General features: G+C 72.2%; 54 protein-coding genes and 1 tRNA gene (2 of these 55 only partly in view). 39 read left to right on the top strand and 16 right to left on the bottom strand.

Going from position 1 to position 55,887, the window contains the following annotated elements; all coding sequences use genetic code 11:
• The 3 genes from AC067U_RS13520 to AC067U_RS13510 form a co-directional block, all read left to right on the top strand.
• Position 1: part of a collagen-like domain-containing protein coding region (locus tag AC067U_RS13520; RefSeq protein WP_478829817.1), annotated on the top strand (this coding region is incomplete at its 5' end). 970 nt of the annotated region lie to the left of the window's left edge; the window shows 1 of its 971 annotated nt.
• A 148-nt stretch (positions 2-149) separates the two neighbouring features.
• The gene (locus tag AC067U_RS13515; RefSeq protein ID WP_478829816.1) at positions 150-791 is read left to right on the top strand and encodes a tetratricopeptide repeat protein; all 642 of its coding nucleotides are present in this window, start codon (positions 150-152) and stop codon (positions 789-791) included.
• Positions 788-2,080, top strand: coding sequence for a glycosyltransferase (locus AC067U_RS13510; protein ID WP_478829815.1), 1,293 nt, complete (start codon positions 788-790; stop codon positions 2,078-2,080). Before AC067U_RS13515 ends, AC067U_RS13510 begins: the two co-directional genes overlap by 4 nt.
• Before the next feature lie 93 nt (positions 2,081-2,173).
• Here the strand turns inward: AC067U_RS13510 and AC067U_RS13505 are convergent, their stop codons facing one another.
• The 3 genes from AC067U_RS13505 to AC067U_RS13495 all read right to left on the bottom strand — a co-directional run bounded on the left by AC067U_RS13505 (position 2,174) and on the right by AC067U_RS13495 (position 5,397).
• Positions 2,174-2,965, bottom strand: a complete 792-nt coding sequence (locus tag AC067U_RS13505; RefSeq protein WP_478829814.1) for a DUF6445 family protein — start codon at positions 2,963-2,965, stop codon at positions 2,174-2,176.
• A gap of 778 nt (positions 2,966-3,743) precedes the next feature.
• Positions 3,744-4,553 (bottom strand): protein phosphatase 2C domain-containing protein, encoded by an 810-nt coding sequence (locus AC067U_RS13500; RefSeq protein ID WP_478829813.1) that lies wholly within the window; start codon positions 4,551-4,553, stop codon positions 3,744-3,746.
• Position 4,554: 1 nt separating this feature from the next.
• Positions 4,555-5,397: a sigma factor-like helix-turn-helix DNA-binding protein gene (locus AC067U_RS13495; RefSeq protein ID WP_478829812.1), complete on the bottom strand. Its 843-nt coding sequence runs from the start codon at positions 5,395-5,397 to the stop codon at positions 4,555-4,557.
• 498 nt (positions 5,398-5,895) lie between these two features.
• Here AC067U_RS13495 and AC067U_RS13490 point away from each other — a divergent pair, with 498 nt between their 5' ends.
• From AC067U_RS13490 to AC067U_RS13435, 12 genes are all read left to right on the top strand, one after another.
• Positions 5,896-6,159 carry a DUF6284 family protein gene (locus AC067U_RS13490; RefSeq protein WP_478829811.1) on the top strand — a complete coding sequence of 88 codons (264 nt, stop codon included), beginning with the start codon at positions 5,896-5,898 and terminating at the stop codon, positions 6,157-6,159.
• Positions 6,159-6,434, top strand: a complete 276-nt coding sequence (locus tag AC067U_RS13485; protein WP_478829810.1) for a DUF6303 family protein — start codon at positions 6,159-6,161, stop codon at positions 6,432-6,434. Before AC067U_RS13490 ends, AC067U_RS13485 begins: the two co-directional genes overlap by 1 nt.
• On the top strand, positions 6,431-7,279 hold the full coding sequence (locus tag AC067U_RS13480) for a hypothetical protein (protein WP_478829809.1): 849 nt from the start codon (positions 6,431-6,433) through the stop codon (positions 7,277-7,279). The genes AC067U_RS13485 and AC067U_RS13480 overlap by 4 nt, the downstream gene beginning before the upstream one ends.
• Positions 7,276-7,593: an RRQRL motif-containing zinc-binding protein gene (locus AC067U_RS13475; protein ID WP_478829808.1), complete on the top strand. Its 318-nt coding sequence runs from the start codon at positions 7,276-7,278 to the stop codon at positions 7,591-7,593. Before AC067U_RS13480 ends, AC067U_RS13475 begins: the two co-directional genes overlap by 4 nt.
• A gap of 82 nt (positions 7,594-7,675) precedes the next feature.
• Entirely contained in the window at positions 7,676-9,328 is a 1,653-nt protein-coding gene (locus AC067U_RS13470; protein ID WP_478829807.1) for a hypothetical protein, read from the top strand.
• Positions 9,316-11,427: a hypothetical protein gene (locus tag AC067U_RS13465; RefSeq protein ID WP_478829806.1), complete on the top strand. Its 2,112-nt coding sequence runs from the start codon at positions 9,316-9,318 to the stop codon at positions 11,425-11,427. The genes AC067U_RS13470 and AC067U_RS13465 overlap by 13 nt, the downstream gene beginning before the upstream one ends.
• 224 nt (positions 11,428-11,651) lie before the next feature.
• Entirely contained in the window at positions 11,652-12,140 is a 489-nt protein-coding gene (locus tag AC067U_RS13460; protein ID WP_478829805.1) for a hypothetical protein, read from the top strand.
• Between the two features lie 10 nt (positions 12,141-12,150).
• Positions 12,151-12,822 carry a hypothetical protein gene (locus AC067U_RS13455; RefSeq protein ID WP_478829804.1) on the top strand — a complete coding sequence of 224 codons (672 nt, stop codon included), beginning with the start codon at positions 12,151-12,153 and terminating at the stop codon, positions 12,820-12,822.
• A gap of 86 nt (positions 12,823-12,908) precedes the next feature.
• Positions 12,909-13,793 carry a bifunctional DNA primase/polymerase gene (locus AC067U_RS13450; RefSeq protein ID WP_478829803.1) on the top strand — a complete coding sequence of 295 codons (885 nt, stop codon included), beginning with the start codon at positions 12,909-12,911 and terminating at the stop codon, positions 13,791-13,793.
• Positions 13,794-13,795: 2 nt separating this feature from the next.
• Entirely contained in the window at positions 13,796-15,271 is a 1,476-nt protein-coding gene (locus AC067U_RS13445; RefSeq protein WP_478829802.1) for an ATP-binding protein, read from the top strand.
• A gap of 540 nt (positions 15,272-15,811) precedes the next feature.
• Positions 15,812-16,009 carry a helix-turn-helix domain-containing protein gene (locus AC067U_RS13440; protein ID WP_478829801.1) on the top strand — a complete coding sequence of 66 codons (198 nt, stop codon included), beginning with the start codon at positions 15,812-15,814 and terminating at the stop codon, positions 16,007-16,009.
• Complete coding sequence (locus tag AC067U_RS13435) at positions 16,009-17,154, top strand: tyrosine-type recombinase/integrase (RefSeq protein ID WP_478829800.1); 1,146 nt, start codon at positions 16,009-16,011, stop codon at positions 17,152-17,154. Before AC067U_RS13440 ends, AC067U_RS13435 begins: the two co-directional genes overlap by 1 nt.
• A 68-nt stretch (positions 17,155-17,222) precedes the next feature.
• Here AC067U_RS13435 and AC067U_RS13430 read toward each other — a convergent pair.
• A tRNA-Arg gene (locus AC067U_RS13430) sits at positions 17,223-17,295 on the bottom strand.
• Positions 17,296-17,624: 329 nt separating this feature from the next.
• The gene (locus AC067U_RS13425) at positions 17,625-18,128 is read right to left on the bottom strand and encodes a nucleoside deaminase (RefSeq protein WP_478829799.1); all 504 of its coding nucleotides are present in this window, start codon (positions 18,126-18,128) and stop codon (positions 17,625-17,627) included.
• A 1,109-nt stretch (positions 18,129-19,237) separates the two neighbouring features.
• Between AC067U_RS13425 and AC067U_RS13420 the strand changes: the two genes are divergently transcribed.
• Complete coding sequence (locus AC067U_RS13420) at positions 19,238-20,131, top strand: FAD binding domain-containing protein (RefSeq protein WP_478829798.1); 894 nt, start codon at positions 19,238-19,240, stop codon at positions 20,129-20,131.
• Positions 20,132-20,150: 19 nt separating this feature from the next.
• Here AC067U_RS13420 and AC067U_RS13415 read toward each other — a convergent pair whose 3' ends face one another.
• Positions 20,151-21,446, bottom strand: a complete 1,296-nt coding sequence (locus AC067U_RS13415; protein WP_478829797.1) for a M6 family metalloprotease domain-containing protein — start codon at positions 21,444-21,446, stop codon at positions 20,151-20,153.
• Between the two features lie 306 nt (positions 21,447-21,752).
• Between AC067U_RS13415 and AC067U_RS13410 the strand changes: the two genes are divergently transcribed.
• The 3 genes from AC067U_RS13410 (at position 21,753) to AC067U_RS13400 (ending at position 25,508) form a co-directional block, all read left to right on the top strand.
• Positions 21,753-22,439 (top strand): TetR/AcrR family transcriptional regulator, encoded by a 687-nt coding sequence (locus tag AC067U_RS13410; RefSeq protein WP_478830108.1) that lies wholly within the window; start codon positions 21,753-21,755, stop codon positions 22,437-22,439.
• Between the two features lie 79 nt (positions 22,440-22,518).
• Positions 22,519-24,045 (top strand): MFS transporter, encoded by a 1,527-nt coding sequence (locus AC067U_RS13405; RefSeq protein ID WP_478829796.1) that lies wholly within the window; start codon positions 22,519-22,521, stop codon positions 24,043-24,045.
• 479 nt (positions 24,046-24,524) lie between these two features.
• A complete protein-coding gene (locus tag AC067U_RS13400; protein ID WP_478829795.1) occupies positions 24,525-25,508 on the top strand; it encodes a sigma-70 family RNA polymerase sigma factor in 984 nt (327 codons plus the stop codon).
• Between the two features lie 235 nt (positions 25,509-25,743).
• Here the strand turns inward: AC067U_RS13400 and AC067U_RS13395 are convergent, their stop codons facing one another.
• Positions 25,744-26,691, bottom strand: a complete 948-nt coding sequence (locus AC067U_RS13395; RefSeq protein ID WP_478829794.1) for a helix-turn-helix transcriptional regulator — start codon at positions 26,689-26,691, stop codon at positions 25,744-25,746.
• 62 nt (positions 26,692-26,753) lie between these two features.
• On the opposite strand from AC067U_RS13395, the gene AC067U_RS13390 reads away from it, so the two are divergent.
• Positions 26,754-28,298 (top strand): MFS transporter, encoded by a 1,545-nt coding sequence (locus AC067U_RS13390; RefSeq protein WP_478829793.1) that lies wholly within the window; start codon positions 26,754-26,756, stop codon positions 28,296-28,298.
• 80 nt (positions 28,299-28,378) lie between these two features.
• Here AC067U_RS13390 and AC067U_RS13385 read toward each other — a convergent pair whose 3' ends face one another.
• Positions 28,379-29,158, bottom strand: coding sequence for a DUF6227 family protein (locus AC067U_RS13385; protein WP_478829792.1), 780 nt, complete (start codon positions 29,156-29,158; stop codon positions 28,379-28,381).
• A 202-nt stretch (positions 29,159-29,360) separates the two neighbouring features.
• Here AC067U_RS13385 and AC067U_RS13380 point away from each other — a divergent pair, with 202 nt between their 5' ends.
• Positions 29,361-30,011 (top strand): vitamin K epoxide reductase family protein, encoded by a 651-nt coding sequence (locus AC067U_RS13380; RefSeq protein ID WP_478829791.1) that lies wholly within the window; start codon positions 29,361-29,363, stop codon positions 30,009-30,011.
• 126 nt (positions 30,012-30,137) lie between these two features.
• Here the strand turns inward: AC067U_RS13380 and AC067U_RS13375 are convergent, their stop codons facing one another.
• Positions 30,138-30,545 carry a rodlin gene (locus AC067U_RS13375; protein WP_478829790.1) on the bottom strand — a complete coding sequence of 136 codons (408 nt, stop codon included), beginning with the start codon at positions 30,543-30,545 and terminating at the stop codon, positions 30,138-30,140.
• A gap of 317 nt (positions 30,546-30,862) precedes the next feature.
• Between AC067U_RS13375 and AC067U_RS13370 the strand changes: the two genes are divergently transcribed.
• A complete protein-coding gene (locus AC067U_RS13370; RefSeq protein WP_478829789.1) occupies positions 30,863-31,336 on the top strand; it encodes a hypothetical protein in 474 nt (157 codons plus the stop codon).
• 142 nt (positions 31,337-31,478) lie between these two features.
• A complete protein-coding gene (locus tag AC067U_RS13365; RefSeq protein ID WP_478829788.1) occupies positions 31,479-31,718 on the top strand; it encodes a chaplin in 240 nt (79 codons plus the stop codon).
• Between the two features lie 78 nt (positions 31,719-31,796).
• Here AC067U_RS13365 and AC067U_RS13360 read toward each other — a convergent pair whose 3' ends face one another.
• From AC067U_RS13360 to AC067U_RS13345, 4 genes are all read right to left on the bottom strand, one after another.
• A complete protein-coding gene (locus AC067U_RS13360; protein WP_478829787.1) occupies positions 31,797-32,150 on the bottom strand; it encodes a hypothetical protein in 354 nt (117 codons plus the stop codon).
• A 221-nt stretch (positions 32,151-32,371) separates the two neighbouring features.
• Complete coding sequence (locus AC067U_RS13355; protein ID WP_478829786.1) at positions 32,372-33,580, bottom strand: chaplin; 1,209 nt, start codon at positions 33,578-33,580, stop codon at positions 32,372-32,374.
• 131 nt (positions 33,581-33,711) lie between these two features.
• Positions 33,712-33,945, bottom strand: a complete 234-nt coding sequence (locus AC067U_RS13350; RefSeq protein WP_478829785.1) for a chaplin — start codon at positions 33,943-33,945, stop codon at positions 33,712-33,714.
• Positions 33,946-34,157: 212 nt separating this feature from the next.
• A complete protein-coding gene (locus tag AC067U_RS13345; RefSeq protein ID WP_478829784.1) occupies positions 34,158-34,565 on the bottom strand; it encodes a rodlin in 408 nt (135 codons plus the stop codon).
• 299 nt (positions 34,566-34,864) lie between these two features.
• On the opposite strand from AC067U_RS13345, the gene AC067U_RS13340 reads away from it, so the two are divergent.
• The 9 genes from AC067U_RS13340 (at position 34,865) to AC067U_RS13300 (ending at position 46,498) form a co-directional block, all read left to right on the top strand.
• Complete coding sequence (locus AC067U_RS13340; protein WP_478829783.1) at positions 34,865-35,968, top strand: DUF3344 domain-containing protein; 1,104 nt, start codon at positions 34,865-34,867, stop codon at positions 35,966-35,968.
• A gap of 177 nt (positions 35,969-36,145) precedes the next feature.
• Positions 36,146-37,360, top strand: a complete 1,215-nt coding sequence (locus tag AC067U_RS13335; RefSeq protein ID WP_478829782.1) for a glycosyltransferase — start codon at positions 36,146-36,148, stop codon at positions 37,358-37,360.
• Positions 37,357-38,889 (top strand): exopolysaccharide biosynthesis polyprenyl glycosylphosphotransferase, encoded by a 1,533-nt coding sequence (locus tag AC067U_RS13330; RefSeq protein WP_478829781.1) that lies wholly within the window; start codon positions 37,357-37,359, stop codon positions 38,887-38,889. Before AC067U_RS13335 ends, AC067U_RS13330 begins: the two co-directional genes overlap by 4 nt.
• Positions 38,886-40,355, top strand: a complete 1,470-nt coding sequence (locus tag AC067U_RS13325; protein ID WP_478829780.1) for an O-antigen ligase family protein — start codon at positions 38,886-38,888, stop codon at positions 40,353-40,355. The genes AC067U_RS13330 and AC067U_RS13325 overlap by 4 nt, the downstream gene beginning before the upstream one ends.
• 386 nt (positions 40,356-40,741) lie before the next feature.
• Positions 40,742-42,475, top strand: coding sequence for a murein biosynthesis integral membrane protein MurJ (gene murJ / locus AC067U_RS13320; protein ID WP_478830107.1), 1,734 nt, complete (start codon positions 40,742-40,744; stop codon positions 42,473-42,475).
• Complete coding sequence (locus tag AC067U_RS13315) at positions 42,465-43,244, top strand: polysaccharide deacetylase family protein (RefSeq protein WP_478829779.1); 780 nt, start codon at positions 42,465-42,467, stop codon at positions 43,242-43,244. Before murJ ends, AC067U_RS13315 begins: the two co-directional genes overlap by 11 nt.
• Positions 43,245-43,264: 20 nt before the next feature.
• A complete protein-coding gene (locus tag AC067U_RS13310; RefSeq protein WP_478830106.1) occupies positions 43,265-44,434 on the top strand; it encodes a glycosyltransferase in 1,170 nt (389 codons plus the stop codon).
• A 172-nt stretch (positions 44,435-44,606) separates the two neighbouring features.
• Positions 44,607-45,359, top strand: a complete 753-nt coding sequence (locus AC067U_RS13305; RefSeq protein ID WP_478830105.1) for a YveK family protein — start codon at positions 44,607-44,609, stop codon at positions 45,357-45,359.
• Positions 45,356-46,498: a GNAT family N-acetyltransferase gene (locus tag AC067U_RS13300; protein WP_478829778.1), complete on the top strand. Its 1,143-nt coding sequence runs from the start codon at positions 45,356-45,358 to the stop codon at positions 46,496-46,498. Before AC067U_RS13305 ends, AC067U_RS13300 begins: the two co-directional genes overlap by 4 nt.
• Before the next feature lie 83 nt (positions 46,499-46,581).
• Here AC067U_RS13300 and AC067U_RS13295 read toward each other — a convergent pair whose 3' ends face one another.
• Positions 46,582-47,865: a glycoside hydrolase family 26 protein gene (locus AC067U_RS13295; RefSeq protein ID WP_478829777.1), complete on the bottom strand. Its 1,284-nt coding sequence runs from the start codon at positions 47,863-47,865 to the stop codon at positions 46,582-46,584.
• Positions 47,866-48,014: 149 nt separating this feature from the next.
• Between AC067U_RS13295 and AC067U_RS13290 the strand changes: the two genes are divergently transcribed.
• The 5 genes from AC067U_RS13290 (at position 48,015) to AC067U_RS13270 (ending at position 53,643) form a co-directional block, all read left to right on the top strand.
• A complete protein-coding gene (locus tag AC067U_RS13290; protein WP_478829776.1) occupies positions 48,015-49,505 on the top strand; it encodes a carboxylate--amine ligase in 1,491 nt (496 codons plus the stop codon).
• 158 nt (positions 49,506-49,663) lie between these two features.
• Complete coding sequence (locus tag AC067U_RS13285) at positions 49,664-50,953, top strand: NAD(P)-binding domain-containing protein (protein ID WP_478829775.1); 1,290 nt, start codon at positions 49,664-49,666, stop codon at positions 50,951-50,953.
• Positions 50,954-50,965: 12 nt separating this feature from the next.
• Entirely contained in the window at positions 50,966-51,256 is a 291-nt protein-coding gene (locus tag AC067U_RS13280) for a hypothetical protein (RefSeq protein WP_478829774.1), read from the top strand.
• Positions 51,257-51,277: 21 nt separating this feature from the next.
• Entirely contained in the window at positions 51,278-53,344 is a 2,067-nt protein-coding gene (locus AC067U_RS13275) for a SpoIIE family protein phosphatase (RefSeq protein WP_478829773.1), read from the top strand.
• 131 nt (positions 53,345-53,475) lie between these two features.
• Positions 53,476-53,643 (top strand): hypothetical protein, encoded by a 168-nt coding sequence (locus AC067U_RS13270; protein WP_478829772.1) that lies wholly within the window; start codon positions 53,476-53,478, stop codon positions 53,641-53,643.
• 22 nt (positions 53,644-53,665) lie between these two features.
• On the opposite strand, the gene AC067U_RS13265 is transcribed toward AC067U_RS13270, so the two are convergent.
• On the bottom strand, positions 53,666-54,127 hold the full coding sequence (locus tag AC067U_RS13265) for a DUF6299 family protein (protein WP_478829771.1): 462 nt from the start codon (positions 54,125-54,127) through the stop codon (positions 53,666-53,668).
• A 250-nt stretch (positions 54,128-54,377) separates the two neighbouring features.
• On the opposite strand from AC067U_RS13265, the gene AC067U_RS13260 reads away from it, so the two are divergent.
• Both AC067U_RS13260 and AC067U_RS13255 read left to right on the top strand, forming a co-directional pair.
• The gene (locus AC067U_RS13260; protein ID WP_478829770.1) at positions 54,378-54,971 is read left to right on the top strand and encodes a DUF4352 domain-containing protein; all 594 of its coding nucleotides are present in this window, start codon (positions 54,378-54,380) and stop codon (positions 54,969-54,971) included.
• A gap of 57 nt (positions 54,972-55,028) precedes the next feature.
• Positions 55,029-55,520 (top strand): DUF5949 family protein, encoded by a 492-nt coding sequence (locus AC067U_RS13255; RefSeq protein WP_478829769.1) that lies wholly within the window; start codon positions 55,029-55,031, stop codon positions 55,518-55,520.
• A 109-nt stretch (positions 55,521-55,629) separates the two neighbouring features.
• On the opposite strand, the gene AC067U_RS13250 is transcribed toward AC067U_RS13255, so the two are convergent.
• Positions 55,630-55,887 carry the final stretch of a cytochrome P450 gene (locus AC067U_RS13250; protein ID WP_478829768.1) on the bottom strand. Its footprint extends 990 nt past the window's final position, so 258 of the gene's 1,248 nt are visible here — the last part of the coding sequence; its start codon lies beyond the right edge, outside the window; its stop codon occupies positions 55,630-55,632.

The following is a 55,887-nucleotide window of genomic DNA, read 5'->3' as shown; positions in this document are numbered from 1 at the left end:
AACCGGCCGGCTGAGCGTCACCCGCTCGGCCACAGGCCCGTACGGCCACCTGAGTGACGGTCCGGGAAAGGGGACCGTCCGCACTACCTGCTCCTGCTTGCCCCTGTCGGCCGACTTGGTCGCGTTACCATCGGTGAGGTAGAGCCCCCGTGAAGAAGCGGATGGGACTGTGGACCGGACTCGTCGCAACAGTCGTGGTCGCCAACATGGTGAGTGGTTGGGCTCAACTGTCCAACAGGAACTCCCCAACCTCGCCCACCACTCAAGCCAGGCCGGCCGCCGCACCTGCGGCCAAGTCCGTCCCGAGGGCCGAGGTACTGCTCCAAGCAGGCATCAAGCAGGGCGAGAACAAGGACTTCTCCGGGGCGGCGCGCAGCTTCAGACAGGTCCTGGCCGTGGATCCGGCCAACAAACACGCCTGGTACAACCTCGGCGTCATCGCCCAGTACGAGAACAGGACAGCCGACGCGCGCGCGGCGTACGACAAGGCGCTCACGATCGATCCGGGTTTCGGATCGGCCCTCTACAACAAGGCGATCCTGCTCGAATCGAGCGACACCGATCAGGCGATCGCGATCCTGAAGCGCATCGTGAGCGCCGACCCGAAGGCGTCCACGGCCTATCTGCACCTTGGACAGGCCCTGGTGAAAAAGGGCCGTGACGGCGAGGCCGAGAACGCCTTCGGCCTCGCCGTCCGTAACGACCCGTCCCTCCGGCGGTTCGTCCCGGAGCAGTTCCGGGACTCCGCGAGTACAGCACCGAAAGCCACCCAGACAGGTACCAGCAGATGACCTCTTCCCCGACGCCGACGCCGACGCCGACCCCGAAGTTCTCCGTCTTCACGCCCAGCCACCAACCGCGCTACCTGGACGACTGCCTGGCGACCTTGCAAGCGCAGACCTGCTCCGACTGGGAGTGGATCGTGGTTCTCAACAACGGTGCCCGATGGCGGCCGGAACACCCCGACGACCGTGTCCGGGTGGAAATCTCCGATGACCTCCGGGGAGTCGGAGCGGCCAAGCGCCGCGCCTGCGAACTGGCGCGCGGAGAGATCCTCGTCGAGCTCGACCACGACGACATGCTGGCCAAGGACTGCCTGGCGGAGGTGGCCAAGGCATTCGACGAGAACCCCCATGTCGTCTTCGTCTACAGCAACACCGCTCACGTCACCCAGGACGGAGGCCGGGACGACTCGCGGTTCAACGCGGCGCACGGCTGGGAGTACGAGGAGGTGGACGTCGACGGTCGCCGGTTCCTGCAGAGCCGTGCCATGGCGCCCACCCCGCACAACGTCTCGTACATCTGGTACGCCCCCAACCACGTGCGGGCGTTCCGCAGGGACGTCTACGAGCAGGTCGGCGGGTACGACGCCACCCGCACGGTGCTGGACGACCAGGACCTGATGTGCCGCCTCTTCCAGGCCGGCGAATTCCACTGGATCCCCCGCTGCCTGTACCTGCAGCGGATGCATCCCGCCAACACCCAGCGGGACCCCGAGATCAACTCGCACATCCAGCGCGAGACCGTCGCCCTCTACGACAAGTACATCGAAGCCAACATGCTCGCCTGGACCAAGCGCCGCGGGCTGCTCGCGCTGGACCTCGGCGCTGCGCACCGCAAGCCGCCCGGCTACATGGGGGTGGACCAGCACAAGAGGGACGGCGTCGACATCGTCGCGACGCTGCCCAATCCGCTGGACCTTCCCGACGGTTCGGTGGGACTGCTCCGAGCGGTGGACTTCCTGGAGCACGTGCCCCAGAAGATTCCGCTGATCAACGAGCTGTACCGGCTGCTGGCACCGGGCGGCATGCTCCTCAGCCTGACTCCCAGCTCCGACGGGCGGGGCGCGTACCAGGACCCGACGCACGTCGCCTACTACAACGAGAACTCGTTCTGGTACTACACCAACAACCAGTACCGCGCCTTCGTGCCGGACATCCATGCCAAGTTCCAGGAGTCACGGCTGGTCACCTACTACCCGACCGACTGGCACTCCAAGAACCTCATCTCCTACGTGCAGGCCAACCTGATCGCCGTGAAGGACGGCGCGGAACGGTGCGGAGGTCCCCTGCTCGTGTGAGGTCCCACGGTGGGCCGCGGATGCGATGTGTCGGCATCCGCGGCCCACACCCACGTGACCGGGTGCGGGCGGGCGGGCGTCCGAGCGAGCGGCTCAGGTGGCGATGTCGAAGAAGAAGAGCTGCACCAGGCGGTGGGTGCCGTGCTCCCCGGCGAAATGCTCGTACGACGTGGCCGAGTGCAGCAGCTTCGCGTCCCAGATGACCAGCCGGTTGTACTGGCCGGAGATCGACTCGATCAGCTCCCAGTTGTCCTCGTGTTCGAGGTTGTACGCGTCGTAGACCACCGAGCGCGCGGCATCGACGGCCTCGGGGCTGCCGAGGCGCGCCGTTTCCTTCGGGTGGTTGGGCGCCCGCCGGCAGCCGTGGGCCCGGTCCCGCCAGAAGCTGGTGCCGGCACCGGCAGGCGGATTCGGGTTCAGGTAGATCGCGGCGGCGTAGCTCTGCGAATCGTGGTGCCAGACCAGCGGATCGTCGTGCGCGGTCTGCTGGAAGACGCCGTTGGCGTTGTGGCCGAGCCATTCGGTGATCGGAGCACCGAGCAGTCGCGAGAACTCCTCGCGCAGCCCCGGCCACAGGAACCGGTGATCGCTGCGCAGACCTTTGAAGTACTCGGTATTGGCGTGGTAGCTGGCGTTGAGCGCGATCTTGCGCACCTCGTCCGGGTCGTCGAGGAAGTCGTCCACGGAGAGCAGATGCGGCGCGGAGGGGGTGAACAGCCTCTTGGCGGCGGGCTTGCGCTGCGCGTCCTCGAGGGTGTCGGCGGGGACCACGATCGGCACTTGTGCCGGGCCGCTGGAGATCAGATATCCCCCGCCGCCGCGGTCCTCCAGTACAACGGCGGCCTCGCCGCCGAAGTTGACCTGGTTCCCCGGGTTGAACGACATCGCCGGACCACCTTGGTGAGCGTGTGATTTTCTGGTGTCGGTCGATTCTGGTTCAGGTGTCGCTCCGGTCCGGGGCATCTTCGCGGGTGAGTCGTCCGGGCAAGACGTTGACGACAGTCATAAGGATCATGACGGACGGTGACCGGCGCGGTACGGCCGGACACATGCGAAAGGGCCAGCTCGCGAGGATCACTCCTCGGAACTGGCCCTTCGTGCTGTGCCCCCGGCAGGATTCGAACCTGCGACACCCGCTTTAGGAGTTCACCCCCCGTCTGACCTGGGATGTCTGGGGGCCTGAGCGGTCTGCACCCAGAGGTCCCGGGTGGTTGCCGTCGTTCGCGGACGTTGCCGTCAAGCGGTGCCGTCAGGAAGGTGGTGCACCCTGAGGTCGAGAACTGGGGGCGTGGCCGGCGTGCCTGCAGAAAAACCCATGGCGGCGGGGAAGCCCGTCGGCTGATAGTGGCCGAATGCCCCATCGCTCCGCGTACGTGTGCCTCTCCTGCCGGCTCTCCTTCAAGCACTCCGAGCAGCGGACGTACCACTGCCCGAGGTGCCGCCGAGTGCTGCTCCTCGCCGGTGATGCCTTCGAGGCGCCGCCACGGCGGGACCGGGATGCCTGGAGGGTCGTCTCCGTCGTACTCCATGCCGGACTGGACTTTCGGCAGGCGTGCTGTGGCTGCGGGCCCGGCTACCGGCCGCGGACCCTGCGCGAGGTGCGAGAGCGGCTCTCGTACTCACGACGTACCGGGACCCCGGTTGCGCGCGCTCTCGCCACCGCCTAGGCGAAGGAGCAGAAGGCGACCGCCGCGTCATCTCCGGCCTTGTAGCGGGGCCAGCGCTGGCCGTGCGGGTCGGTCGCTTCCACCTCGCGAACCGTGCGGATGAGGGCGGCCGGCCCGCTCTCCCTGAGCTGGGCGAGCAGCGCTTCCCAGGTAGCCATCTGGTACTCGGTGACCAGACGCGAGACGCCATCCGACATGACGGCTGCCGACCGCACGTCGGCAGCGGCAACGGTGCCGGTCAAGGCGTGCGCGGCAGCATCAGGCGCCGCCGCGGCCACCCAGTAGCCCTCCGGGGTGTTCCGGATCTTCCTCTGTGCCGCGACAAGTCTGGCGACGCTCGCGCGGTGCTCAGGAGTACCCGTCGGGAACTGCTCCGTCTCGGCCCGCAGGTCCTGGCACACCTCATCTACCCGGAGGTCCGTGATCACTGTGACCCCGTCGGTGCCCTCCAGAACGACGGGTGAGTCCGCGAGCACGAGGTGATCGAAGTAGCCCGGTCGCTCACGCAGGATGGCCACCGTCGCGGACGGCGTGCCGGGGTTCCTCAGGTCGCACTCGGGGTGAAGCCGGCCCACTCGCTCCAGCGCTTCGGCCAGCCCATCCGCCAGCGGCCGATCGGATGCCGCCAGCGCTGCGACGAGTTGACTGCCGAGTTGGGCGACGTACCAGGGCACGCCGTGCCGGCAGCCGGTTTCGAGTCCCGCGGTGCTGAGGCCATCCAGCACCAGGGCAAGGGACGGGGTGCCGCCCACCCAGTCTTCGTTGGGTGCGGTTCCCCCGGGTTCGGTCGCAACGCTGACGTACATGTCATGCCTCGTGTCGGTAGATCGGGCTGACGCGCTTGCTCTCCAGGACTTCGAGCGTCTTGGGGTCGTAGCGGCATGAGATCAGCGTGGAGAAGCGATGGGTGCGGACCTCGCGATACAGCTCCGCCAGGTGGTTTTCGAGGTAATGAACCACCCCGTTGGCCCCGATGGCGTGAATGCCCGCGATGTAGATGAACGTTCCCTTGCTGTCCAGGCGCGGAAGCCGGGCAAGGTACCCAACATCTCCCGCCTCTCCGCCCTCATCCATGGGTGACCGGTGGACTTCCTGCGTCTTCAGATCCACCAGGTGCCAAGCCCGGTCCTTCTGGAAGCGGAGGTGGTCGTCACCCTCCAGAACCTGGGCGATGATCGGCGACAGGCGCGGCCCGCAGACCACGATGTGATGGTCGCGGTTGAGGTTCACGATGCCGGTCGGCGGGATCACCTCGTACTGAGCATCCAACTTCAGCGTGCCGAGCAGCTTCCGCAGGTGTTCGAAGTTGCCGAGGTCCTCGCGGGTGACGACCTCTCCCGCTTCCTCAGGCGCCTTGCCGGCCTCGTACTTGCCGCCGAGCGAAATGGTCATGAGGTCGGTGCCGAAGAAGGCGCGTTCCGGCGGCGGCCCCTGGGCGGCCAGCTGGCCAACTCGACCCCGGCTGACGCCGAGCAGGGCCGCGATCTCCGACTGGGACATGCCGGATGCCGCTGCTTCCTCGATCGCCTCGCGTCGAATGCGGGACAGCTCCGTGACTCGGCCCTGGTAGTCGGCCATCAAGGCGATTGCTGCCTTGGCTCGCTCGACAGGGACCTCGACCTGGGCCACCCGCTGGATCTCTTCGTGCACCTACAACCTCCGCGCTTAGGGGGTCTAGCAACCATACCGCGAGGGGGGCTTGACGGCCATGGGGGCAACTGCCTACCTTGGCTATCAGGTCAGCGCATAGACCCCCTAAGCGTTACTTGCTAAGGGGGTCTATGCACCCTCTGACCTGTGCGAATGCCTGTGGGCGTCCGGCGTGTCCCGTGTAAACGGGAGGCCTTTACCGGCCTACCGCGCACGTCGGAGAGTCCCCGCTCTTTGAGAACTCAACAGTGGACATGAAGTTGAGGCCGCCGCCTCCTCAGTAAGGCGGCCAGCGCGGCTCAGGTTCGCGCGCTTGACCTCCGCAGCTCTCTGGTTGCGGCCGGTTGCCTCCTCCGCCCGTTCGACGCCGTCGGCGCTCGTACGGGCGGAGTCGAGGGGAGCCGGAGTTCTTCCTGCTTCACAACGACGTGCGCCCCCGGTGCTCGAACACCGGGGGCGCTGTTCGGTCCCGTTCCTGTGTGAGAGGAGCAAGACCCAATGAAGTCCATCGCTGCACTTCAGACCCGTGTTACCGCCCTGCCGGCCGATCTGGAGCCGACGGACGCGGAGCTGGACGCGATCGAGGCGGAGATGCCGGTCATCACCGCGGAGGTCGAGTTGCTGGACGCGCGGATCGCGCTGCTGGACCGTCCGGCCTCGGAGTTCAGCGCGCGGCGTATCCGGCGCGCGCACCGCAAGGTGCTGGCGGCCCGCCGGGACGCGGCGAACAAGGCGCCGGTGGTCACGCCGGAGGTGGCGTGATGCACCTGACCGCGCAGATGTCGAACAGGGCGGGCTGGCACCTGTTCGTCGTCCTCACGGGCGAGACCGGCTGGCCGTCGTACGACTGGCCTGACGGCTCGCCGATCCCGACGCCGGCCGAGCGGGCCCGCGTTCTGGCCGACCTCGGATACGAGGTGGAGCCCGGGGGCGAGTGGTCCTGGGTGGAGGGTGAGCCGGACGAGGACTGGGACACGCCGGTGCTGCTCATGGCCAAGGTCGCCGTCCGCCCGGCCGGGTCCGGTGGTGGCCGGTGAAGGCGCGCAGCGCGGCGGCTCAGATCCGTGCGCTTGAGCGGCTGCTGGCCTCGCTGACGCGGGTGCTGGTGTTCATCTGCACCGTGGCGCTGATCTTCACCGCGACCAACGTCACCACCTTCGCCATCGACCACCACGTCTCGCCGTGGATCGCCTGGCTGCTGGACCCCATGGTCGCCGTCGCGCTCGGCACGGTGCTCCTTTTCGACGGCCGCCTGTCGGAGTACGGTCTGCGCCCCTCAGGGTGGGCGACCGTGCTGCGCTGGTTCGCCGGGGTGGCCACGTGGGTGATGAACTGCTGGGGTTCCCTCTGGCCCGAGGGGACACCCTTCGGCGTCCCCCACGCCGTCGACCCCGCCGGACTGGTCCTCCACTCCATCCCCCCGGTGCTGCTGATCGCGCTCGCCGAGGCGATCAGCCACTACCGCAGGACGATCCTGGACAAGATCGAGTACCTGCGGGCCGCCGAGGGGGACACCCCGACGGCCGGGGTGCATCCCCCTGCCGTCCACCCCGTACCCGTACCCCCGTCCACCGTCCCCGCGGCCGCTCCGGCGGTCGCTGAGTCCGTGGGCAGGCCAGGGGCATCTTCGCCGGTCATCTGTGGTGGCCGCCGGGTGTATCCCCTGACCATCCCCCGTACGTCCACCGTCGTCCCCCTCCACCCCGAACCGGTCGAGAAACTGCCGGCAGAAGAGGCCAAGCGGATCATTCGCGAGTGCTGGGTGAACGGTGACTCGATCGGGCACGCCGCCCGGCTGTCCACCCGGTCCACCTCCTACGTCCACAAGGTCTACACCCAGTTCGCCACCCTCTCCTCCGCCCCCGCGGAGGTCGCCCCGTGAGCACCCTGACGGTCTACCGGTGGCACCTCGCCCCGGACGGACTGGCCACCCGCCGCCAGCTCCGCGCCGCCGGCCTACGCCCCGGCGGGCAGGACGTCGCCGCCGAACTGCAGCGTCCGCGCCGGAAGCGGGGACCGCTGGTGGCCTACCTCTACCGGGTCGACCTGGCCCGCCCTGTCCGGCCGTTCACCGCGGCCAAGCGCGCGGCGCTGGCCCGTGCGAACGCGGCCCGGCGGACCTGCCCGCACTGCGGGCGGGACGCGGGATACGTCATCCCCGCCCACCTGGGCGCCTGCAACCCCTGCTCCGCCTGAACACCCCGTCACCGAAGTTCGGGGCCCGGCCCTCACCACCACAGATCCGGCCGGGCCCCTACCTCAAGGAGGCACGTTCAGCATGACCGAGACCCTCACCCCACCAACAGCCCCACCCGACCAGGCCACACCCCCGGCCGATCCGCCCGCCCCCAAGCAGCAGCGCGAACCCCAGGTCGACCACACGGCCGGTGGACTGCCGGTCCTGCCTCTGGGCCTGGCCGGTGCGAACACGACCGCCGGGCTGGTCGGGGCCGCGGGCATGGCCGCCGGACCGGTCGCCGCCGCGGTCGCCATGACCGCCGCCGTCGTCCTCGGCACCCTGGCCACCCGCACCAAGCAGGAGAAGCGCAGGCCCTCCGGCCGCCGCCCCCGGCCCACAACATCTCCAGCGACTCCGGGTTCTGGCCGGTCGCCCCGTGCCGTGGGGTTGGTTCCCTCTCAGCCGCGCGGCAGCCACCGTGCTGCCTCCGCCTCCGCCGCCGGTGCCGGCCGCCGAGCCGGTTCCGGCAGCACCGGCCGGGCCATGGGCGCTGCGCGCAAGACCACTGGTGGCAGCTCACGGGGTTCCGCGGCACCGGTGGGGAAGGCCAAGGCGCCATCCCGGCGGCCGGGTTCGGGTGTGCTGTCCCGGCTGCCAGGTGGCGGCCGGGCGGGTCGCGTGGCGGAGCTGCGGCAGCAGGCCCGCCACGACACCCCGACCCGGGCCGCCCGCCGGGCCGCCGATATGGGAGCCCGACGGCAGGTCGCCGACGCCCGCCGCGCCGCCAAGACCGCCCGCACCGCCACACCCCAGACCGGCAAACGTCCTGAGCGGGGCCCCGTCGGGCGCCTCGCGGGCAAGGCCGCGGGCACGGCGGCCGGGATACGGGACCGGACGGTCGCCAGGGGACGGAAGGCCCAGGACCGGCACGCTGCCGGGCAGGTCCGGGCGGGTGAACAGTCCGTCCGCCAGGCCGCCCGGACCCGGCGGGTGGCCGCGCTGAAGGCGCCCGCCCAGAAAGCGGCACGCAAGGCGCTGCGCCGGTCCGCGGCCCGCTACCAGGCCCGTCGGGCCGCCGCCGGCGTCCTTGGCGCGCTCATGGGCGCGGCCGGGATGCTCACCACTCCGCTGGGCCGGAAGCTCGGCCTGGCCTGGCTGATGAACCCCGGCCGGCGGCTGTTCCGGTGGCTGACCGGCCGGGCCCGCGCCGAACGCCAGCAGCGCGACACCGACATCCACGCCCAGCTCGACCAGGACGAATCCGCGGCAGAGGAGCAGGCCGTGGTCGAGGCCGAGCAGGACGATCAGCCGCTCGGGGAGCGGGCCGAACGGCCCGACCGCACCAACACCACCGCACCGCCCGTCATCAGTGAGGGAGACACCGTGTCCAGCACGTCCAGCAGCAGCGGTTCGGGGTTCCGGTTCGAGGAACTCGCCGCAGAGATGGAGCAGGCCGCTCAGTCCTACGAGCCCGAGTCCGCCATGGAGATCCTCGCCATGATCGACGGACTGCCCGAGGCTTTGGCGTCGGTCGCGAACATCATGCAGATCCTCGCCGAGCGCTCCGACTCCGAATTCCCGCTGGAGAAGGAAGTCGCCCAGGGCTTCGCCGACATCTACGGCGCCCTCAACAGTGCGACCGCGGTCGCTGATGACCTGTGCGGTGTCTTCCGCATGGTCCATGAGCACGACATCGCCCGTCACGAGGACCCCCGCAACGGGCCCGAGGCCGAGAAGGGATGGAACGTCTGATCATGGCCGCCACCACCCCCCAGCACACCGGGGTGGCGCTGGACTGGGCCGCCGGTCATGGACCCGTGACCGGCGCCCTGTCCGCCACCACCGGAGCCTTCGCCCTGTCCACCATCGGCGCCGCCACCCACATGCCCCCCACCTGGGCCCTGGCCTTCGGTGCTGCCGGAGCCATCGGCCACACCGCCGCCGGCCTCCGCCAGAAACTGGCCGGCCGCACCATCGGCGCCCGCGCCGCCTCCTGGCTTCTGGCCGGAGGCTGGACCACCTGGGCCATCACCACCACCCCCCTGTCCTGGGCCGCCCTCGGCTCCCTCGCGACCCTCGGCATGGGCATGGCCGCCGCGACGCACTTCACCGGCCTGTACGAGGAAGCCCGCGAGAACGTCGCCCTGGAAGAGGCCGAACGGCAGGTCGCTCGTGAACTGTCCGCCGAGCGCCGGGCGATCGCCGCCGAGTGGGTCGACCGCGTCCAGCGGGTCTGCGGGATCACACTCCGCGTCGTGGCGGTGGAGATGTGGCCGACGGGGACCGGGTTCACTATCGACGCCGAACTGCCCCAGGGCGGCATTCCGTGGGACAAGGTTGCCCAGCACAACACCCGCCTGTCCGCCGACGCCCGCCTGCCGCACGGCTGCACCGCCGCCGCCTCCCCCGGCATCGACCAGGGCCGCGTCCTGATCGACGTCACCACCGTCAACGTCCTCGCCGAAGAGATCGGCTACCCCACCGACTACAGCCCCCTGTCGATCCTGACCGGCATGCCCTGGGGCGTCCGCACCGACGGCACCCCGGTCAACGCCTACCTACGTGAGCAGTGCGCGCTGCTGGTCGGCCCGACCGGATCGGGCAAGACGAACCTGCTTCACGGTGTCCTGGCCGGACTGGCCCGCGCCAACGACGGCCTGACCTGGGTGATTGACCTCAACGCCGGATCGGCCGGCCTGCCCTGGGTCCGCCCCGCCCTCACCGCCGATGCCGGGCAGGCGGTCCGGCCCGGCGTGGACTGGCTCGCCTCCACCTTTGAGGAAGCCGAGCTGATGCTCGATGCCGCGCTGCGGGTCGGGCTGCGCCGCAAGCAGGCGTATCAGGACCTGCTGGCCAAGGCGAACACGGACCTGCTCCCGATCAGTGCTGAGATCCCTCAGATCATGCTGGTGGTGGATGAGGGTGCGGAGATTCTGACCAGCACGGATCCGCAGATGCGGAAGCTCGCGAAGAAGATCCTGGAAGTGATCCGGATGCTCCGCTCGATGGGCATCCGCACGATCCTGACCGCGCTCGGGGCCACCAGCAGCGTGCTCGGCAATCTCATGATCCGCCGTGAAGGGAAGGTCCGGGTGGCCCTGACCGGCGGCGAGACCGAGGGTATGGACCTCAACAAGATGTTCCCCGGGAGCCGGGGCCTGCGTGTGGAGCAGGCCCCGTACAAGGGCTCGGGGTTCATGGGAACGCCGGAGTCCCCGGCGGGCCTGTTCAAGTCCTGGCGGATCCTGCCCAACCAGATCCGCGACATCGTCATCGCCACCTCCGACCGGCACCCCCGCCTGGACGACATCTCGGCCAAGGCCGCCGGTCCCGACTACGCCCGCCGTTGGGACCACGCCCGCACCGCCTGGATGACCAGCGCCGACCCGAGCGAGCCCGAGGCCGGGGCAGCGGGACTGGGCACGACCGCTTCGGCCACGGTCGGCGGGCTCAACCTGAGCGCCTTCCGGGACACCGGGCCTGCCCCGGCCACGGGGGAGACCGACGAGGACCGTCTCGCCGCGGAGTTCATCCGCGAGATCGACGCCCAGTTCGCCACCGCCCCCGACCCTGCCGTCAGCCCGAAACCGGAACCCCCAGCCTCTCAGGGGCTGAACCTCAAGGCTCTGCGCGGTGAGCAGGCCGACACCGGCCCCGGATGGCTGCCGGACGCCATCACCGCGATCTACGCCGCCGGGCCGGACGGCATGAGGCCCGCCGCGGTCGCCGACACGGTCGGGCGCGGCCGGGAAGCGGTCCGCAAGGCCCTCAAGGCCGCCGCCGAACGCGGGGAACTGGTCTACCGCGACCGCGGACCTCACTCCGTCTACGTCCACCCCGACCACGCCTGAAACCGCCACGCAGCGCTACCGCCTACTGCCCACTGCCACCCGCGAACAAGGCAGTAGGGGCCCTCCGTACTGCCCACAGGGGCCCTCTCACCAGGCATGTGGGCAGTAGGCAGTAGGCACTGGGCAGTGGGCGGTAGGCAGTAACCCAGCCACGCAGCGCAACCACCCCACACGAGTCAGACCCGCCCCGGCGGGCCGCTCGTAGCCGCGTACAGGAGCCTGCAATGCCCTATGAACCCACCCTGCCGAGCGCCACCGCCGCCACCCGCTACGGCGACCCCACCTACCGGCCCGCACCCATCTCGCCGCCCGTGATCCTGCCCGCCGAGATACCGCCCGGCGTCGACTGGGTCACCCTCCCCAACGGCGTACGCACCCTCGCCTACACCAACCCCGCACCCACCCAACCGGAACGCGCCCGCGAGTCGGTGCCGGTGTGGGCCAAGACCACCGCCCTGCTCGCCCCGACCGTCGGCGGCGGGGTGGCCGCCGCCGGATTCGGCATCGCCTACGCAGCCCCGGGACTGATCGCCATGACCGAAGCCCTCTGGGCCGCCGTCGCCCTCATCGCCGCCGGCGCCGCAGCACCCCTGCTCCTCCGCGCCGGCCGCGCCCACACCGGCCACCGCGCCGGACCCGTCCAGCACGTCACCCAGAACATCACCGCCACCGGCCTGTTCGGCAAAGCCACCGGCACCATCAACAACCGCTAAGGAGCCACCGATGACCCGCACCACGACCCCGTGGTTCGAGACCCTGACCGACAGCGTCTACGCCCTCGGCGCCGCGGCCCGAGAAGCCCAACGCGCCTACCAGTCCGCGCGCATCACCACCGACCACTACGACCTCGACCGCCTGAAGCACGTCGACGGAGAGCTCACCATCCCCGGACGGCCGAGCAGCGTGCCGTTCCGCCCGCACGACCATGCCCTGTTCGCCATCGGGGACGTCCACCGCACGCAGAAGGACCGGCTCCACCGGCTCTACGCCCAGACCGCCGAGGGCTACGCCTACGGCTCCACCTGGGCCATCCGCCAGGTCCTCGACGGCCACCAGCCACCCGCGGTAGAGCTCGGCCGCACCGATCAGGGGTTCTACATCCTCCCCAGCGAGGCATACCCCTCCACCGGGGCGTTCGAGGCGCTGAAGGGCTGGAGCGGCAAGGCCGAGTTCGACCGCACTCTCGCCGAGATGCAACGCCGCGAAGCCGCCGCCGAGTACGCCAGCGAGCTTGACGCCGAGCCCTACCTCGCCGACCACGAATCTTCCGCGATGCACGACGCCTACAGCGTCGCCGCAAGCCTTCCCGACGCCATGCACCTGTACGGCCAGAACGCGGAGACCGCGCTGCGCTTCGCGCTGCTCGAACCCCGCAGGCAGCTCACCAGCAGCTAGGTACGCCGAGGGCGGCCCCCGTCTCACGCCAATGAACCCGGGGCCGCCCTCATCCAGCACGCTCAAAACGACTGGAGGTATCCAGCATGACCCACTTGACCGACTTCCCGCGAGGCCCGCGCCGCCTGGCCTTACCCGCTCACCTCCGCACCGCGCTCTGGCTTGCCGACATCGGCCTGCCCGTCCTGCCGCTTCGGGAGGGCAAGCTCCCCTTTGGGAACTGCCGCACTTGCGCGGGCAGCGCCTGCGGGGGCCGCCCGCACATGAAGGCCGCCGGACACTGCCAGTGCCCCGCACCCTGCCATGCCTGGGGCGCCGCGACGACCGAATCCGCCGTTCTCACTTCCGCGGCGTGGGCGGGAGCCTGGAGGCAGGCCCAGGCCGTCGCCTACCACCCCGGCGGGGCGGGACTCACGGTCGTGGATCTCGACAACGCCGACGCGGTCGCGTGGGCCCGCCAGAACCTCCCTGCGACCACGACCGTGGCGACCACCCGGGGCGAGCACTGGATCTACCGGGGCGCCATGTGTTCGGTGAACGGCGTCCGTGAGGGTGTCGACCTGAAGTCGACCATGGCCTACGCGCAGTGGCGTGGCCCCGGCACCGGTTCCATGGCGCCGCTGCCGGATGCCGTGCGCGCGCTCGCCGTGAAAGAGCCAATCTCGGTCCGGTCAGCGCTGAACGTTGTAGCCGTGCCCGCGTCGGCCGGGGGCGGGGAGTGTCCCCACCGCTCGCCCGTCTACTTGCAGCGGGGGATCGCCATGGCCGAGCAGCGCATCACCGAGGCGAGCAGCGCGATCCACAAGACCGTCTACCGGACTTTCCTCGCCGTGCTGTCCGCCCATGGTCGGTGCGGATGCCTGACCGAGGCGCACATCGCGAAGCTCTTCACCGCTGCGCAGGCCAAGGGGGAATCGCTCCGGCACTGCACGGACGCCTGGGACAACGCCCGAACGACGTTGGGACTGTAGGCATGGCCGACGACGAGAAGACTCCGGCCCGCGAGGTCATCACCGACTACGCGCAAGCGCACTTCCGGTACTTCCGTACCGCCGACGGGACCGTGTTCGCGCAGAAGAACGGCCACCCCGTAGCCCGTCCGATTCGCTCCCAGGGCACCTCAGGTAGCCACCGCCAGGAGCTCATGGTCGGGCTCTTCAACGACGGACGCGGAGTGTTCAACGGAACCGCGCTGAAGGAGGCACTGGACTTGATCGAGGCACTGGCAATGAACCAGGAGGTGCAGCCGGTGCACATCCGGGTCGCACCGGGATTCGATGGAGCAACGTGGCTTGACCTGGGCCGCACTGACGGCCAGTCCGTCCGCATCCACCCCACCGGATGGGACATCGTTACCCCGAATCCTGAAGAGGTGTGCTGGCGGCGAACCCAGCTCACTGGGGAACTGCCCCTGCCGGCCAAGGACACCGACGGCAAGGGCATCGACCTCCTGCTTCGGCTGTGCAACTTCGCCACCGCTGAGACCGAGTGCCTGGCGATCGCGTGGCTGATCGGCTGCCTCGGGCCGTCCGTGCCCGTTCCCGCACCGTTCCTCACCGGCCCGCAAGGGGCGGGCAAGTCCACCGGCGGGCGGATGCTCGTGCGGATCATCGAGGGCATGAGCGGCGATCTGCGCCGCGCTCCGAAGGATGAGGAGAACCTGATCGCGGCTGTGGCCGCTGGTTGGGTTACGGCCCTGGACAACCTCTCCCATCTGGCCCCGGACCTGTCCGACCTCATGTGCTGCATCGTCACCGGGGCCGAGACGATCAAGCGCGCCCTTTACACGGACGGCGACGTCGTCAGGGCCCGCTACCGCCGTCCGCTGCTGCTGACCGGCATCGACGTGGGCGTCATCCGCCCCGACCTCGCCGAGCGGCTCCTCCCGCTCCGCCTGGAGCGGCCCCGGGTCCGGCGGACCGAGGCGGAGCTGTGGGCGGAGTTCCAAGAGGTCCTGCCCGTCATCCTGGGGTCCCTCCTCGACCTGACCGTCAAGGTCCGTGCCGCTCAGGCAGACATCCCCACCGACCTACGCATGGCCGACTTCGCCCACCTGTGCGCGCAGCTCGACGCGGCCACCGGTCTCGGGGCGCTGAACGCCTACCGGGCCGCTCTCGATGACCTCAACGACGACGTTATCGAGGGTGACCTCCTCGCGCAGACCGTCCTCAGGCACGCCGCCGGCACGGATCCGGGCGGGGAAGTCCGGATGACCTCCGCCGAGTGGCTGCACGCTTTCACCCAGCTCTACACCGGAGAGGACTTCCGCCCCCTGCCCAAGGGGTGGCCCACCACCGGCAAGGTCCTTTCGGACCGCCTCAAGCGGCTGCAGCCGACCCTCGCCGCACGCGGCGTCCTCATCGACTGGGGCCGCACCAATGCCGCCCGCTACATCGAGATGACCCGACCGGCAGCCCCGCCGCCGGACCAGTCGGATCCGATGTTCTGACCGGCGCCGCCGCAACCGCTCCAAAAGGCAAGAGGAGCACCCCGCCCCGGGTGGGCCGTGCTCCTCTTGCAGTTCGGCGGCTTGCCGCCGCTACAAGGAACGTGCCGCGCAGCGGCTCCTTTCTTCACGCCTGAACGCAGCGAACCGCAACAGACACCCCCTTCTCTTTTTCCTAAGAGAAGAGACGCTGCGTCACCTGCGTCACCACCGGCCCGCAAACAGTCTGCGATCTGCGCATAGACGGGTGACGCAGACGGACGACGGCTGTGTCACCCCGCGTCACCCACGTCACGCGCATCACCGGCCTGCGTCACCTGATGTCGCGGGTGACGCAGGCCGGTGGCACACGGCCACACCCCTGCGTCACCGAAAACCGCAGGTCAGGCAGGTCAATGACGCACATGACGCGGTGACGCAGGAATCCGAGCCTCGGACCGGCACAGGCGCCCGAGAGGGCCGTGCACCCCGCTCGCAGCGCCTCCGGCCGGCAGCCCCCACCGATCACCTTCATCCCCTCGACGCAGCGACAGGAGAGCCATAGTGCCGACCGCGCTTCCGCCCCCGCCCCTGCTCCTGACAGTCCCCGAGGTCATGGCCGCCCTCCGGCTCGGCCGGCACAGCGTCTACAACCTCATCCGCTCCAAGCGGCTGCCCAGCATCACCGTCGGCCGATCCCGTCGGATCCCCGCCGACGCCGTATACCGCTTCATCGACACCGAACTGGAGGCCGCTGCCTGATGGCAGGCAAGAAGAACCCCAACGGCGCTGGCAGCATCTGGCAGCGCAAGGACGGCCGGTACGAAGCCCGTGTGTACGTCCCGCAGCCGGACGGCACCCGCGCCCGCAAGACCGTCTACGGCAAGACCTGGCAGGAGTGCGACGAGAAGCGGCAGGAGCTGGTGCTCCGAGACCGGCAGGGCGTTCCGACGCCGACCCGGTCGGCCCGCTTGTCAGAGTGGCTGCCGTACTGGCTGGAGCAGCACGTCGAGCCGCGGCGCAAGCTCAGCACCTACGACAAGTACGAAGCCCACGTACGGCTGCACCTCGTGCCCCTGCTCGGGTCCCGGAGCCTGGAGGGCCTGAGCACGTCGGATGTGCGCCGCTTCCTCACCCGGGTGCAGAAGGAGAAGACGGTGGCCACGGCCAAGGAGGCCCACCGCGTTCTGCGCACTGCGCTGTCGGGAGCGGTGCGGGACGAGCTGATCACCCGGAACGTCGCGTCTCTGGTCGAGCCGCCCAGGGCGAAGCAGCGGGAGATGCGGCCGTGGACCCTGGAGGAGACGCTCGCGTTCCTGGAGGCCGCGCGCGGGGAGGCCCTCTACGCGGGCTTCGTCCTGGCCATCGCCATGGGGCTCCGGCGCGGCGAGCTGGTTGGACTGAGGTGGTCGGATCTCGACCTCGACAACCGGGTGCTTCACGTCCGCCAGCAGACTCAGCGACGGCGCGGCCAGCTCTACCAGGACGACCCGAAGAGCCGCCGCCAGCGGGTCGTGCCGCTGCCGGCCATGTGCATCGCCCCCCTGCGCTGGCACCGACTCAGGCAGCGGGCGATCTTCCGGGAGACCGGAGTCGCGTGGTCCAAGGATGGCCCCGTCTTCGCCACGCGGAACGGGCGGACGGTGGAGCCGAGGAACGTCTACCGTGCCTTCACTCGGGTCGCGGCCGACGCCGGCCTCCGGGTCGTCCGGCTGCACGATGCCCGTCACGGATGCGCGACCCTGCTGACCGCCGCCGGCGTCCCGCCCAGGGTCATCATGGAGATCCTTGGGCACAGCCAGATCAGCATCACCATGGAGGTCTACACACATGTTGTGGACGACACGAAGCGCGAGGCGATCAGCCACATGGACCGGATGCTGAGGCGCCGTCGGCCAGGTGCGTGACCCCTGTTGCCGTCAGTCGGTGCAGTCAAACGGCCCGGAGCGTGATCGCTCCGGGCCGTTTTGGCTTGTGCCCCCGGCAGGATTCGAACCTGCGACACCCGCTTTAGGAGAGCGGTGCTCTATCCCCTGAGCTACGAAGGCGTGGCCACCGCGGTCAGTGTAGCGGGTGGCGCTTGATCGGTAACCGGGTTAAGGGGGTCAACGGGGGAGGGTTGGTGCACCTGGTGTGGAGATGTCCGTATCTCCCGCCGCCGCTGTCGCGGGCCTGGCCGACGGACGACCAGGTCCCTGGGGGCGAGCCCCAGGGGCCTGGTCGGAGGACCCCGTCGTCATGCGGGCACCCGGCGTGAGCGGTATGCACTCGTGTCCGTGGATGTTCACCCCGGGTTCCGTTGCCGGAAGTCTCCGGAGGACACAGTGATCCAGGTGGTTCGGTTCACACGGTGCCGGTGCGAAGCGAACCGGGTGCGTCAGTAGTCGATGCGGTCGGCCTTGGCCAGCCAGGCCTCGAACGGCGCGGTGCGGTTCGGCAGGATCAGCTGCTCGACCGGCATCGGCCACAGCGACGCGTCCTTCTTGTCGAACAGGTCGTAGAACTTGCGGTCGTCGAAGCCGGCCACCGCGGCGTCGTCCCGGTCCGCGGCGTAGATGACCCGGTCCACCCGCGCCCACAGCGACGAGGAGAGGCACATCGGACACGGCTCGCACGAGGTCACCAGGGTGCAGCCTTCGAGCGAGAAGGTGTCCAGCGCCTTGCAGGCGGCACGGATCGCGGTCACCTCGGCGTGCGCCGTCGGGTCCAGGGTCGAGGTCACCTGGTTGTTCCCGAGTACGACGACCTCGCTGCCCTTGGCGATCAGGGCGCCGAACGGACCGCCGCCGTTCGCCACACTGTTCGTGGCCACGCGGATGGCCTCGTCCAGCCAGGCGCGCTCGAGTTCCTGGATGCTGGTTTCCTGGGTGTGCGCAGTCACGGTGACTCCTCTGAGACGTTGGGGATACCCCGGATGGTCCGTCCGCGAGGGACAGCGCACCGGGGGGAGCAGGCGGGGCCTGCGGGTGCCGGCCGTGAGATCAGCGCCGTGGCGACACCCGAGGGATTTCATCGCGGCATGAAACCGGCGATATATGCGCTTTTCGGCCAGTTCTTCGGATGATGGCCCATCATCCGCGCCTGTCCCTGCACACTTGGGGAGGGGGCAGGACAGCCTCGCCGCCGACGCCCTTCCTGTCGGTCGGCAAGTTGTCAGGACGATCGAGCCCTGGCCGGTGATCCGGCTTCACGCGAACGCCCCCTGATCGAAGTGTGCGGCTGACATGGCGCGGCGCAGTCCCCGGTGTGGGCGCGCCTTGATGTGAGCAGTAGACAGCCAAGCGAGCACAACCAGCGAGGGGCTGAAAATATGAAGACGTCCCCAGGGTAGGACCGGCTCTTCGTAGGGTTCTACGAGAGCGAGTCCGTCCGTTATGTGCCCGTTATGTACCGCTGGTTGATAATCCACCGTGTTCGTGGCCATCCGGACCTGCCGCGCGCGGCTAAGCGGAATCTGGGCGGACGATTTCCCGCCACCCGGGGGTCGTCGCGGGTGTGACGTTCCGCTCAGTGGCTGCAGGGTCACTGCACCGTTCGCGTCGTGATCCGCGGCCGAAACGGAGGCTGTCGGTGGCTCTATCCGGAATGTGGGAGCCGGGCGGCGCTACGGGTGTCGGCCGGATCGGCGTCCCCGTTGGCGCGGCATGTGGGGGCCGCGAGCGCCGCTCGTCCTGTGCGTTCGGTCGGCGGCTTGTTTTCGCGACAGTACGATACGGGGCAAAAGGGACCCCTTTGGCTCGTTGTCGCCGTCCGGCACCACCGCGGGCGATTTCGGCCACGCCGCCGGCTCTTCCGGGGGTGCTCGCGGACCTCGGCGAGGGTGCGCCCTCCCCGGGCGGCTCCGAAGCCCGACCGGTGGGTGCGGCCCGCGCGGATCGATCACATCCTGGTGGGAGGAGGCGATCGCGGTCGGGCGGCGCGGTTGCGGCGGGCCGGCGGCGTCGTGGTCCCACCATGGCGGGACGGCCCCCGAGACGAGGAGAAACGACCATGGATTTTCTCCGTCCAGCCAGCTGGGAAGAGGCGCTCGCGATCAAGGCGGAGCTGCCCACGGCCCTGCCGATCGCCGGCGGCACCGATGTCATGGTCGAGATCAACTTCGATCACCGGCGGCCCGACGCTCTCCTCGACCTCACCCGGATCGGCGAGCTGTACGAGTGGGAGGTGGGGGAGCGCACCACCCGGCTCGGGGCCTCCGTGCCGTACACGCGGATCATGGAGGACCTGCGGACTCCGCTGCCCGGCCTCGCGCTCGCCTCGCACACCGTCGCGTCCCCGCAGATCCGCAACCGGGGAGGCGTCGGCGGGAACCTCGGGACCGCCTCACCGGCCGGTGACGCCCACCCGGCGCTGCTGGCCGCGGGCGCCGAGGTGGAAGCGGAGTCCGTCCGGGGGTCCAGGCTCATTCCGATCGACGCGTTCTACACCGGGGTGAAGCGCAACGCCCTGGCCTCCGACGAGCTGATCCGCGCGGTGCACCTGAAGAACGCCACCGGGCCGCAGCAGTTCTCCAAGGTCGGCACGCGCAACGCGATGGTCATCGCGGTCTGCGCCTTCGGCCTCGCCCTGCATCCCGACACCAGGACCGTCCGGACCGGGATCGGCTCCGCCGCGCCCACGCCCGTCCGGGCCGAGACCGCGGAGGAGTTCCTGAACGCCGCGCTCGAAGAGGGCGGCTTCTGGGACTCGGGCGAGCCGGTCACTCCCTCCATCGCCCGACAGTTCGCCGTTCTCGCCGCCGCCGCGTGCAATCCGATCGACGACGTACGGGGGACCGCCGCGTACCGGCGCCACGCCGTCGGGGTGCTCGCCCGCCGCCAGCTGCTGTGGACCTGGGAGGAGTACCGCGACCCCCGCGCCCGCGGCCGGTCCCGTTCGGTGTAGGCGCGTGGGCGGGCCGCCGTCAGCGGCGGGTGATCCGGATGCGGTAGCCGCCCGAGCCGAGGCGCTCCAGGACCGCGACACTGAGGCCCGCCTCCGTGTCGGTGAAGGTCTCGCCCGGGCCGAAGGGAGCGTCCGACAGTTCCGCGTGGATATTGGCCCTCCGGGTGCAGCCGCCGCTGGTGTCCTTGCTGTCCGACACGGTCACCGGGCCGCGCCCGGTGTCCACGTCGGAGTCCACCCTGTAGATGAGTACCCCGGGCTTGCAGACCGCCTCGTCGTTCCCGCCCTGTGTACGGACCTCCATCGCGTAGCCCACACTCGCCGACAGCGGTACGAAAGCCAGCTTGACCCCGTCCCGCGTCGCGAGTGGGGTCAGCGTGTGCAGGCTCGTCCCCGGCCGGGACGCGCAGGAGATCTGCTTGCCGTCCAGCCAGCCCAGCTTCCACTTGTGCCAGCCCAGCAGGTCGTTGTTGGCGCCCCAGTCCTCGCTCATGATGTCCCAGTGGCCGACGGCGCCGCCCCCGTCCGTGGTGTAGAGGTCCGGCAGCCCGAAGACGTGCCCGTTCTCGTGGGGCAGCACCCGGTAGCCGGTCTCCCGGTAGCTGCCGGAACCGTCGTCCTGCCGGCTGTAGACGAACGAGGTGTTCGACAGCGGCACCCCGTCGGCGACCGGGGCCTCGGCGTTCCCGGAGAAGGTCACCGAGAGCACGGTGTCCAGGGCCGAGGGCCCGGCGTTCGGCGTGACCAGGATGTTGACCAGGTCGTACCGGCTGAAGTCCACCTCGGCGTCCGCGGCCTGCACGATGTGCTCGATGAGTTGCTGGTAGCCCGGCTCGTAGGCGGAGCCGCGCCCGATCCCGTACGCGGCGAACGGCATCGGCATCCGCAGCCAGGTCCTTATCGGGGCCTCCGGCCGGTAGTCCAGCCGGCCGTAGGAGCTGGTGCGGAACCAGTCCGCCGTCTGGGGGAAGAACTCCGCCAGCCGGTCCATCGCCGTGCCCTCGCCCTTGGCGTCCGGGAAGTCGATCATCAGGTTGAGGGCGCGCACCTCGCCCGTGCTGCGTGAGTACCCGGGCGCGGTCGGCATGCCCTCGGACATCTGGACGCCCATCGCCCCGGCGATCCGGCAGGGGGCCAGCGCGGCCTCGTTGGACGTGGCCACCGGTCCGGCCGCGGAACGGGCCGGGCCGCTGATCCCGGTGCTGGCCGTCGCGGTGACCCCGAGGGCCAGCGCGGCGATGCCGATGTACGCGCAGGTGCGGCGGTGCGTGCGCAGGGTCTGGAGGGTGCGTATCCGGTGGCGGGTCTGCGGCATGAGAGACGCCTTCGGGTCCGCGGCAGCCGGCCGGGCCCGGGTCTGCGCTCTGTTCGTTCACCCTCCGTCCGGCGCGTCGCGCCCGCCTGTCGGGCGCGTCCGAACGTGGAGCGCCATGTGACCCGGCTCACACGGGAGGGTGAAATAACCGGGGAGGGGCTCCCCGTTTAACCCGATGTCCTCGAAACGGGGACCGGTTCCCCGGTTGTGCCCGGGGGGTCGTACGCAGGCCGCGAACGCGGAGGAGAGGCAGTGGGAGTCGTGCGGACGGACGAGGCACCGGCGAAGCCGCCGGCCGGGGTAGCGGTGCCGGTCGAGGCGGAGGTGCCGGTCAAGGCGCCGAGGCCGCGCGCCGACGCGCTCCGCAACCGCGAGCGGATCCTCACCGCCGCCAGGGACGCCTTCGTCGAGCACGGGCCGGATGCCCCGCTCGACGAGATCGCCCGCCGGGCGGGTGTCGGGAACGCCACCCTCTACCGGCACTTCCCCGACCGGTCCGGCCTGGTGCACCACGTGGTCCTCTACGTCATGGGCCAGGTCGCCGCCCACGCCGAGCGGGCCCTCGCCGAGGAGCCGGACGCCTTCGCCGCGCTCGTACGCTTCACCCATGCCGCCGCCGACGAGCGGATCGGCGCCCTCTGCCCCATGCTGAGCGGCGGCTTCGACCGGGACCACCCCGAACTCCTGGCCGTCCGCGCGGCCTTGGAGGAAGCCGTCGAGCTCCTGATGGCCCGCGGCCGGGACGCCGGCCTGCTCCGCCCGGACGTGGCCATCGGGGACTACCTCCTGGCCATGACCCAGCTCAGTCGTCCGCTCCCCGGCACCGGCTGCCTCGACTCCGACGCGTTCGTCCACCGCCATCTGCAGCTGTTCCTGGACGGGCTGCGCGCCCCGGCCCGGTCCGAACTGCCCGGCACCGCCACCACCCTCGAAGACCTGAGGCGGCGGGCCGGAGCCGAAAACCATATGACTCCGACGGGTTGCGCCCTTTAGCCTCTCCCGTCGAGTTCTTACAGACACATCCCGTTTACGCACTATTTCAAGCCATCCGCACCGTGAAGTGGGTACCTCCATGCCGAAAACAGCCGAGCTCCCGCAGCAGGCTGACCCCAGCCGCTGGAAAGCGCTGGTCTTCATAGCCCTGGCCCAGCTGATGGTCGTGCTCGACGCGACCATCGTGAACATCGCACTCCCGTCCGCCCAGCAGGACCTCGGGATCTCCGACGGCAACCGGCAATGGGTCATCACCGCCTACGCCCTCGCCTTCGGCGGTCTGCTCCTCTTCGGCGGCCGCATCGCCGACCTGTGGGGCCGCAAGAACGCCTTCATCGTCGGCCTGGCCGGCTTCGCCGCGGCCTCCGCGCTCGGCGGCGCCGCCACCGGCGAGGCCATGATGCTCGGCGCCCGCGCCCTCCAGGGCGCGTTCGGTGCGCTGCTCGCCCCGGCCGCGCTGTCCCTGCTCGCCGTCATGTTCACCGACGCCAAGGAGCGGGCCAAGGCCTTCGGCATCTACGGCGCCATCGCCGGCGGTGGCGGTGCGGTCGGCCTGATCCTCGGCGGCTTCCTCACCGAGTACCTGAACTGGCGCTGGACCTTCTACGTCAACATCCCGTTCGCCGTGGTCGCGGCCGTCGGCGCGTACCTGGTGATCCGCGAGCCCGCCGGCTCCCGCAACCGCGCGCCGCTGGACATCCCCGGCGTGCTGCTCTCCACGGCCGGCCTGGTCGCCCTCGTGTACGGGTTCACCCGCGCCGAGTCGGACGGCTGGACGGACGGCATCACCGTGGGCCTGTTCGTGGCCTCGGTCCTGCTGCTCGGCGCGTTCGTGGTGACCGAGGCGCTGGTGAAGTCCCCGCTGCTGCCGCTGCGGGTGCTCCTGGAGCGCAACCGGGGCGGTGTCTACCTCTCCCTCGGCCTGGCCGTGATCGCGATGTTCGGCCTGTTCCTCTTCCTCACCTACTACCTGCAGGTGGTCAAGGGGTACTCGCCGGTCAAGACCGGCTTCGCCTTCCTGCCGATGATCGCGGGCATGATCACCGGCTCCACCCAGGTCGGCGCCCGGCTGATGACCCGGGTCCCGCCGCGGCTGCTGATGGGCCCCGGCTTCCTGGTCGCCGCCGCCGGCATGCTGATGCTGACCCAGCTCGAGGTCGGGTCCTCGTACGCGGCCCTGATCCTGCCGGCCCAGCTGCTGCTCGGCCTGGGCATGGGCACGGCCTTCATGCCGGCCATGTCCCTGGCCACCCACGGGGTGAACCCGGCCGACGCCGGTGTGGCTTCCGCGATGGTCAACACCTCGCAGCAGGTCGGCGGCGCGATCGGAACCGCCCTGCTGAACACCATCGCCGCCTCGGCCACCACCGCCTACCTGACCTCGCACGCCGCGGAGGCGGCGGCGGGCGGCCAGGCCGCGAAGCTGGTCCAGGCACAGGCCATGGTGCACGGATACTCCTCGGCGATCTGGTGGGCCGTGGGCATCCTGGCGGCCAGCGCGGTGATCGCGCTGACCCTGATCAACACGGGACGTCCGCAGGCGGGACCCGTCCCGTCCGGCGAATCGGCGGAAGCCGAGGTCAAGATCCCGGTGGTCGCCCACTGACCCCCCGCACGGCAGCCGCGTAACGGCGGCCACCCGCTTCACGCCAGGACGGGCCGCCCTCATCCGAGGGCGGCCCGTCCGCGTGTGCGCCTACGGAGCGGGAACGGACGGAGCCGGGAGCGTGCGGAGGCAACCGCGCGGCCCGGGACGACGTCTACCGGGGTGAAGTGGCAGCCCGACCGGGCACTGGCTCCGGCACGGACACCGGCGCCGAAGCCCGCACCACCGCGGGTGCCGACACCGGTGCCGAAACCGGTAGCGAAACCGGCACTGACCTGCGGAACTGCCGGGCCGGGCGAGTGGCGCCCCCTGTCGCCGTCGGCGGCGGGGCAGGATACTGCAAGATCTCGAAAATTGCGGCGCCGCGTGGGAATTCTGTCCCGATTCCAGTCGTTGTTTCCTTCGGATGCCGGTACTCGCGAGAGTGTTCCGGCACCCGCACGCCACACCGCGACCGAACTCATCGCAAGGGAGCACGCATGGCAACCCGCGCCGTCGCCAGTCGCCAGTCCGCCGGCAGCACTCGCGCCGCCATCAGCGGAGAGATCGCCGACCGCGACCTCGTCGGGATGTACCTGGACGAGATCGCGCGCACGCCGCTGCTCGATGCCGCCAGGGAAGTGGAGCTGTCCCAGATCATCGAGGCGGGTGTGTACGCCCGGCAGATCCTCGACGGCGAGACCGAGGAATCCGAGGGGGGCGTCGCCACGCGTGCCGAGCTGGAGGCCCTCGCCGCCGAAGGGGAGCGGGCGAAGGAGATCTTCATCCGCTCGAACCTCCGCCTGGTCGTCGCCGTCGCCCGCCGCTACCCGCGCAGCGGCCTGCCGCTGCTCGACCTGATCCAGGAGGGCAACGCCGGCCTGGTCCGCGCGGTGGAGAAGTTCGACTACACCAAGGGCTTCAAGTTCTCCACGTACGCGACCTGGTGGATCCGGCAGGCCATCACCCGGTCCATCGCCGACCAGTCCCGCACCATCCGCCTCCCCGTCCACCTGGTCGAGGAGCTCGGCCGGATCCGCCGGGTACAGCGCGAGTTCAACCGGGAGAACGGCCGCGACCCGGAGCACGCGGAGATCGCCGCCGAGCTCGGCTCCACCGAGACGCGCGTGGGCGACGTCCTGGACTGGGCCCGTGACCCGGTCAGCCTCAACATGTCGGTGGACGACGAGGGCGACACGCAGTTCGGCGACCTGCTGGAGGACACCTCGGCGATCTCCCCCGAGCAGTCCGTCCTCTCGCTGCTGCGCAGCGAGGAGCTGGAGGACCTGATCGGCAAGCTCGACCAGCGGACGGCGTCGATCATCAAGATGCGGTACGGCATCGACGACGGCCGCGAGCGGACGCTGACCGAGGTGGGCAAGCAGCACGGCCTCACCCGTGAGCGCATCCGCCAGATCGAGAAGCACGCCCTGCTGGAGCTGAAGCGGATGGCCCGCGACACGGGCTTCGACGCGGTGGCCTAGCGCGGAGCGCTGCAGCGGGGTCACCGGGCGGGTCTGCGTCCGGCCGGCCCCCCTGAACACGGCGGGGCCGGAGTGCAGGGAGGCTGCGCGAAGCGGTGCGTGCCGTGTGCCGTGTGCCCACCTCCCCCAGACTCCGTCCGGGGGGACCCCCACCCCCAAGCTCTCGACTTCGCTCGAGCAGGGGGTACCCCCATCGCCCTGTGGCACGCCTGCCCACACGGCGGCTGGGTCATCTCTACGCCGCGCCCGCCGCGCGGGTGAGGGCCGCGCCCATCGACGCGGCGGCCGCCGCCAGTGCGGGCGGCTCCACGACCGTGAACGGCACGCCGGTGAGCGCCAACCGCACCGCGAGCCACTCCGGCGCGTCCGCCGTCTCGAAGCGGAGCCGGCAGCCTCCGGACGGCTCCTCCACCACCGGCTCCAGCCATGACGGCAGGTCCTCCGGCACCGACTCGAAGGTCACCTCCACCGTGTACTTCCGCCTGCCCTGGAGCCCCCGCTCCACGAACTCCACCGCTTCCATCGGCGCCTCGCGCTCCACGAACCGCGCCCCGGTGGGGAACGGCTCGACGACCCGGTCCACCCGGAAGGTCCGCCAGTCCTCGCGGTGCAGGTCGTAGGCCACCAGGTACCAGCGCCGTCCGGTGCTCACCAGCCGGTAGGGCTCCACCAGCCGCTTCGACTCCACCCCGTCCCGGGCCCGGTAGCCGAAGCGCAGCCGCTCCTGCCCGGCCACCGCGCCGGCGATGGCGGTCAGCGTGCGCGGGTCGATCCGCGCACCGTCGCCCCGGCTCAGCGCGACCGTCGCCGACTGCAGGGCGCCCACCCGGTGCCGCAGCCGCGACGGCAGTACCTGTTCCAGCTTGGCCAGCGCCCGTACGGACGCCTCCTCGACCCCCTCGATGGCGTGCCCGGCGCCCGCCCGAAGTCCGACGGCGATCGCGACCGCCTCCTCGTCGTCGAGCAGCAGAGGAGGCATGGCCGTGCCCGCCACCAGCCGGTACCCGCCCTCCGCGCCCAGGCTGGCCTCCACGGGGTAGCCCAGCTCCCGCAGCCGGTCGATGTCCCGGCGGATCGTCCGCGGGCTGACTCCGAGCCGCGCGGCCAGTTCGCTGCCCGGCCACTCGCGCGGGGTCTGGAGCAGGGACAGCAGGGTGAGCAGTCGAGCAGGGGTGTCGTTCATGTCTCCAGGCTGCCAGCAAAATAGGACACGAACTGACCTACATGGGGTCTAGATTCCTCCCCATGAGCACTGAGACGCCCAGGAAATCGCCCGCCGGCACCACCGGGCCCATACCGGAAGAAGGGCAGACCGACCCGGCCGACCGCCGCCGCTGGCTGGCCCTCGCCATCGTCATGACCGCGGCCTTCATGGACCTGGTCGACGTCACGATCGTCAACATAGCCATCCCGAGCATGCGGGCCGACCTGGACGCCTCGACCAGTGCCATCCAGTGGATCACCGCCGGCTACGCGCTCGCCTTCGCCGCCGGACTGATCACCGGAGGCCGACTGGGTGACATATTCGGCCGCAAGCGGCTCTTCCTGGTCGGTATCGCCGGCTTCACCGCCGCGTCCATGCTCTGCGGCCTCGCGGCGAATCCCGCGATGCTCGTCGCCTCCCGGCTCCTCCAGGGCGGCATGGCCGCCCTGATGGTCCCGCAGGTGCTCGCGATCATCCACGTGACCTTCCCGCCGCACGAGCGCGGCAAGGTCTTCGGCATGTTCGGTGCGATCGTCGGCCTCGGCGCCGTCTCCGGCCCGATGCTCGGCGCCCTGCTCACCGAGTGGAACCTGTTCGGCCTGGAATGGCGGCCGATCTTCCTGATCAACCTGCCGGTCGGTATCGCCGGAGTGATCCTGGGCCGCAAGTTCATCACCGAGTCCAAGGCCCCGCAGGCCCTCCGGCTCGACCTGGTCGGCGTCATCCTGGCCACCCTCGCCATGGTGATGCTCATCTACCCGCTCACCCAGGGCCGGGAGAACGACTGGCCGCTGTGGGGCTTCGTCTGCATGGGCGCGGTGCCGCTGGTGATCGCGGGCTTCATCGCGTACGAGAAGCACAAGGCGGCCAAGGACGGCTCCCCGCTGGTCGAGCTCTCCCTCTTCAAGGTCAAGAGCTTCGCCGCCGGTATCGCCGTGCAGCTCACCTTCGGTATCGCCACCGGCATCTTCTTCCTCGTCTGGACCCTGATGATGCAGATGGGTCTGGGCTGGAGCGCGCTGCGGGCCGGACTGACCGGCATCCCGTTCTCCATCTCCGTCTCGGTGGCCGCCGGCATGTCCGTGCAGAAGCTGGTGCCCCGCTTCGGCCGCAAGGTGCTCCAGGCGGGCGCGCTGACCATGGCCGCCGGTCTGCTGCTCTACATCTGGGAGTCGGAGCGCTACGGCATGGAGATCTCCTCCTGGCAGATGGCGCCCCCGCTGATCGTGCTGGGCATCGGCATGGGCCTGATCGTTGCCCCGCTCACCGACACCGTGCTGTCCGAGGTGCCGCGCGAGCACGCCGGCTCCGCCTCCGGCCTGATCAACACCACCAACCAGATGGGCAACGCGCTCGGGCTCGGCCTGACCTCGGTGGTGTACTTCGGGGTGATCGACAACGAGATGGTGTTCGGCGCGCCGTACGTGGACGCGTTCCGGCACGCCATGTGGTGGGTGGCCGGAGTGCTGGTGCTCATCTTCGCGGTGATGTTCGCACTGCCGCGCCACAGCGCCTCGGGCGCCGGCCACGAGGCCGAGGCGGGCTCCGCCGCCGAGCCGACCCCGGTCAAGGTTCCGGCAGTCTGACGCCCCCGTCGGGTGGGCAGGCGTGCCGCAGGCGTCCGGCCCTGCGGGACGCCTGCCCACACCGGGCGGGGCGGTGGACGTCAGCGGACCCGGGCGCGGGCCTCCATCGCCTCCCGGGCCGCCGCCTCGCTCTCGTACACCTCGCACATGTGCCGGCCGTCGGGCGTCGCCGTGTGCTCGACCTCCCACAGGCTGACCTCGCTGCCGTCCAGCAGCACGAACGCGTGCTCGTAGAGGCTGAAACCGGCGTCCCGGCCGTACGCCAGGCACTGCCGGGTCCCGAACGCCTGGGTGATCCGGTGCGCGTACGCACCCTTCAGCAGCGCCGCCACCGGCTCGCCGGGCCGGTCCGGGTTCTCCGCGCGGCGCAGCACCCGGCGTGCGTGGTCCGCGGAGTCCTCCACCTCGTACTCCCGATGCCGCTGCACCGGTGCCGCCGCGGAGGCGGCGAACAGCGCGCTCAGCACCGCAGCGTCCGACGGCGTGCCGTCCGGGTCGTCCGGCAGCAGCGTGAACTCCGCGAGCGGGGCCGCTTCCAGACCGTCGAAGATGCGGTTCACCGCCAGCGTGACCTCCGGTCGGCTGGCGAACACCTCGTACCGCACCGCCCGGTCCGCGCCCAGCCGGTAGGCGAGTTCCCACAGGGCGACCGAACTGCCGTCGGCCAGCAGGTAGGCGTGCCGGTGGATCTCCCGCCACAGCCCCGACGCCGGACTGTGGTGCGTGGTGTGCAGCGAGGAGCTGTGGGCGAGCGCCGTCCCGAGGCGCTCGACCAGCCGGTCCGGCAGGTCGAAGGAGTTGAGGGCGCGGCCCAGGAGTCGTTCGAGGTGGGCCTCGGTTGTCTCGTACGGATCGCTCAAGGTGGGTCTCCAGGCCGTCGCAGCTTGTCACGTTGCGGAAGCACAACGTAGCCCCTGCGTCTGACATCACGTCCGGGGTTCGGTAAAACGTCCGGGAAGCGCCCCGGGTTCCCGCCACCCGCCACCACCCCTTCAGGTCAACTTGCGTATGGATACGCATGGTTCACCACGGTCTGCGGGCTATCGCGGGAGTATGGGCCGCATGGCAACGAATGCAGTGAACACCGTGGGCGTCCCCCGCCAGCAGGGGGCGGGCCACGAGCGGCGGGACCGCGAACCGGCCGCCGCGCCCAAGGCGCTGGCCTGGCTGCTGGTGCTCACCGGGGCGGCCGGGCTGCTGGCCTCCTGGGTCATCACCCTCGACAAGTTCCTCCTGCTGGAGGACCCGTCGTTCAAACCGGCCTGCAGCCTCAACCCGGTCGTGTCCTGCGGCAGCGTGATGCAGAGCGAGCAGGCGGCCGCCTTCGGATTCCCCAACCCGATGCTGGGACTGGCCGGTTACGCCGTGGTGGTGTGCGTCGGCGCGGGCCTGCTGGCGGGCGCCCGCCACCGGGGCTGGTTCTGGCTGGGACTGAACGCCGGCACCGCCTTCGGGACCGGCTTCTGCGCCTGGCTGATGGTCCAGTCCCTGTACGAGATCAACGCCCTGTGCCTGTGGTGCTGCCTGGCCTGGGCGGCGACGCTGCTGATGTTCTGGGCGGTGACCGCGCACAACGTCCGGACCGGGGTGCTGCCCGCGCCCGCCCCGCTGCGGACCTTCTTCACCGAGTTCGGCTGGGCGCCGCCGGCCCTGCACATCGGGGTGATCGGGATGCTGGTGCTGACCCGGTGGTGGGACTTCTGGACGAGCTGAGGTCCGCCCGCACACCACAGAGCCCCGGCAGCCGGATGCTGTCGGGGCTCTGCGCGTCACCGCATCGCTCCACGGGCGTCAGAGGCCCGGGCCGGAAGGGAGAGCGCCGGAAGGAGGGAGCGGCCGTCAGCTGCCGGCCGACGCGTTGCCCGACAGCACCGGGATGTTGCTGAGGATGTGCGAGACGGGCTCGTCACCCTTGATCTGGTTCGAGTTCTCGACGCACTGCTGGTTCTGCGGGGCGGAGAGGACCGGGATGTCCTGGACGCCCACGTTGACCAGGGCCACCAGCGACTGCGCGTTGACCTTGGCGGGCAGGCCGATGCAGGGCTTGTTGAGCGTGCCCTGGACCACGCCGAGCTGCGGGCTCAGGGGACCTTCGGTCTTCTGGTTGCCGTAGATCTGCTGCGCACCGTTGCCGTTGACGTTGGTCACGGTGTCGTTGCCGATGGCCATCGCCGGAGCGGCCACGGCGGCGCCCGCGCCGACCACGGAGGCGGTGACCGCAGCGGTGGCCATAATCTTCTTGAGCATTTTGATCCTTTTGTCGCACGAGTGCCCGCTAATGGAGCGCCCTGATCAACTGGCCGGTCCGCGGGTTGGTTCCGCTCCTTCACTCAAACGGCCCGTTCGCGCCCGGCTTTTCCCCAGCCCGGGTGAAACCGCCCCGGACGCCTGCGCGAAGCCCGTACGCAGCCCGTAGTCGGGGGCGCCGACCGGCCCGCCGGCCCGGGGCTCCGGTTGCGCTCCGTGCAAGGTGTTCGCACGGTGGGTGAGGAAGCGGACTGTCCCCCGGCCCCCGGGGGTCCCCCTGCTGGTCCGCTCCCGCACGTCCCACAGAAGGAACGCTCATGCACCCCAACAAGGCGACTCGCGTCCTCGTCCCCTCCGCCCTTGCCGCCGTCATACTCTTCGGCGGGGCCGCCCCGGCGAGCGCCATCCACGCGGAAGGGGCCCGGTCCCACCGGGCGGCGGCCGCGGCCGGCCCGATCGACGACCTGGTGAACGGCATCCTCAGTGCCATCAAGGGGCTGCTGCCGGCGGGCATTTCGCTCCCTCCGATCAGCATCCCGGAGATCAAGCTGCCCGACCTCAATCTCCCGGGCCTGGAGCTGCCGGAGATCCCGGGGGTGGAGCTGCCGGAGATCCCTGGGGTGGAGCTCCCCGAGATCCCGGGGGTGGAGTTGCCCGAGATCCCGGGCCTGACCCCGCCGGCGCTGCCGTTGCCGGAGGACACGATCGACATCACGCCCGAGGTCCCGGACGTCGAGATCCCCGACATCCCCGTGATCCCGGAGGTCAACATCCCGGTCAGCGCGCGGTAACGCCGGATCCGGGCCGCGGTTACGGCCGTTGAGCTGAACAGGTCGGATCGCGGCCCGGCCCGTGTCGTCCGGCGGAGTGGGCCGTTTCGATCGGTGTGAGCCCCGGATCGGGGCAGAACGTCGAAGAGAAGGTGTGCTCCTCATGAACACTGCCAAGAAGGCCGCCGTGGTCCTGGCCTCCGCCGGTCTCGCCGCTGCCGGTGCCGCGGGCTCCGCCGTTGCCGACTCCTCGGCCGAGGGCGGTGCCTACGGCTCCCCCGGCGTCGCCTCGGGCAACGTGGTCCAGGTCCCGGTCCACGTGCCGGTCAACGTCTGCGGCAACACCGTCAACGTGATCGCGCTGCTGAACCCCGCGTTCGGCAACACCTGCGTCAACGCCTGATCCCAAGCGGCTTCACCACTGTGGGCGCCCCGGCATCGCCGGGGCGCCCACAGTGTTTTCGTCCGGGGTGGTGCGGTGTCAGCCCTGGCCGCCGTTCACCTTGACGCCGCCCAGCATCGGCACGACCTGACCGACCACGTTGGCGTTCTCCGCCACCTTTCCGGGGCCCACCGAGTTGCGGACCTTGTTGACGTCCTCAACCGTGCCGACCACCTTGTTGATCTGCCCGTTCTGTTCGGCCAGGCCGTCGCCCACGAGCTGCAGGGGGTTCTCCACGACGGGCGCCAGGGTGTTCGCGGCCTCCATGGCACCGCCGTTGAGGCTCATCGGCGGCATGGCGGCCGGGCCGGCGGCGAAGGCGGAGGCGGACGCGGATGCCGCGAGCGCGGCGACGGAACCGGCGACGGCGGCGGCGACCTTCGAGTACTTCATCGTCGAAATCCATTTCCAGTGACGACCCTCGCGCCACTATCGCCTTGGACAACGATGTGGCATGGCTGCGGAAACTCCGCGGCCACCGCTTTTCGAACGGCAACGGCCCGAACGGAAGCAGCCGTAACGGAAGCAGCCGTAACGGGAGCGGCCGTAACGGGAGCGGCCGGAGAATCCGTGGTGGATTCTCCGGCCGCTGATTTTCCGATGAGCGTGACGGGTCAGTCGAGGCGGGACCGCCGGTACAGGATTGCTCCGCCGAGCAGCAGCGCCGAGGCGAGCGCGGCCATGGCCTCGACGGATCCCGCACCGGTCTCGGCGAGCACCGGAGGGGTGACCGCGGCGGGTGCGGGGGCCGGCAGCGGAGCCGGGGCGGGTGCGGGAGCCGGGACGGGCTGCGGGGCCGGGGCGGGCGCGGGCAGCGGGGCCGGCACCGGGAGGTCCCCGGGGGGGACGGCGGGCGGCTGGTCCGTGACCGGGGCGGGCGGACGTACGGCCTCGGGGGCGGGCGGGACGACCTGGCTGCCGTGCGGCGGGGCGGGCGGCGCCTCGTCCTCGACCGGGGCGGGCGCGGGCAGCGGGACCGGGGCCGGCTCGGGTGCGGGGAGGGTGACCGGCGGGGCCTCCTCGTGGACCGGCGTCGGGGCCGGGGCCGGGTGTTCCGCCGCGGGCCTGGGCTCGGGCCGCGGCTCCGGCTTGGGCTTCGGGGGAACGTGCTGCACCGGCGGGGTCGGCGGGTGGTCGTCGCACTCCTCCTCGTGCCCGCCCGGACCGCCGTAGCCGCCCTGCCCGTGTTCCTGCTGGTGCTGGTGCTCCTGGCGCGGCTCGTGACGAGGCTGTTCGTGCCGGGGCTGCTCGTGACGAGGCTGTTCGTGCCGGGGCTGCTCGTGACGAGGCTGTTCGTGCCGGGGCTGCTCGTGCCGGGGCTGCTCGTGACGAGGCTGCTCGTGACGAGGCTGCTCGTGACGAGGCTGCTCGTGACGGGGCTGCTCGTGACGAGGCTCGTGCCGGGGTTCCTGGCGGGGCACGTGGCGGGGTGGTGCGTCGTGCGAGGGGCCGTAGCCGCCGCCGTGTCCCTCGCGCTCCTCCAGGTAGCGCTCGAAGGCCTCGGCGTGCTCCGGGCTGAGGTAGCGCCGGTAGTCGTGGTCGTCCTTCGGGCCGGAGCGGCCGCCGGTGTCGTTGACGCAGGTGTTGCCGAAGGACGGGTTGAGCGCCGCTCCCGCGTCCACCGAGTTGCCGCACACGTTCGGCGAGAAGGTGATCGGCGCCGAGACGGCGTTCCCCGAGAGCACACCGGGGGAGTGCGAGGCCTCGGCGGTCGCTCCGGGGGTCGCGTACGCCGCCCCGCCCGCGATCGACAGCAGACTCGACGCCGCCGCGGCCGTGAGCACCCCCTTGCCCAGTACCTGTCGGCTGAGTACCTGTCGCATGGGTCCTTCCCTGTCTACCGGCGCCACCGCCGGTGCTGAATCGAAGGTGGCCCCGGAGTGCACCGCCGTGCACTCCGAGGCCACCCCGAGGAGGTTTGCCCTTGCGGGCGCGGGCGCTGGCCGGCGCCTGGTCAGGCGTTGACGCAGGTGTTGCCGAAGGCGGGGTTCAGCAGCCCGATCACGTTGACGGAGTTGCCGCAGACGTTGACCGGCACGTGGACCGGGACCTGGGCGAGGTTGCCCGAGAGCACACCGGGGGAGCTGACGGCCTTGCCGTCGGCCACGGAGTCGGCCATGGCGGGGGCGGCCGCACCGGTGGCCATCAGAACACCGGCGCCGAGGACGACTGCCTTCTTGTACTTCATTTCTTTTCGATCCTTCCCGCAGTGGCGTTTTGCCGCTGCAGAATCAACAACGAGCTTTGCCGAAAAAGGAAACCGCATATTTTTCGGGGCTGCGAGTGCATTCACTCGATTGCCGGTCGGGCCCGTCGGGTCCGGAATTGTATATGTGTGAATTCGCCACGCGGCGAGGCCGCCGCCCCGGAATGGTGCGGCGGCCTCGGCGGGGTGTGCGGTCAGCTGCCGGAAGAGAGGTTGCCGGACAGGACCGGGATGTTCTGCAGGATGTGCGAGAGCGGCTCGTCGCCCTTGATCTGGTTCGAGTTCTCGACACACTGCTGGTTCTGCGGGGCGGAGAGGACCGGGATGTCCTGGACGCCGACGTTGACCAGGGCCAGCACGGACTGGACGTTCGCCTTGGCCGGCAGGCCGATGCACGGCTTGTTGAACGAGCCCTGGATGAGCGCCATCTGCGGGCTCATCGCACCGTGGGTCTCCTGGTTGCCGTAGATCTGAGCGGCGCCGTTGCCGTTCACGTTGGTGTTGGTCTCGTTGCCGATGGCCATCGCCTGCCCGGCCATGGCCGCGCCCATGCCCACGACGGAGGCGGCGACCGCCGCGGTGGCCATCATCTTCTTGATCACTGTCGTCCCTTTTCTGCAGGATTGCCCGGTACAGGAGCATCCGGAACAACGGTCCGGCCCCGGTTCGGGTTGCGAGGCTTCACCCGGATGTCGCTGTCGGGTGAGCACGTTGACGGCCGGTTGTTCGTAGCTGCCGAACGCGGCGCACCCCCTTAACGACACGCCACCCGAAAGGGTGCGCACGGTCCCCCGAAAGGCCGTACGGGCGAGTCCGGCGTGATTTCGGGCTCGATTTCTGACAAAGTGCGGAACCGGTTTCATCCCAATGCGTCCCAATGATCGAAAATGGTGACAGGGTCATGGGTTCCTTCCGCCGAATCCTCGGCGCACTCGGTCTGATCTCGTCCCTCGCTCTTTCGTTCAGTGCATCCGCGGCCGGCGCGGCGGCCGTTCCGGCGGCGAAGGAATTGCCCCGGATCCCGTTCACCCAGCGTTATCAGGCGGTGCAGCACGGCGGGCTCGTACGGGCTTCCAACTCCGGTATCGGCTGCCGTCGGGAGGAGGAGCCGGGGGCGGCCTCCTGCGCCGAGGTCGGGCGGGGCGCGGCCGGGGTCAACAGCGCGTACGAGATGTTCTACAGCGAGGTCGACAAGGACCCGGACACCTACAACTCGACCCGGGCCGACCTGCGGATCCCCCGGGGCGCGAAGGTCTCCTACGCCCGGCTGTACTGGGGCGGGAACCTGCGGGTCGGCGAGCAGAAGCCGCCGGCGGACAACGGCCGGGTGCTGGTCGCAGAGCCGGGCGGGGCGTACAAGGCGGTGTTCGCCGACACCGTGATCGGGCACCGGACAGATGCGGGCAGCGATGCCTACCAGGCGTCCGCCGACATCACCCCGCTGGTCCGCAGGGGCGGCGCCGGGATGTGGACCGTGTCCCAGCTGAACATCGCCATGGGGCGTTCGGAGGTGGGCGCCTGGGGCGGCTGGACCCTGGTGGCGGCCTACGAGCACCCCGACGAGCCGCTGCGGCGGATCTCGCTCTGGGACGGCTTCGAGGCGCCGACCGCCGGCGTGGCGAAGTCGGCCGTACCGGCGGTGGAGATCGCCGGGCTCGACGTCCCGGCCCGAGGAGCGGGGAAGGCGGGGATCGTCGGCTACGACGGGGACCGCGGGACCCGGGGGGACTCACTCACCGTGACGGCGGACGGCGGTCGCCGGATCGGTCTCGGAAATGCCGCAAATCCTTCCGATGATGTGATGAATTCGACGATCACAGAATTCGGGAAAGCCGGATTCCGGCGCCAGCCCGAACACGTGAACAACCTGGGGTACGACGCCGACGTGTTCGATCTGGGACCGGCGCTGACCGGCGGAACCCGCAGCCTGACCTTCGCGTTCACGGGCGAGAGCCGGGGCCATTTCCTCGGCGTGCTCTTCGTACAGACGGACGCGCGCCCCTGAGGAGCCGTCCCGAGAAACCCGGAGCACCGCTCCCGATCGCCGCCGCCACCGCGCCGATCGCACACCCCGATCACGCACCTACCCCCGATCACGCACCCCCGATCACGCATCCCCGATCACGCATCCCTGATCCCACACCCCTGAAAACGCACGGGGACCACGGAGGGCCTCTTCGCCGTGTCGTCAGATCATGTGCCGGACCACCCGACCGTCTTCCATCTCGTCCAGCCCGTGGAGGGCGGCGTCGCCCGGGTCGTCACCGACCTCGTCCGCGCCCAGACCTCCGCAGGTCTGCGCACGGTCGTCGCCTGCCCCCGCCCCGGCCGCCTCGCCGAGGACGCCCGGGCCGCCGGAGCCGAGGTGCTCCCCTGGCGGGCCGTACGCGCCCCGGGCCCCGGGCTGGCCCTGGAGGCGGCCACCGCCGCCCGGCTGATCCGCCGGGTCCGCCCGGACCTGGTGCACGCGCACAGCGCCAAGGCCGGACTCGCCGGACGGCTCGCCGTGCGCGGCACCCTGCCCACCGTCTTCCAGCCGCACGCCTGGTCCTTCGATGCGGTCGGCGGCACCACGGCCGCACTCGCCCTCAGATGGGAGCGGTTCGCGGCCCGTTGGGCCGACCGGGTGCTCTGCGTCAGCGAGGCCGAACGGCGCGCCGGGGAGTCCGCCGGGATCGCCGCCCGCTGGTCCGTCGTGCGCAACGGGGTGGACCTGGACCACTTCCGCCCCGGCGGGACCGACCCCGAACGCGACAGGGAAGAGGCCCGCGCCGGGCTGCCGCTGCCCGCCGCCTTCCGGAACGGAGGCCCGCTGGCCGTCTGCGTCGGCCGGGTCTGCCAGCAGAAGGGGCAGGACGTGCTGCTCCGTGCCTGGCCGCAGGTCCGGGCCGCGGTCCCCGGCGCCCGGCTCGCCCTGGTCGGCGACGGCCCCGACGTCGAACGGCTGCGCAGGACCGCACCGCCCGAGGTGATCTTCGCGGGCGCGGCCGCCGACATCCGACCGTGGCTTCGGGCCGCCGATCTCGTTGTACTGCCGTCGCGCTGGGAAGGCATGGCGCTCGCTCCGCTGGAAGCCATGGCCTGCGGCCGGCCGGTCCTGGTCTCCGACGTCAGCGGGGCCCGGGAGAGCCTGCCGCCCGGCCAGGGACGGCTCTGCCTGGTACCGCCCGAGCAGCCGGCCGCCCTGGCCGAGGCCCTGAGCGGACTGCTCGCCGAACCGCGCCTGCTCGACGAGCTGGGACGGCAGGCGCAGCAGCACGCCCGGACCGAGTTCGACGTCCGGCGGACCACGGACGAGGTCACCGGGCTGTACCAGGAACTGCTGGGCAGGCCCGCCCTCCGGCGGAGCCGGGAGGACGACCCCAAGCCCATGAACCAGGAGCGCAACAGCCGATGACGATGGACAGCGCACACGCACCGCACCCGGGGCGCGGCGGCAACCGGCCCGCCCCCGCGGTCCGCCGTTCGGTGCTCCCCATCCACCCGCCGCGCGGTCCCCGGGCCGACCAGGCCCGTCCCGCCGTCCGGCCGCAGCGGATCCGCCGGCACGGCGGCACCGCCCCACTGCTCACCGCCGACGCGCTGGCCACCGTACTGACCACGGTCCTCACCGCCGGGGCCGGAACCGGGGCCGGCCTGCCCGCCGGGGCGGCCGTGCCGCTCGGCGCCGTGCTGGCCGTACCGGCCGTCGCGCTGACCGCGCAGGCCGGGCTGTACCGGCCGCGGCTCGCGCCCTCCGCGCTGTTCGAACTGCCCGCGCTGGCCGGGCGGACGGCCGTCCTGTGGTGCGCCGTCGCGGCCGCCGCGGCGGCGGCCGACCCGGACGCCGCCCTCGGCTGGGGCGCCCTCCTCACCGCCGTCTGCCTGCACACCCTGCTGGCCTGCGCCGGGCGGGGCGCGGTCCACCTGCTGCGGCGCCGTACGGCCGTCCGACGGCCGCGGTCCGCGCTGGTCGTCGGCCCCGGCAGCGGGGCGGGCGCGGTGGCCGCCGCCCTGCACGGTCGCCCGGAGTACGGACTGCGCCCGGTCGGGCTCGCGGACACCGGGACGGCGGCCCTGCCCGGCGGGGAAACCGGCGGGCAGCTGCCGTTGCTCGCCACCCACGAGGACGTCCGGCGCGCGGTGATCCAGAACACGGTGCGGGACGCGGTGTTCACCCGCCCGCCGGAGGCCGACGAGCGCACCGCCTCGCTGGTCCGGCTGTTCCACGACCACGGCTGCCGGCTCTGGCTGGCCGACCCGGCCGGCACCGCCAAGATCACCGGCATGCGGCTGGCGCACCCCGCCGACCAGCTGTGGGGCTACGCCGTGCAGCCGCTGCTGCCCCGGCCGGCCCGCCCGGTGGAGCGGTCGCTGAAGCGGGCCGTCGACACCGCCCTCGCGGCCCTCGCCCTGCTCGCGGCCGCACCGGTGATGGGCCTGTGCGCGCTGGCCGTACGGCTGTCCGACGGCCCCGGGGTGATCTTCCGTCAGGAGCGGGTCGGCCTCTACGGACGCCCGTTCACGCTGCTGAAGTTCCGCACCCTGCGCCCGGCGAACGAGCACGAGTCGGCGACCCGCTGGACGGTCGCGAACGACCACCGGATGAGCGCGGTCGGCTCCTTCCTGCGGAAGTCCTCCCTGGACGAGCTGCCGCAGCTGTGGAACGTGGTCCGGGGTGACATGAGCCTGGTCGGCCCGCGCCCCGAACGGCCCTTCTTCGTCGCGAAGTTCTCCTCCCTGCACCCCGGCTACGAGGCCCGGCACCGGATGCCGGTCGGCATCACCGGGCTGGCGCAGATCAACGGGCTGCGCGGGGACACCTCCATCGAGGACCGGGCCCGCTTCGACAACCACTACATCGACACCTGGTCGCTCTGGCAGGACCTGTGGATCCTGGTCCGCACCGCCGCCTCGGCCTTCCGTTTCCGGCTGGGGGGAAGTTGAGCACGGTCCTCGCCGCGCCCGCGGCACCGACCGGCCCGCCGGCCACGCGCCCGGCGCGGCCCCGCCCCGGTCTCCGCGACGTGGTGCGCCGGGACTGGCCGCTGCTGCCGCTCGCGGCCACCGTCCTGCTGCTCGTCGTCCCGCTCCCCGCCGGTGACGTCACCGCCTCCGGCAAGGTCACCCCGGCCGATGCGGCCTCGCTGCTGCTGGTGGCGGTCTGTGCGGTGCGGGCGCTGCGCGGGGAGACGGCCCGGCTGAGCCCGCTCGGCGCGCTGGTGCTGGCCGTGCCCACGGTCGGTCTGGCGGTGGCCACGGCCACCGCCGGGGACCCGTACGCCGCACTGCCCGGCTTCGTGCGGTACCTCCAGGTGTTCGTGCTGGTGCCGGGCGCGGTCGTGCTGCTGGTGCGGGACCCGCGGCAGTTCCGGCTGGCCGCCGGGTGCTTCGTCGTGCTGGCGCTGGTGCAGGGCGCGGTGGGCGTGGTCCAGTACGCGACCGGGACCGGGGCCTCGTACCAGGGCGAGGACATCCGCGCCGTGGGCACCTTCGGGCCCGGCGACGTGATGGGCATGGCCACGGTGGTGGCGTACGGGCTGATCGCCGCGACGGCGGTGGCCCTCGCGCCGGGCAGCGGCCGGCGGGCCCGGCGGGCCGCCGCGGTCGCGGCGCTGCTGCTGGTGGTGCCGCTGGTGCTGTCCTTCAGCCGGGGCGCGTGGATCGCGACGGTCGTCGCGGCGCTGGCGGTCATGCTGCTGGCGGGCGTCCGGCGGGCGCTGAAGGTGCTGGTGGCGCTGACCGCGGCCGGGGTCGTCCTGGTCGGCGGCTTCGGGGTGGGCTCCGAGATGATGGCCGAGCGGCTCGCCTCGATCACCGAGGTCTCCAGCGCTCCCGACCAGTCGGTGACGGACCGGTACACGATGTGGGCGGCGGCCTCCTCGATGTGGCGGGAGCGGCCGGCCACCGGAGTGGGGCTCAAGGGCTTCCCGGCGCACCGGGACGGGCACTCCTCGCTGGGCCTGTCCTCGGGCAGCGACACCGCCGGCGCCGGCCGCGGGTACCTCCGGCAGCCGCTGCTGTCCCCGCACAACATGTACCTGCTGGTCCTGAGCGAGCAGGGGCTGGTGGGCCTGGTGGCGCTGGCGGGCGGCTGGGCGGCGCTGCTGGTGGCCGGGATCCGCAAGGTCCTCGTCCGCGGCGCCGCGCCCCGGGCGGCCCGGGACTGCGGACTGATCGCGGTGGGGCTCATCGTCTGGCAGACCACCGACTTCCTGTACGCCGACATCGGCGGCCCGTCCACGGTGCTGACCGGCGTGATCGTCGGTCTGGCGGCGTGGTGGGCCACCGGCCCGGGCCCGGAGCCGGCCGGTTCTGGGGTCACCGGTCCCGGGGTCACCGGTCCTGGGGTCGCCGGTCCCGGCTCAGCCGGGCCGGGCGCCGTCGCGCGCGAGGGTGCGGCCGGCCGGTGACGGATACCACGCCCTGGCGGCCCGCAGCCGCGGCGAACGGACTCGCCGCGGCTGCGGGCCGTCCGCAGGCTCCGCCGGAGCCGGCCGCCCCGCCGGAGGGCGCTCCCACCGCGGCCGTTCCGTCCGCCCTCGCCGGGGCCCGGGCGGACGGAACACCGCCGACGGCCGCCAGGCGGCCGCGGGCCGGCGCCCTGCCGGGCGCCTCTCCGGTCCCGCCGGTCCCGTCCCTCGGGGGGACCGCGTCGGCTCAGGGGCATTCGGCCGCCTCCGGGCCGGATCCCGCCGCGACCGCGCCGTGGGACGCGGGTCCGCCCGTGCTGACGGCCGGCCGGGCGCGGACGTCCGTCCTGCGCGCGGACCGGGCGCCGGGGGAATCCCGGCTGTGCGTGGCGGGGCCCGCCGAGGGCGTGCCCGACGGTGCCGGGGGCAACCCCAAAAGCAACGGCATTGGTGCCGGGGGTATCGGGGGTGCCGGGGGCGAGCCGGGCCCGGAGGCGCCGGCCACCCCACCCCAAGGCGGGCTGCCACTGGGGCGGTTCCTCGCCAAGGCCGCCGCCGTCACCGCCGGACTGACCGCCGCCGGAGCGGTGTTCGGGCTGGTCCGCGACCAGACCATCGCCCACCTGTTCGGCGCCGGGCACGACAGTGACGCCTTCCTGATCGCCTGGACCGTCCCCGAGATGGCGTCCACGCTGCTCATCGAGGACGCCATGGCCCTGCTGATGGTGCCCGCCTTCAGCCACGCCCTCACCCGCCGGTCCGCCGCCCGGGCCGGGCTCAGCCGCCGGGAGGCCCGCGCTCAGGACCCGGTGCGACTGCTGGTCGGGGCCACCCTGCCGCGGCTGCTGGTGTTCCTCGCCGCGGTCGCCACCCTGCTCGTGTTCGCCGCGCCCCTCGTCGTCGGGGTGCTCGCCCCCGGGCTGCCCGACCCCGGGCTGGCCGTGCAGTGCACCCGGCTGACCGCCCTGACCGTGCTGACCTTCGGCGTGGCCGGTTACTTCAGCGCAGCCCTGCGCGCACACCGCTCCTTCCTGCCCCCGGCCGCGATCTACGTCTCGTACAACATCGGCATCATCGGCACCATGCTCGCCCTGCACCAGGTGTGGGGGGTGCGCGCCGCCGCCCTCGGAGTGGCCTGCGGCGGACTGCTGATGGTGCTCGTGCAACTGCCCGCGTTCCTCCGGCACGTCGGCTTCGGGCTCCCGCGGCCGCGGGGCGCGGGCCGGGACCGGCGCGACCGGGACCGGCCCACCCTGATCGCCTTCGGGATGATCGCCCCGGTCATCTTCTTCGCCGTGTTCCGGCAGTCCCAGGTCCTGGTCGAGCGGTTCCTCGCCGCCTCCCTGCCGCCCGGCGCCATCTCGCACCTCAACTACGCGCAGAAGGTCGCGCAGATGCCGATGGTGCTCTCCTTGATGATCTGCACCGTCACCTTCCCCGTGGTGGCCCAGGCCATGGCCGGCGGCGAACGCGAGAAGGCCCGGCGGCGGGTCGAGCAGGACCTCGCGCTCGCCTCCCTCGCCGTCCTCATGGGCACCGCCCTGGTGATCGGCTACGCCCCGCAGATCATCCAGGTCCTGTTCGAGCGCGGCGCGTTCACCCGCGAGGACACCCTCGCCACCGCCGCCGTGATGCGGGTCTACGGCATCGGCCTGCTCGGCCACTGCCTGGTCGGCGCCCTGTCCCGGCCGTTCTTCTCCGCCGCCCGACCCACCTGGTTCCCGGCCCTGGCCATGGCCGCCGGACTGCTCGTCAACATCGTCGCGGGCGCCTTCGCCGCCGACTGGTGGGGCACGTACGGCATCGCCGCCGCCAACGCCGCCGGCATCTCCACCACCGCCGCGATGCTCCTCACCGGCCTCGGCTCCCGGATCATCGCCATCCAGGTCCGCCGGGTCGCCATCAGCCTGGGCCGGCTCTCCGTCGCCGCCGCGGCGGCCTGCGCCACCGGCTGGCTGGCCGGGCCGATGATCCCCGACCCGCTGCTCAGCGCCGCCCTCGGCTGCCTCCTGATCCCGGCCATGTTCGCCGCCACCGGCATGGCCATAAGGGCGCTCGAAGTGACCGCCCTGCCCGCCCAGATCGCCCAGCTCACCTCGAGGTTCCGCCATGTTCGCTGACACCGACACGGCTCCCCCCGCCGCACCGGACCGGCCCGGGCGGCGCACCGCCGCGCCCTGGGTCCTCATGTACCACTCCGTCGCCGAGTTCACCGATCCCGCCGAGGACCCGTACGGCATCACCGTCACGCCCCGCGCCCTCGACACCCAGCTGCGCTGGCTGCGCTCGCGCGGCCTGCACGGGGTGTCGGTCGGGGAGCTGCGCCGGGCCCGCGCAGCCGGCCGCGGCGCCGGACTCGTCGGCCTCACCTTCGACGACGGCTACACCGATTTCCGCACCCACGCGCTGCCGCTGCTCCAGCGGCACGGCTGCACCGCCACCCTGTTCGTACTGCCCGGCAGGCTCGGCGTGGACAACGTGTGGGACCCCCTGGGGCCGCGCAAATCCCTGCTGTCCGCCGAGGGCATCCGCGCGGCGGCCGGGGCCGGAGTGGAGATCGGCTCGCACGGCCTGCTCCACCGGCACCTCACCGCCTGCGCCGACGACGAGCTCCAGCAGGAACTGCGCGGCAGCCGAGAGCTCCTGCGCGAGCTGACGGGCCGGCTCCCGGAGGGCTTCTGCTACCCCTACGGCAACGTCGACCGCCGGGTGCTCGCCTCCGCGCGGGCGGCCGGGTACCAGTACGCCTGCGCCATCGTCCCCGGCCGGCTGTCCGGCCCGTACGCCATGCCGCGCACCCACGTCAGCCAGGCCGACGGTCCCGGCCGGCTGCGGGTCAAACGGCTCCGGCACCAGGTGCGCGAGCTGTGCCGGGCGGTGTTCCCGTGACGGCCCCGGGCACGGCGGCCATGGTGGGCTCGGTGAGCTCCGTCAAGGCGCTGCACATCATCACCGGACTGGGCGTCGGCGGCGCCGAGCAGCAGTTGCGGCTGCTGCTCCGGCACCTGCCGATGCGGTGCGAGGTCCTGACCCTGACCAACCCGGGGCCCGTTGCCGACGGGCTGCGCGCCGACGGCGTCCGCGTGGTCCACCTCGGCATGCGTGGCAACCGCGACCTCGGGGCGCTGCCCCGGCTGGTCCGGTTCATCCGGCGCGGCGGCTACGACCTGGTGCACACCCACCTCTACCGGGCCTGCGTGTACGGCCGGCTGGCGGCCCGGCTCGCCGGGGTGGGCGCCACCGTGGCCACCGAGCACTCGCTCGGCGAGGCCGAGATCGAGGGCCGCCCGCTGACGGGCGGGGTGCGGGCCCTCTACCTGGCCAGCGAACGCCTCGGTACGGCCACCGTCGCCGTCTCCGACACGGTGGCCGCCCGGCTGCAGGGGTGGGGGGTGCCCGCCGCCCGGCTGCACGTGGTCCCCAATGGCATCGAGGCCGTCCGGTTCCGCTTCGACCCGGCGGCGCGGCGGGCCACCCGGGCCCGCACGGGGCTGCCCGAACGGGCTTTCGTGGTGGGCGGGGTCGGCCGGCTGGTGCCCGGCAAGCGGTTCGAGGTCCTGGTCCGGGCGGTGGCCGCGCTGCCCGGGGCGCACCTGCTGCTGGCCGGCGACGGGCCGGAGCGCTCCGCGCTGCGCCGGCTGGCCGCCGACCTGGGGGCGCAGAACCGCATCCACCTGCTGGGCGAGCGGGATCCGCTGGGCGACAGCGCGGACGGGCGGACGCCCGGCATTCCGGCGCTGCTGTCCGCGATGGACGTGTTCGTGTCCCCCTCGAAGGAGGAGGCGTTCGGGCTGGCGGTGGTCGAGGCGCTGGCCGCCGGACTTCCGGTGCTGCACGTCACCTGCCCGGCCATCGACGACCTGCCCGCCGCCCAGGCGCCCGGCGCCCGCCGCATCGGCAGCGGCACCGAGGAACTCGTCGCGGCGCTGCGCGGGCACATGGAGGCCGGCACGACCCGGCTCCCGCCGCCCCCGGTGGTGCGCCGCTACGACATCACGCGCAGCGCGGAACAACTGCTCGGCGTCTACGCCCAGGCGCTGACCCGGACCCGCCCGCCGGGGGTGCCGGCGCGGGTCTGAGCGGCCCGGCGGCCCCGGCGCCCCGGTGTGCGGCCGCGGCCCGGCCCCACCCGGAGCCACCGCTCCCGTGCCCGGCCGGAGCCCCCGCTCCGGGATCCCGGCGCCGTACGACCGCAGTTCCCCCTGCCTCCCGGCAAGAGCATGGCAACCACACGAGGAAGTGAGCACGAAGATGGCCGATACCTCGACCTCCGAACAGCAGAAGGCGCAGCCGGACGCCCCGGCGAGGGCCGGGCGCCGGAAGGGCGGGGCGCGCAGTCGGCCGGCTCCGCCGGCCTGGTGGCCGCTGCCCGCCTGCGCCCTGCTGGGGCTGGCGGTCGGCGGCGCGTACGGGGTGCTCAAGACCCCCGAGTACGCCGCCACCAGCTACATCGTCGCGGTGCCGGACGACACCACCGACCCGGCCACCGCCCTGGGGTTCGCCCAGGCGTACGCCCGGATCGCGACCGGCGCCGCCACCCTCGCCCAGGCCCAGGGCAGGGCCGGGGTCGACGCCGGGAAGCTGCGGACCCAGGTGCGGGCCGAGACCTCCCCCGAGTCCCCGATGATCGCGATCACCGGGACCTCGCCCCGCCCGGGGAAGGCCGCCGACATCGCCAACGCGGTCGCCGACGCGCTCTCGCTGAGCAGCAATCAGGCCGCGAAGAACACCGGCGTACGGCTGCTGCTGTTCAGCCAGGCCGTGGCACCGACCGAACCCGCCTCCCCGTCCGCCGCGATCAGCGGGGCCGTCGGGCTGTGCGCGGGCGGACTGGCCGGCGGGCTGTGGCTGCTGGCCAGGCCGGGCGGGCGGCGCCGTACGGAGGGGCGGGCCGAGCCCGGTGCACCCGCCGGAGCCGCCCCCGCCGCGGCGTACGCCTCGCTGCCCGCCCAGGGCGAGGCCGCCCAGGCCGCACCGGTGCGGGAGAAGGAGCGGGCGCGATGAGCGGGTGTTCCACCGGCGCCCTCACGGTGACGCTCTGCCGCGACCCCCGGCAGTTCGCCGCGCTGGAGGAGCCCTGGAACCGGCTCCTACGGGCCTGTCCCAGCGCCACCCCGTTCCAGAGCCACGCCTGGCTGCACTCCTGGTGGCTGTCGTACGGCAAGGACGGACGGCTGCGCATCGTGCTGGTGCGGCGCGACGGCGAACTGGTCGGCGCCGCCCCGCTGATGCTCGTACACCGGCCGATGCCCCTGCTGGTCCCGCTGGGCGGCGGGATCACCGACTACTCCGACGTCCTGGTGGACGCCCGCCACGCCGGGGAGGTGCTGCCCGCGCTCGCCCGGGGACTGCACCGGGCGGCCCGGGGCGCGGTCGTCGACCTGCGCGAGGTCCGGCCGGGCGCGGCGGCCGAGCGGCTGTACGGGCTCTGGCAGGGACCGCGGACCAGGCTGGCCGACTCGGCCTGCATGGAGCTGCCGGTGCTGCCCTTCGACGAACTGGTCAAGCGGATGCCGACGGCCGGGGCGCAACGGGTGCGCGCCAAGCTGCGCAAGGCCGACGCGGCCGGCCTGGAGGAGCACGAGGTCACCGAGCACGAGGTGCCGCGCGCGGTGCGGAGCCTGTTGCGGCTGCACGAGAAGCAGTGGCGCGGCCGCGGGGTGACCCCGGAGCACCTCAAGCCGAGGTTCGCCGAGCACCTGACCCGGGCCACCCGGCGGATGGTGCGCACCGGGCAGGGCCGGCTGACCGAGTTCCGGCTGGACGGGAAGGTGGTCGCGGCCAACGTGACCCTGCTGTCGGCGGGGCTGAGCGGCGGGTACCTGTACGGGGCCGATCCCGAACTGCGGGCCAGGAAGGTGGACGTGGCCTCGGTGCTGCTGCGGCACGAGGCGCAGCGGGCGCTGGCGGACGGCCGGGAGGTGGTGAGCTTCCTGCGCGGGACCGAGCCGTACAAGAACCACTGGCGGCCGGAGGTGGTGGTGAACCAGCGTCTGCTGCTGGCCACGGCGCCGCTCGCGCCCCTGCTGCGGCTGCACGAGTCGCAGGTGACGGGGCGCGAGCGGGCGGTGGGGGCGCTCCGGGAGGCGCTGCCGGCCGCCCGGGACTGGCGGGCCCGGCTGAACGAGCTGCGGGTCCGGTGACCGTCCGGTGCCCGCGGCCCGTTCCGGAAGGGCCTCTGCCGGCACGGCCGCTGCCAGAACGGCTGCTGCCAGAACGGCCGCTGCTAGAACGGCCAGTCCCAGTCGAACTTCACGCAGAAGGACTGTTGGCCGAGCAACTGGCCGAGCCAGTCGCCGAAGTTGAGCGGCACGCACCACTCGCGGCCGTTGACCGGCGGGCGAGGGGACGTGGGCTCGGGGCTCGGCTCGGGCTTCGGCACGTCGGGGGTCGGGTCCACGGGGGTCGGGTCGACGGGGGAGGGCTTCGGCACGTCCGGGGTCGGGTCGACCGGGGACGGCTCGGGTACGTCGGGCGTCGGGTCGACCGGGGACGGGGAGGGCTGCGCGGGCGTCGGCACGGGCCGCGGCATGTGCGTCAGCGCGTCGCGGAACACCTTGGAGGACTCGGGGTTGGCCGAGCACTGCCACACGCCGTGCGGGCAGTAGTCCGTGATGGTGTGGTACAGCGGCTTGTGCTGGTCGATCCACTGCAGCATCCGCCGCATGTACTCCGGGTTGTCCCCGTAGCGGAACAGCCCCCATTCCGGGTACGAGATCCGCTTGCCGTGTGCTTTCGCGAAGTCGACATGGTCCTGGAGCCCGTACGGCTGGCTGATCATCTCGTCGAAGGTGCGGCCGGGCGCCTGGTCGTAGGAGTCCATCCCGATCACGTCGACGACGTCGTCCCCGGGGTAGCAGCGGTCCCAGCCGATCGCGTCGGTGCCGCGGCTGGGAGCGAAGTCGAAGCGGAACTCCTGCCCCGGCACCGACCGCATGGCGGTGACGATCCGGCGCCAGTACCGCTTCCAGTTCTCCGGGTCCGGCGCGCACCGGTGGGTGTAGGTGACGCCGTTCATCTCCCAGCCCAGCACGACCACCGTGTCCGGGACGCCGAGGTCCACCAGCCGCTGTGCGAGGGCCTTGAAGTGGCGGTCGTAGTAGCCCTGGGCGCCGGCCCGGATCAGCTGGGCCACCTGGTGGTCCGGGACCCGGGACTCGTTGCGCTCCTGCATGGGCACGTTGAGGACGAACAGCCGGTCCGGGTCGGCGCGGCGCCACGCGGCCCAGTCCTCCAGGAAGTCCGGCGCGCCCGCGATGTTCGACCACCGGTCCCCGGGGAGGTAGGTGTGGCCCACCCGGATCTCCCGGCCGCCGAGCCAGCGCGACAGCTGGGAGATGCGGGCCACGCCCTCCGGGCCGTAGTCCAGGTACGCGCCCATCGCGACGCCGGTGTCCCCGGGCTCCTCGTCCTGTTCCGGTGCCGCGAAGGCGACACCGGCGGCGAGCAGCAGCCCTGCCGTGACGGTGCCGATGCAGGCACTGGCCACTCTGCGGCGCGGTCTGGGCATGGCGTCTCCCGGGATTCCCGAATCGGTGTGCTTGCACATGACGTTAGGCATCTCATCCGATGAATGGCCTGTCCGATGCCCGGCTGGTAGGCCATTCGCATCTGCGCACGCCATCCGCTTGGTCCGACTAGGTGAAAGACCCCGTTCCCATGCACGTGTTCACCCCTCAAGTGCCCGCCGTTCTGCTCCGGCTCGACCGGAACCCCTTCCACCACGGGACGCTCGGCGCGGTCCGCTCCCTGGGCCGCCGTGGCGTGGAGGTCCACGCGGTCGTGGAAGCCGGGGGCGGGCCGGTGTGCCGTTCCCGGTACCTGCACGCGGTCCATGCCGGTCCGTCAGGTCCCGAGGGCCTGCTCGACTGCCTGACCGGGGTCTCCGAGCGGATCGGCCGGCCCGCGGTGCTCGTCGCCATGGACGACCTGAGCGCGATCGAGGTCTCCCGGATGGCGGCCCGGCTGGAGGGGCGGTTCCGGATCCCGCACCAGCCCGACGGACTGCCCGAACGGGTCGCCGACAAGGCCGAACTGGCCGGGCTCTGCGACCGCCTGGGCGTTCCGCACCCCGAGACGGTGGTGCCGGGGAGCGCGGCGGAGGTCACGGACGCGGTGTGGCGGCTGGGCCTGCCGGCCGTGGCGAAGTGGAGCCGGCCCTGGCTGCTGCCGCCCGGCGGCGGCCTGCGCAGCACCACCCTGGTCCACACCGCGGGGCAGGCCCGTGAGCTGTACGGGAAGTCGGCCGAGGCGGGCAGCCGACTGCTGCTCCAGCGGTTCCTGCCGGCGGGCCCGGACACCGACTGGTTCTTCCACGGCTGCTTCGCCCGGGGCGGCCGGCCGCTGCTCACCGGGTCGGGCCGCAAGGAGCTGTCCTGGCCGGTGCGCACGGGGCTGACGGCGGTGGGGCGCTGGCTGCCCGACCCGGCGGTGGAGGAGGCGGGCCTGCGGCTCGCCGAACGGCTGGGCTACCAGGGCATCCTGGACCTGGACTTCCGGCGCGACGAGCAGGGCCGCTTCCGGCTGGTGGACTTCAACCCGCGGCCCGGCGCGCAGTTCCGGCTGTTCACGGAGGCCTCCGGGCTGGACGTGGTGCAGGCGCTCTACCTGGACCTGACCGGGCAGGGTGGGCTGGACGGGCCGGATGGGCCGGGTCGGGAGGGCGCGCGGGCGGGGCGGCCGGAGCGGACGGAGCGGACGGGCGGGCCGGGCCGGGTCTTCGTGGTGGAGAACTACGCCCTGCTGGCGGCGCTGCGCGGCGCCCGGCTGCCCGGCCTCCCCCCGGGCCGGGACCTCGGCGCCGGTCCCGACACCGGTCCCGACCGGGCCACTGGTCCCGACACCGGTCCCGACACCGGTCTGCCACGCCGCGGGACCGAGACCGCCTGGTTCGCGTCCGACGACCCCGTGCCCTTCCTGGCGATGGCCGCCGCGTTCCTGGGGCGCGGCGTACGGAAGGGGGCGTACGGGCTCCGGAACGCGCTGGAGCGAGTCCCTGCGCGCGGCCGCCGCACGGCGCGCGCCGTCATCAGGGCGCCCCGCCAGCGCGAGGGGGACGGGGGCCTGCCGGACCTCCCGGACCTCCCGGAGCTGCCCTCCCCGGGCGCTCCGGCCGCCGCGGAACCGGACGGACTCGTCGCCCGCCGCTAGCCGTACCCGGCCTGGGTCCCCCGGCCTGTGCCCGCCCCCCGGGAGGCCGTCCCGCCTTTCCGGCGGATTCACACGTCAGGGGGTCACTCGCGCGAGGGATACGCAGCCGTGCCGAAGTGAACCGGAGGTCCGCACGGAAGGGGAGAAGGGTGACGCACGTGGACGATCTCCTGGTAATCGGCGCAGGGCCGTACGGACTGTCGATCGCCGCCCACGCGGCCGGAGCCGGGCTGGACGTCCGGGTGCTCGGCCGGCCGATGGCCTCCTGGCGCGACCACATGCCCGAGGGCATGTACCTCAAGTCGGAGCCCTGGTCGTCCGACCTGTCCGCGCCCGCCGGCCGCCACACCCTCGCCGCGTACTGCCGCACCCGGGGGATCGCCGCCGAGCACGGCCGGCCGCTGCCGATCGGCACGTTCAGCGCGTACGGGCTGTGGTTCGCCCGGCAGGCCGGGCCGGAGGTCGAGGAGCGCACCGTCACCACCGTGGCCCCGTACGGCACCGGCTTCCGGATCGGCACCTCCGACGGCGGGGTCCTGTTCGCCCGTACCGTCGCCCTGGCCGTCGGGGTGATGCCCTTCGTCAACCTGCCGGGCCCGCTCGCCGGCCTGCCGCCCGGACACGTCTCGCACAGCAGCGGCCACCGAGACCTCGGCCGGTTCGCCGGGCAGGAGGTCGCCGTGCTGGGCGCCGGGCAGGCCGCGCTGGAGACCGCCGTGCTGCTCGCCGAGTCCGGCGCCCGGCCCACCCTGGTGGCCCGCAGGCACCGGCTGAACTGGAACACCGTGCCGCAGCCGCTGGACCGCCCTGCGCTGCGGGCCCTGCGCGCCCCGCACAGCGGCCTCGGCACCGGCTGGCGCAGCTGGGCCTGGTCCGAGCTGCCCTGGGCGGTGCGCCGGCTCCCGGCGGCGACCCGGGAGCGGATCGCCGCCACCGCGCTGGGCCCCGCCGGGGCCTGGTGGCTGCGGGAGCGGTTCGAGGGGCGGGTCCCCGCCCTGCTGGGGCACGAACTGCGCCGGGCGGCACCGGCGGGCACGCGGACCCGGCTGGACCTCACCGCCCCCGGCGGCGGGCCCGTCGTACTCGATGCCGAGCACGTGATCGCGGCGACCGGCTTCACCCCGGACCTGGCCCGGCTGGGCCCGCTGGACGCCGGGCTGCGCGCGGGCCTGCGTACGGTCGGGCAGGGCCGGACGCCCGAACTGAACCCGTGGTTCGAGTCCTCGTACCCCGGATTGTTCTTCGCGGGGCTGCTGACGGCTCCCTCGTTCGGCCCTTCCATGCGATTTGTGCACGGCGCGGGCTTCACTGCGGGGAAACTGGTAGCAGGAGTCCGCCGGCGTCTCGGCGCCCGGGTCCCGCAGCCGGGTCCGCCCGGGTGGCGGCGGACGGCGGACGGCCAGGACGACCTGGACGACCTGGACGACCTGTCGACGGTGCAGCGGTGAGAGGGGTCCGTGATGAGCCGGGAGCGAGCACAGGGACGCGGCTGGGTCCGCATTCCCGCGAGCCGGGCGGAACAGCCGGCGGCGCCCGCCCCGGGTCCCGGGGGCGCCGCCCCCGCACCGGCCCCCACCCCCGGGTACGACCGGGCCCGGACGGCCGGGCCCTTCCCCTCCGCGTCGGCGACCGCCCCCGCGATCTACCTCTCCCTCCTCGAGCGCTGGCGGGAGGCCGGGCGCACCCTTCCGGGGCATCCTGACGAGGAGTGGGAGCGGCTGATCTCGCAGCCGTGCTGGCCCGGCCCCTGACAGACCCCGAGGTGGTGTCCCATGGCAGCGGAGGCGGACGGTGCGCCGGGCCCGGGCGCGGTCACCGGCCCGGGTGAGCGGCTCGCCCTCAACGGGATGGGCAGTTTCGAGTGGGATCTCGGGACGGGGCGGGTCATCGCCGACCCGTCCGCGATGGCGGTCTTCGACCTCACCCCGGAGGAGTTCGACGGCACCCCCGAGGGCCTCGGCCTGCACATCCCGGGGGAGGACGCGGTCCGGCTCGGCGAGGTGGCACAGACCGCGCTGGAAGGCGGCGAGCAGTCCTACGGCGCGTACTTCACCGTGCTCCGCCGGGACGGCGTACAGCAGTGGACGCACACCCAGGGCCGGATCATCCGGGAGCCGGACGGAGCGGCGCGGCGGATCGTCGGGGTGGTGCGGGACGCCAGGGCCGAGCTCGCCCACTCCGAGCTGCTGCGGAAGCTGGAGGTGGCCCGGGCCAAGCAGACCACGATCGTCCAGCGGACCACCGAGGCGCTGTCCCGGGCGGTGACCGTGGACGACGTCACGGCCGTGCTGACCGGGGCGGGGGCGCTGGAACGTCTGGGCGCGGACGGGCTGGCGCTCGGCCTGGTGGAGAACGGCGCCATGAAGATCATCGCGCTGAGCGGGGAGTCCCTGGACATCCTCAACGAACGGCGCTTCACCCGGCTGGAGGACGACATCCCGCTGTCCCGGGCGGTGATGACCCGCAAGGCGCGGTTCGTCACCTCCATGGACGAGCTGGCGCTGGAGTTCCCGCACATCGAGCACTACCTGCGGGCCATCGTGTTCGACGCGGCCGCCTACCTGCCGCTGATCGCGCAGGCCAAGGCCATCGGCGGACTGGTGCTGTTCTACCGGCGGCGCAGCGAGTTCACCCCGGAGGAGCGGAACCTGACCCTGGGCCTCGCCGGCATCGTCGCCCAGTCCCTGCAGCGGGCACTGCTCTTCGACCAGGAGCGCGAGTTCGCGACCGGCCTGCAGGCGGCCATGCTGCCGCGCCGGATCCCGGACATCTCGGGCGGGGAGATCGCGGTCCGGTACCACTCGGCGTGGAGCGGGCGGGAGGTCGGCGGGGACTGGTACGACGTGATCGCGCTGCCCCGGGACCGGGTCGGGATCGTGGTGGGCGACGTCCAGGGCCACGACACCCACGCGGCGGCGATCATGGGCCAGCTGCGGATCGCGCTGCGCGCCTACGCGGGGGAGGGGCACCCCCCGTCCACGGTGCTCGCCCGCGCCTCCCGCTTCCTGGCGGAGCTCGACACGGAACGATTCGCCACCTGTACGTACGCGCAGGTGGACCTGGAGACCGGCGGCGTACGGGCGGTCCGGGCGGGGCATCTGGGACCGCTCATCCGCCACACCGACGGCCGCACCGGCTGGCCCAACCTGCGCGGCGGCCTGCCGCTGGGCCTGGCCTCGTCCTTCGCGCAGGAGGACTTCCCCGAGACCAGGCTGGACCTGGTCCCGGGCGAGACCCTGGTGCTGTGCACGGACGGGCTGGTGGAGGAGCCGGCCGAGTCGATCACGGCGGGCATGGAGGCGCTGGCGCACGCGGTGCGGACCGGCCCGCAGGAGGCGGGCGCGCTGGCGGACCATCTGCTGGACCGGCTGTGGGAGCGCTGGGGCTCCGGTGACGACGTGGCCCTGCTGGTGCTGCGCCGGGCCCCGGACCCGGGCACCCACCGGGCACCGCGGATCCACCAGTACGTGCACCAGGCCGACCCGGAGGGACTGTCCGAGGCCCGCTACGCGCTGCGCCAGGCCCTGCGGGACTGGGGCATGCCCACGCTGGCCGACGACGTGGAGCTGGCGGCGGGGGAACTGCTGGTCAACGCCCTGCTGCACACGGACGGCGGGGCGGTCCTCACCATGGAGGTGCTGCCGGAACCGGTCCGCAAGGTCCGGCTGTGGGTCAAGGACCGGTCCAGCGTGTGGCCGCGCCGCCGCACCCCGGGCGAGGCGGCGACCACCGGGCGCGGGCTGCTGCTGGTGGACGCGCTGGCCTCGCACTGGGGCGTGGAGTCGCGCGGCGACGGCAAGGCGGTGTGGTGCGAGTTCGACGCCCCGGCCACGGTGTAGGCCGCCCCCTCCGGGCCGCGCCGGGCACGGCCCGCCCCGGGCCGCACGGCGCGGCGATGACTCGGGTGGACGCGTCCGGTTGTGCGGTGCCGACGGCGGCGTGAGCATCTGCCCATGGGAACGATGCGGCCATGAGACCGGCCAAGCGCTGGGCGTCCACCGCCCTCCTCGCTGCCCTCCTGCTCGCGGCCGGCGTACCGGCCGCACTCGGCCGGACGACGGGCCGCCCTCAGGCGGACCCGTCCTGCCGGTCGGTGGCTTTCATGTCGATGGTCGGCCTCGGCCCGGAGTGCCCGTAGGAGGCGCGTAGGAGGCCCGTGGCTAGCGGCGGTGGTCGACCAGTTCGACGTCGCGGCGGTCCTCGGCGACGTACGCCACGGCCACCGGCGGGAAGCCGCTCGCCAGCCGTGCCGCCTGCAGCCGGGCCTCCGCCCCGGCACCTCCCTCGTGGATGCCGGGCGTCATCCGGAGCGTGCCGGTGGCGGCCCAGTCGTGCTCCGCGCCGTCGCACACCGCTTCGCCGCCGCCGAAGGCCAGCCGGGTCCCCTCCTGGACGAGGGTCGCGGAAACCTGAACCGCCCCAGAGGGTGAAGAGGCCGAGCACCGGTAGGTCCCGGAAAGGGTGACGGTGCCGTTCTCGGAAATATGCCCGTACGGCTGTACGGAAATGTAATCGCCGTCGGCCCCGGCGGTCGCCGGAGCGAGGAATACGGTTGCCGCTGCAGCGCCGGCGGCCAGGCAGAAGGCCAGGCGGGAGGGGGTAAGGGGGGCGGGAATTCGCATGAATCCTCCGGGAGTCGCGGGTGGTCTCGGGGGTGAAGTCAGGGGTGAACTCTGGGGTGAACTCCGGGGTGTGCCCGGGCGGGGGAAATCCGCCGCCTCGAATTGTGCTGGCCGGACCCGGGCATCTCGTCCGGCGCGCTCGTGTCGCTGTGTGCAATTGCCCGCTCGGCCGCGTGAGACTGGCCGGAATACCTCACCCACCTCACCCCGATGGCCGCTGAAGGCCCCCGCGCCCGTGAAGGGATCCGCCATGGCCCGCCCGTCCGCCCTACCCGCCGGACTCGCCCTGCTCCCGCTCCTCCCGCTCCTGCTGCTCGGCGCGGCCGGCTGCACGGACGAGCGGGAGGGCGGTGCCGTCGCCCCGGCCGCCGTGCCCGCCGTGCCGGTGGACGACCACGCGCCGGGCGGCCGCGGCAAGGCGGCGCACCACGCGCGAGCGCACGTCGGGGACGCGGTGCAGGTGCACGGACGGGAACTCGGCCGGCACCTGAAGGCCGTGCTCAACGCCTACGTCGACCCGGCCGTCAGCCTGGACGCGCAGTACGGTCCGCCGGCCGGCCGGCGCTGGGTGGCCGCCGGGATGTCCTTCGTCAACGTCGGCGGCGCGACGTACGGGTCACTCGGACGCATGTGGGCGCACGACAGCGCGGGGCGGCGCCATCCGTCGGTTCCCTCCGGCGAGCTCACCACCGGCAAACCGCTCGTCTTCGATTCCCTCCCGGTGGGTGACCGGGCGGAGGGCTGGGTCGTGTTCGAAATTCCGGAAAACGTGCGCATCGTGCGGCTGCAGTACCAGGATGCGAACATCAGGCCGAATTCCGGAGAAGGTTTCTGGGATGTCTAGCCCGCCCGGGTGACGGCCCGTGAAAGGGGCGGGGGAAAGACCACTAGGGTGCGGCGCATGACTTCAACTCAAGCCGAAATCGACCGGTCCCGGCTCGGCACGCTTTCCGTGCTCGCGTGGATCGGCGACCCCGCGGAGGGCCACAAGATCCCGTACCTCCTCGCCTACATCCTCGGCGACGGCCCCAAGGGCCGGGAGGCCAGCGAGAAGGCCGCCGAGGCGCTCCTGCAGGAGATCGGCCTGCCCATCGGCGACGAGATGCTCGATGCCACCGGCAACCCGTCCTTCACGGTCCAGGTGCTCGTCGTGGACGACCAGATCGCCCTCACCCTGCCCGGCCTGAACGCCACCTGCACCGCCCCGCCGGAGTGGGTGGAAGCCGTCGAGGACATCGGAGAGGTGTACTTCCTCTTCAGTACCCGTGCCTGGCCGGAAGCGGTGCCCGGCAAGCCGGTGACCGCGGAGATGCTGCAGGCCTATGCGGGCGACGAGAGCGTGCTCACCGCCAGCGCGCACTGCCTGCTCCGGGTGATGCGCCTGCAGAAGTAGGCGGGCAAGCCTTCCGGCCCGCCCGCACCGGGGACCGCCGGCCGCCGGGCTCCCAGCCTGCCCGGTGGCCGGCCTCCCGGCGCCCCTCCGGGACCGGTCTCCCGGGGCCTCACTCGAAGGCGAACCTCAGCGTCCGCACCCGGTTGTCGAAGTTCGACCCGGCCAGGTCCGGCAGCCCCACCGCCCGCAGGTCCCGCGGCCGGGTCAGCAGCTCCCGGAACAGCGCCTTCATCTCCACCCGGGCCAGGTGCGCCCCCAGGCAGAAGTGCGGACCGCCGCCCCCGAACCCCAGGTGCGGGTTGGGCGAACGGGTGATGTCGAAGCCGTCCGGGTCGGTGAACACGGCCTCGTCCCGGTTGGCGGAGGC

The sequence above is a fragment of the Streptomyces sp. NPDC043853 genome, assembly GCF_056436025.1.
This window is presented reverse-complemented; position numbering and strand designations above follow the sequence as displayed.

Bases quoted from the DNA above. Each gene is read 5' to 3' on its own strand.
- AC067U_RS13510 (WP_478829815.1), top strand. From the start codon at position 788: ATGACCTCTTCCCCGACGCCGACGCCGACGCCGACCCCGAAGTTCTCC.
- AC067U_RS13505 (WP_478829814.1), bottom strand. From the start codon at position 2,965: ATGTCGTTCAACCCGGGGAACCAGGTCAACTTCGGCGGCGAGGCCGCC.
- AC067U_RS13500 (WP_478829813.1), bottom strand. From the start codon at position 4,553: ATGTACGTCAGCGTTGCGACCGAACCCGGGGGAACCGCACCCAACGAA.
- AC067U_RS13490 (WP_478829811.1), top strand. From the start codon at position 5,896: ATGAAGTCCATCGCTGCACTTCAGACCCGTGTTACCGCCCTGCCGGCC.
- AC067U_RS13485 (WP_478829810.1), top strand. From the start codon at position 6,159: ATGCACCTGACCGCGCAGATGTCGAACAGGGCGGGCTGGCACCTGTTC.
- AC067U_RS13470 (WP_478829807.1), top strand. From the start codon at position 7,676: ATGACCGAGACCCTCACCCCACCAACAGCCCCACCCGACCAGGCCACA.
- AC067U_RS13465 (WP_478829806.1), top strand. From the start codon at position 9,316: ATGGAACGTCTGATCATGGCCGCCACCACCCCCCAGCACACCGGGGTG.
- AC067U_RS13460 (WP_478829805.1), top strand. From the start codon at position 11,652: ATGCCCTATGAACCCACCCTGCCGAGCGCCACCGCCGCCACCCGCTAC.
- AC067U_RS13455 (WP_478829804.1), top strand. From the start codon at position 12,151: ATGACCCGCACCACGACCCCGTGGTTCGAGACCCTGACCGACAGCGTC.
- AC067U_RS13450 (WP_478829803.1), top strand. From the start codon at position 12,909: ATGACCCACTTGACCGACTTCCCGCGAGGCCCGCGCCGCCTGGCCTTA.
- AC067U_RS13445 (WP_478829802.1), top strand. From the start codon at position 13,796: ATGGCCGACGACGAGAAGACTCCGGCCCGCGAGGTCATCACCGACTAC.
- AC067U_RS13435 (WP_478829800.1), top strand. From the start codon at position 16,009: ATGGCAGGCAAGAAGAACCCCAACGGCGCTGGCAGCATCTGGCAGCGC.
- AC067U_RS13420 (WP_478829798.1), top strand. From the start codon at position 19,238: ATGGATTTTCTCCGTCCAGCCAGCTGGGAAGAGGCGCTCGCGATCAAG.
- AC067U_RS13415 (WP_478829797.1), bottom strand. From the start codon at position 21,446: ATGCCGCAGACCCGCCACCGGATACGCACCCTCCAGACCCTGCGCACG.
- AC067U_RS13405 (WP_478829796.1), top strand. From the start codon at position 22,519: ATGCCGAAAACAGCCGAGCTCCCGCAGCAGGCTGACCCCAGCCGCTGG.
- AC067U_RS13400 (WP_478829795.1), top strand. From the start codon at position 24,525: ATGGCAACCCGCGCCGTCGCCAGTCGCCAGTCCGCCGGCAGCACTCGC.
- AC067U_RS13395 (WP_478829794.1), bottom strand. From the start codon at position 26,691: ATGAACGACACCCCTGCTCGACTGCTCACCCTGCTGTCCCTGCTCCAG.
- AC067U_RS13390 (WP_478829793.1), top strand. From the start codon at position 26,754: ATGAGCACTGAGACGCCCAGGAAATCGCCCGCCGGCACCACCGGGCCC.
- AC067U_RS13380 (WP_478829791.1), top strand. From the start codon at position 29,361: ATGGCAACGAATGCAGTGAACACCGTGGGCGTCCCCCGCCAGCAGGGG.
- AC067U_RS13375 (WP_478829790.1), bottom strand. From the start codon at position 30,545: ATGCTCAAGAAGATTATGGCCACCGCTGCGGTCACCGCCTCCGTGGTC.
- AC067U_RS13370 (WP_478829789.1), top strand. From the start codon at position 30,863: ATGCACCCCAACAAGGCGACTCGCGTCCTCGTCCCCTCCGCCCTTGCC.
- AC067U_RS13365 (WP_478829788.1), top strand. From the start codon at position 31,479: ATGAACACTGCCAAGAAGGCCGCCGTGGTCCTGGCCTCCGCCGGTCTC.
- AC067U_RS13360 (WP_478829787.1), bottom strand. From the start codon at position 32,150: ATGAAGTACTCGAAGGTCGCCGCCGCCGTCGCCGGTTCCGTCGCCGCG.
- AC067U_RS13355 (WP_478829786.1), bottom strand. From the start codon at position 33,580: ATGCGACAGGTACTCAGCCGACAGGTACTGGGCAAGGGGGTGCTCACG.
- AC067U_RS13350 (WP_478829785.1), bottom strand. From the start codon at position 33,945: ATGAAGTACAAGAAGGCAGTCGTCCTCGGCGCCGGTGTTCTGATGGCC.
- AC067U_RS13340 (WP_478829783.1), top strand. From the start codon at position 34,865: ATGGGTTCCTTCCGCCGAATCCTCGGCGCACTCGGTCTGATCTCGTCC.
- AC067U_RS13330 (WP_478829781.1), top strand. From the start codon at position 37,357: ATGACGATGGACAGCGCACACGCACCGCACCCGGGGCGCGGCGGCAAC.
- AC067U_RS13315 (WP_478829779.1), top strand. From the start codon at position 42,465: ATGTTCGCTGACACCGACACGGCTCCCCCCGCCGCACCGGACCGGCCC.
- AC067U_RS13310 (WP_478830106.1), top strand. From the start codon at position 43,265: ATGGTGGGCTCGGTGAGCTCCGTCAAGGCGCTGCACATCATCACCGGA.
- AC067U_RS13305 (WP_478830105.1), top strand. From the start codon at position 44,607: ATGGCCGATACCTCGACCTCCGAACAGCAGAAGGCGCAGCCGGACGCC.
- AC067U_RS13300 (WP_478829778.1), top strand. From the start codon at position 45,356: ATGAGCGGGTGTTCCACCGGCGCCCTCACGGTGACGCTCTGCCGCGAC.
- AC067U_RS13295 (WP_478829777.1), bottom strand. From the start codon at position 47,865: ATGCCCAGACCGCGCCGCAGAGTGGCCAGTGCCTGCATCGGCACCGTC.
- AC067U_RS13290 (WP_478829776.1), top strand. From the start codon at position 48,015: ATGCACGTGTTCACCCCTCAAGTGCCCGCCGTTCTGCTCCGGCTCGAC.
- AC067U_RS13280 (WP_478829774.1), top strand. From the start codon at position 50,966: ATGAGCCGGGAGCGAGCACAGGGACGCGGCTGGGTCCGCATTCCCGCG.
- AC067U_RS13275 (WP_478829773.1), top strand. From the start codon at position 51,278: ATGGCAGCGGAGGCGGACGGTGCGCCGGGCCCGGGCGCGGTCACCGGC.
- AC067U_RS13270 (WP_478829772.1), top strand. From the start codon at position 53,476: ATGAGACCGGCCAAGCGCTGGGCGTCCACCGCCCTCCTCGCTGCCCTC.
- AC067U_RS13265 (WP_478829771.1), bottom strand. From the start codon at position 54,127: ATGCGAATTCCCGCCCCCCTTACCCCCTCCCGCCTGGCCTTCTGCCTG.
- AC067U_RS13260 (WP_478829770.1), top strand. From the start codon at position 54,378: ATGGCCCGCCCGTCCGCCCTACCCGCCGGACTCGCCCTGCTCCCGCTC.
- AC067U_RS13255 (WP_478829769.1), top strand. From the start codon at position 55,029: ATGACTTCAACTCAAGCCGAAATCGACCGGTCCCGGCTCGGCACGCTT.